This is a genomic window from Pseudonocardia yuanmonensis (assembly GCF_039542425.1).
Classification (GTDB): domain Bacteria; phylum Actinomycetota; class Actinomycetes; order Mycobacteriales; family Pseudonocardiaceae; genus Pseudonocardia; species Pseudonocardia yuanmonensis.
Genome location: NZ_BAABIC010000025.1, coordinates 1 through 57671, shown reverse-complemented (window position 1 = coordinate 57671; position 57671 = coordinate 1). Strand labels below are relative to the sequence as shown.

The window sequence follows — 57671 nt, the reverse complement described above, 5'->3', positions numbered from 1 at the left end:
GCTGAAGCGTCGGAACCCCGGCTGCGTCCTAGGACGTGGTGTACGACGTCTGCTCTCCCTGATCAAGCAGGGCGTGTCGGGAACGCTTGAACTCGACGTGGGTGGCCGACGCCCGCCATCCACCACCTCGGAGGACGCGGCCGGAGCTCACCCGAGCCGGGCCCAGAAGCGGGTGAAGGCGGCCGCCGCCTCTGCCGGGAAGTCCCACATCCACCAGTGCCCGGCGCCGGGCAGCTCCAGCAGCTCGCTGCCCAGCCGTTCGGCCACGGCCGGCGCCAGGTTCGGCATCGTGTAGCGGTCCGCCGTCGCGTGCACGATCAGCGACGGGACCCGGGGTGCGGCGGCCAGGCGCTCGCCGAGCCTGCGCATGTAGGGCTGGGCCGCGGACCGGTACACGGCGAGGATCGAGCGGCCCATCTCGTCGTCGAAGTGAGCGGCGATCTGCGGAGCGAGGTCCGCAGGCACGTCATCGCTCGCGACGAAGTCCTCCCCGCTCATGGCCACCATCTGCTCGACGAGCGTTTCGCCCTCCCCCGGCGTCTGCCAGGTCCGGGCAGCGGGATGCCACACGTAGTCAGGGTGGATGATGCCGGCGCAGTCCGCGATCCACGACCGGAGCAGGTCCGGACGCGTGGCGGCCACAGCGTAGAGATGCCCCGCACCCCAGTCGTGGCCGACCAGGTCGACAGGCTCGCCGAAGCGCTCGAGCTCGCCGACGAGCCAGGCCCGGTACTCCTCTGCAGTGCTCCCGAAACCGGGCGGCACCGGTGCACCGAAGCCGGGGGGCGAGAGCAGCACCGGCTCCGCCGTGTCATGTGCGACGAGTTCGCGCACCAGTGGACCCCACACCAGCGAGGTCTCCGGATTGCCGTGGGCCAGGGCGATCGGCATGACAGCTGACCCTACTTCGCGCCGGCCGGGGGCTCCGGCATCGTGGTGAAGACGCCGCGTTCCCGCATGCGGGCGAAGAACTCGGTCCGGTAGGCGTCGAGCGGGTCGGCACGCACGGCCTCGTCGAGGATCCGCGCGTCCTCGCCGACCAGGATCCGCCACTGACCGGCCCGCACACCCTCGAGGATGTCCTTGGCGGCCGACTCCGACGTGGTCGGGGCATTGGCGCGGAAGTCGCGATCGATGTCGCCGAGCCCGTCATCGAGCCCGCGGCCGTCCTTCGCGCCCAGGTACGACATCGAGTTCCGCACCAGGGACGTCCCGACGTACCCCGGCATCACGACCGACACCTCGACGTGCGGAGCCCGCAGCCGAAGGTCGCTGATCAACGCCTCGCTGAACCCACGGACGGCGAACTTCGCGGTGCTGTACGCGACGATCGACTCCGTGGGGCTCAGCCCCGCCCAGAAGCCGTTGACACTACTGGTGTTCACGATCCGCGCCCGCTCGCTGCGCAGCAGCATCGGCAGGAAGACCCGGACACCGAGGTAGACGCCGCCCCAGTTGACGTTGAAGACCCGCTCCCACTGCTCACGCGGCTCGGCGACGAAGCTGTACCCGCCCCCGCCGATGCCCGCGTTGTTGAAGAGCAGGTCGATGTGGTCGGTCTCGTGGACCTCCGCGATGTACGCGCGGAAGGCCTCCAGCTCGGCCTCGACGGAGACGTCGGCGACGCAGGTCGTCACCTTGGTGCCCGGTGAGGCATCGGCTCGGCACCGGGCGAGGGTCTCCTCGAGATTGGGCGCCGAGACGTCGCAGACGGACACGCTGCAGCCCTCCGCGGCGAGCATCCGGGCCAACTCGGCACCCATCCCGGCGCCACCCCCCGTGATCACTGCGAGCTTGCCTGTGAACGAGTCCATGGGCCCTCTCCTCCGCCTCCGCTGCCGGCAGTACGACCGTAGGAACGGGCCCGGGCGTCGACAATGCACCTTGGTGCACTGTGCTGCGCCACAGCGCCGTTCCTACCGTGGGAGCCCCGAGGAAGGGAGTGACAGTGCCGAGCTTCAGGGCCCTCGAGGTCGATCGGGACGACGACGGCTACACGACCCGACTGGTCGAGCGCACGGACATCGACCTCGCCGAGGGCGACGTGACCGTCGACGTGCGGTGGTCCGACGTCAACTACAAGGACGGCCTGATCACCTCCGGCCGGTTCGACCTGGTTCGCCGTTTCCCGATGACTGCCGGGATCGACCTCGTCGGCACCGTCGCCGAGTCGACGGCGGAGGACCTCCCCGCCGGCCTGCTCGTCACCGTGAACGGGCACGGCCTCGGCACAGACCACCCGGGTGGGTTCGCCGAGCGCGCGCGGATCCCGCACGAGTGGGTCACTCCGGTCCCGGAGCCGATCGACGATCTGTCTGCGGCCGCGATCGGCACCGCCGGGTTCACCGCAGCGCTCGCCGTCCGCACGCTGCAGGAGCATCACGTCGAGCCCAGCACCGGACCGGTCCTGGTCACCGGTGCGGCGGGCGGCGCGGGCTCGGTGGCGGTGATGGTGCTCGGCGCACTCGGCTACGAGGTGGTGGCCTCGACCGGGCGCCGGGAGCAGGAGGAGAAGTCGCTGCTGCGGCTGGGCGCGAGCACGGTGGTGGACCGGCTCGAGCTGCTCGACGCAGGGCAGCTGGGCCGGGCCAGGTGGGCGGGCGCCGTCGACACCCTGGGCAGCCGGGCGCTCGCGACCGTGCTCGCCGAGACCCGCTACGGCGGCACGGTCGCCGCGATGGGCATGGCGATGGGCGTGGACCTCCCGGCGTCCGTCGTGCCCTTCATCTCCCGCGGCGTCACCCTGGCAGGCATCGACTCGGTCTACGCGCCCGCACCAGCCCGCCGGTCGGCGTGGGCCCTGCTCGCGGAACGCCTCGATCTTGCCGCGCTGCGCGAGATCACCGAGATCGTGCCCCTGGCCGAGGCGCCCGGCCGTGGCGATGCGGTGATGGCGGGCCAGGTCCGCGGGCGGCTCGTCGTCGACGTCCGGGCGTGAACGGGCCGCCGGAGCCCGCCGGAGTCGTGGCGGGGCTCTTCGCGACCGCACAGCGTCTGCCGGACCGGTGCGCGCTGCGGGTCGACGACCGTGCCTGGACCTACGCCGAGCTGACCGAACTGGTCTCGGCTGCCGCGACCCTGCTGGGAGCCGCCGGGGTGCAGGCCGGCGACCGCGTGCTGCTCGTGGCTCCGACCTCGGTGGAGTTCGTGGTCGCGTACCACGGGATCCTCGCCGCGGGCGCCGTCGCGGTCACCGTGAACGCGATGTGCACCGAGGCCGAGCTCGGCTACTTCCTCGACGACGCCGGATGTGCGCTCGCGATCTGCCTCCCGGAAACCGCCGCCGCCCTGCGCGCAGCCGCCGACCGGCGACACGTGCCGGTGTGGGTTCTCGACGAGGACGTGCTCGACGCCATGGACCCGGCGAGGAGTCCCGAGCGGTTACCGGCGTGCGAGGTCGCGGTGCTGCTCTACACGTCCGGTACCACCGGGCGACCCAAGGGCGCGGAGCTCACCCACGCCGGGATCCTCGCAGCCACGCGCGCCGTCGCCACCGCACTCGACCTGCGCGACGGCGAGCGAATGGGAACCGCCCTGCCCCTCTTCCACGTCTACGGCCAGGTCGTCGTGATGGGCAGCGCCCTGCGGTGCGGCGGCACGCTCTCACTGTTGCGCCGGTACGACCCGGGCGCGCTGCTGCGGCTGGCCACCGACCACCGGCTCACCCTGCTCGCCGGCGTCCCGACGATGTGGACGGACGTGCTGAACGCCGCCTGCGACATCGGGCGCGACGACTTGAGTACGCTGCGCATCGCGCTGTCGGGCGGGGCACCACTGCCGGACGGCGTCGTCCGTGAGCTCCGCGACCGGCTCGGCTGCACCCTGCTGGAGGGCTACGGGCTCAGCGAGGCCACCGGCGTCGCCACGATGTGCCGGCCCGGCGAGGACCGCCGCGCCGGCAGCGTCGGGCGGGCGCTTCCCGGCGTCGAGGTGAGCGTCCTGGGCCCCGACGGGACTGCTGCGCCACCCGGCACCGTCGGCGAGGTCGCGCTGCGCGGCCCGGTCCTGATGCGCGGCTACTGGCGGCGCCCGGAGGCGACCGCAGAGGTGCTGCAGGCGGACCTGCTGCTCACCGGCGACCTCGGGACCCTCGACGCTGACGGTCACCTGCGGATCGTCGACCGGAAGAAGGATGTCGTCATCCGAGGTGGCTACAACGTCTACCCGCGCGAGATCGAGGAGGTGCTCCACGAGCATCCTGCGGTGCGGGAGGCGGCCGTGATCGGGATCCCGGACCCTCGGCTCGGCGAGGAGGTTGCGGCGGTGGTCGCGGCACGCCCGGGCCACGAGCTGCGGCCCGCGGCGCTCCGTGGCTGGCTCGCCGAGCGGCTGGCCGCGTACAAGGTCCCGCGGGTCTACCGTGTGGTCGACGGGCTCCCTCGCGGCACCACCGGCAAGATCCTCAAACGCGGCATCGATCGCGCCGAGGTGCAGGCGCTCGGCGTGCGCCCGCCCCGGCCGACTACATCCGCCTGACCAGCGAGAACCGTCCACCTTGGTGCACTGTGCCGACCCCGGAGCGGTACCTACCGTGGACCACGCTCCGGACGATTTCCCGGAGCACGTCACCGCGATGAGGAGTCGCCCCATGACAGAGGAACGAGCCGTGCCCGCAGCGGAGCGGGCGGGTCTCAACGTCGAGGTGATCGTCGTCGGCGCGGGGTTCGCGGGCCTCTACGCGCTTGCCCGGCTGCGCGAGCTCAAGTTCTCGGTGGTCGTGCTGGAGGCGGGCTCCGAGGTCGGTGGCACCTGGTACTGGAACCGGTACCCCGGCCTACGCTGCGACATCCCGACGACCGACTACAGCTACAGCTGGGACCCCGAGCTCGAGGACGAGTGGCGGTGGTCGGAGAAGTACGCGACCCAGCCCGAGATCCTCCGCTACCTGACGCACGTCGCGGACCGGCACGACCTGCGGCGCGACATCCGCTTCGACACCCGCGTGACCGGCGCTGTCTGGGACGAGTCCGCCGAGGTGTGGCGGGTGACCACCGAGCGGGGCAACGTCCTGGTCGCGCGGTACGTCGTGATGGCCACCGGGGCGCTGTCGGTGCCCAAGCCCGTCGACGTCCCCGGACTCGGGGACTTCACGGGCGAGGTCGTCACCACCGCACGCTGGCCCCAGGCCGGTCTCGACGTGACCGGGCGCCGGGTCGCGGTCGTCGGCACCGGCTCGTCGGGCATCCAGGTGATCCCCCTTCTGGCCCGGGAAGCGGCCGAGCTGACCGTTTTCCAGCGGACCCCGGCGTTCTCCCTGCCTGCCCGCAACGGTGCCGCACCCGAGTACCGGGTGCGGATGCTCGCCGAGGACCGGGCGGGCTACCGGGAGGCGGCGCGGAGCTCATCGGGAGGAGTGCCGCTGCGGCCGCCGGCCCACCGCGCCGAGGACCTCACACCGGAGCAGCAGCGGGAGCTGTGTGAGGCCGCGTGGCAGGCCGGCGAGATCTCGGCCCTCAACGAGGTCTTCGCCGACCACCTCACCGACCCCGGGGCGAACGCCGTGCTCGCAGAGTTCCTACGGGAGAAGATCCGCGAGACGGTGCGGGACCCGGTGACCGCAGAGGCTCTGTGTCCCAGGGATTTCCCCTTCATGGCCAAGCGGCCGTGCTTCGACACCGGTTACTACGAGACGTTCAACGCGCCGCACGTCCGGTTGGTCGACATCCGGTCCACCCCGATCACCCGGGTCGTCGAGCGCGGGATCGAGACCTCCGCCGGGGTGACCGAGGTGGACACCCTCGTGTTCGCCACCGGCTACGACGCGATGACCGGTGCACTGCTGGCCGTGAACCCCGCCGGCCGCGAGGGACGCACGCTGCGGGAGGCGTGGGCCCACGGGCCTCGTACCTACCTCGGGCTGATGTCCGCGGGGTTCCCGAACCTGTTCATGATCACCGGCCCGGGCAGCCCGTCGGTCCTGTCGAACATGATCGTCGCTATCGAGCAGCACGTCGTCTGGGTCACGGACTGCCTCGCCGCGCTGCGGGCGGACTCGCTGCACACGATCGAGCCCACCGCGACCGCCGAGCAGGGCTGGGTCCAGCACGTGAACGACTGCGCGGACGTCACCCTCTTCCCCCAGGCGGAGTCCTGGTACCTGGGCGCGAACGTGCCCGGCAAGCCGCGGGTGTTCATGCCCTACGTCGGCGGAGTCGGCGTGTACCGGGACATCTGCGATGCCGTGGCCGAAGAGGACTACCTGGGGTTCCGAAGGACCGGACCACAGGGCGAACGGTGCGCGGACGGCGTGATCGCCCGGCTGCGCCCGAATGTGGCCGCGCTGTTGCGCGAACTGCAGGCGGCCGGCGAGCCGGACCTCGGCGCGCTGCCCCTCCTCGACGAGATCGACACCCGACGGGTGCTGGCCGCCGTGGCGACCGGGCGGCGCAGGCCGCCGCAGGTTGCCGAAGTGCGGTACGGCGTGCTGCCCTGGGGCCTCCCCTACCGGCTGTACCGGCCGGAAGGCCCCGGACCGCACCCGGTCGTCGTGCACCTGGTGGCCGCCCCCTGGTTGCTGCCCGACCCGGGTCCCGACGCCTTCGCCCGCGATCTCGCCCGGCGCGCCGGCGTGATCGTGGTGTCGACCGCGCCGACGGCGGGGGCCGATTCGCGGCGAGCGGTCGTGGAGGCTGCGGACGCCGTCCGCTGGGTCGCCCTGCAGTGCGCCGAGCTGGGCGGGACCGCGGCGCCGGTGGCGGTGGCCGGGTGGAGTGGGGGCGCCGATCTCGCCGCCGGCGTCGCGCACGCCCTGCGCGGGGACCCGGCCGCCCCGGTCGTCCAGCTGCTGGTGAACCCGGTCGGCCCGGGGGACGCCGACCCAACCGGGCAACCCCCGGCCGTGGTCGTCCTCGGCGAGCTGGACCCGGCCCACGACGACGGCGCGGCCCGCGCAGCCGCGCTCGTCGAGGCGGGCGTCCCGACCACCACGATCGTCGCCCGCGGCCACATCCACGCGTCGTTGGCGATCGTGGACCTGCTGTCCGGGGAGGCGGACCGCGATCGTTCGGCCGCGGCGCTGCGCCGGAACCTCGCCCCACCCCGACGAGACGGAGGACAACCCATGGAGCACGCCCGGCACTTCTACATCGGCGGACGCTGGGTCGCCCCGTCCGGGTCGCGCACCTTGCCGGTGATCGACCCGGCGACCGAGCAGGAGATCGAGACGATCGCCCTCGGCGAGACCGCCGACGTCGACGCCGCCGTGACGGCCGCGCGCCGCGCGTTCGGGACATGGTCGCAGACGAGCGTGCAGGAGCGACTGCACCTGCTCGACCGGATCATTGAGATCTACACGAAGCGCGCGCAGGAGATCGGCGAGTCGATCAGCCGCGAGGTCGGGGCGCCGCGGGCGCTGGCTGTGGACGTCCAGGCCGCGGTCGGCGTGATCCACCTCGAGACCACCCGGAAGGTCCTCGCGGACTTCGTGTTCGAGCGTCGACACGGCAGCACGCTCGTGGTGCACGAACCGATCGGGGTGTGCGCGCTGATCACTCCGTGGAACTGGCCCATCCATCAGATCGTGCCGAAGGTCGCTGCAGCGCTCGCCACCGGTTGCACGATGGTGCTCAAGCCGTCGGAGGTCGCCCCGCTCAACGCGCTGCTGCTCGCCGAGGTGCTCGACGAGGCCGGGGTCCCGGCCGGCGTGTTCAACCTGGTCAACGGGGACGGGGCGACCGTCGGTGCCGCGTTGGCGGCGCATCCCGGCGTCGACATGGTCTCCTTCACCGGTTCCACGCGGGCCGGAGTCGAGGTCGCCCGGGCTGCCGCGCCGACCGTGAAGCGGGTGATCCAGGAACTCGGCGGCAAGTCGGCGAACATCCTGCTCGACGGCGATGATCTCGCTGCGCTCGTGGCACGCGACGTCGGAGTGCTCTGCACCAACAGCGGTCAGTCGTGCAACGCGCCGACGAGGATGCTGGTCCCGGCGACCCGGATGGCGGAGGCCGTGCAGGCGGCGGCAGCCGCGGCGGAGGCCGTCGTCGTCGGTCCCCCGGGCGCCAAGGACACGGAGATGGGCCCGCTCGCGTCGGCGGCGCAGTTCCGCACGGTGCAGGACTACATCGCCCGCGGGATCGCGGAGGGCGCCACCCTGGTCGCGGGCGGCCCGGGTCGCCCGGACGGCCTCGAGAGCGGCTACTACGTGCGCCCGACCGTGTTCGCGGACGTCGACAACTCCATGACCATCGCCCGGGAGGAGATCTTCGGCCCGGTGCTCGTGCTGATCGGCTACACCGACGAGGACGATGCCGTGCGGATCGCCGACGACTCCGACTACGGCCTGTCCGCCTGGGTGTCCGGCGATGCGGCCAGGGCCCGCGCGCTGGCCCACCGGCTCCGCGCCGGCGAGGTCCACCTCAACGGCGCCGACACGGACTTCGGGGCTCCGTACGGCGGATACCGGCGGTCCGGCAACGGGCGGGAGTTCGGCGCCGCCGGCTTCGCCGAGTACCTGGAGACCAAGTCCATCCTCGGCTTCGAGTGACCCGGAGGGCCACCATCATGTCGCTGTTCGAGATGTCCGACCGTGCGAAACAGGTGCACGAGGACCTGCTGGAGTTCATGGACTCCCGGATCTACCCCGCGGAGGCCGTGTACGAGGAACAGATGCGCGCGTCGGGGGATCCGCAGTTCCACCCGCCGGTGCTGGAGGAGCTCAAGGCCGAGGCACGCCGCCGCGGCCTGTGGAACCTCTTTCACCCCCACCCCGAGTGGGGACCCGGCCTGAGCAACGCCGAGTACGCCCCGCTGTGCGAGATCATGGGCCGCAGCCCGCGGCTGGCCCCCGAGGCCACCAACTGCTCCGCGCCGGACACCGGGAACATGGAGGTGCTCACCCTCTTCGGTTCCGACGAGCACAAGGAGCGCTACCTCATCCCGCTGCTCGCCGGGACCATCCGCTCGGCGTTCGCCATGACCGAGCCCGCGGTGGCGAGCTCGGATGCCACCAACGTCGCGCTGCGTATGCGACGCGACGGCGACGAGTACGTGCTCAACGGGCGCAAGTGGTTCGCCTCCAACGCCCTGCACAAGAACTGCCGGGTCCTGATCGTCATGGGCAAGACCGATCCGGACGCGCTGCCGCACCGTCAGCAGACGATGATGGTCGTCCCGATCGACGCCCCCGGCCTGACCCTCGTGCGCGGGCTGCCGGTCTTCGGCTACCAGGACCGCGAAGGGCACGCCGAGATCCTGTTCGAGGACGTCCGGGTGCCGGCGTCGGACGTACTGGCCGGCGAGGGCGAGGGCTTCGCCATCAGTCAGGCCCGGCTGGGTCCGGGCCGGATCCACCACTGCATGCGGGCCATCGGTATGGCGGAGCGCGCCCTGGAGCTGCTCTGCCGTCGGGCTCTGTCCCGCAGCACGTTCGGCACGCCGATCGCCGAGCGGGCCAACGTGCAGGACTGGATCGCCGAGGCCCGGATCGACATCGAGAAGAGCAGGCTGCTCACACTGAAGGCTGCCTGGATGATGGACGAGGTCGGCAACCGGGTCGCCCGCACCGAGATCGCCGCGATCAAGGTCGACGCCCCCGCGACGGCCCTGCGGGTGGTCGACCGGGCGATCCAGGTGCACGGTGCCGCCGGGGTGTCCGACGACGTGCCGCTGGCCGCGTTCTGGGCACACCTGCGCACCCTGCGGATCGCCGACGGACCGGACGAGGTGCACAAGCGCACCATCGCCCGCCAGGAGCTGCGCAAGTACGCGGGGCGGGACTGACGTGAGGCACAACCTTCACGACCTCGCGGGCCGGGCGGCGATCGTCACCGGGGCCTCCCGTGGAATCGGCCTCGCCACCGCCGCCGCGTTGCGCGCTCGCGGAGCCGACGTCGTGCTCACCTCGCGGCGCGCGGAGTCCGTGCAGGAGGCGGCCGCGGGCCTCAACGCCACCGCACCTGTCGGCGCGGGCACGGCCGTCGGGATCGTCGCCCACGCCACGGACGAGACCGCCGCCCGCGCCTGCGTCGATCAGGCTCTCGAGAGATTCGGCCGTATCGACGTGCTGGTCAACAACGCCGGGACCAACCCTGCGCACGGGCCTGTGGTCGTGCAGGACCTCGGCCGGTTCGCGAAGACCTTCGAGATCAACCTCTGGGCCCCCGTGTCGTGGACGGCGCTCGTCGCGGACGCCTGGATGAGCGCGCACGGCGGGGCTGTGGTGAACACGGCCTCGATCGGCGGTCTGGTGGTGGAGCGGGACCTGGGCATCTACAACGCCACCAAGGCCGCGCTGATCCACCTCACCCGCCAGCTGGCGTTCGAGCTCGCCCCCCGGGTGCGGGTCAACGCGGTGGCGCCCGGGGTGGTCCGGACCCGGCTCGCCGAGCTGCTGTGGGCCGAGCACGAGGACCGGCTCCGCGGCGCGCTCCCGCTCGGCCGCATCGGCGAGCCCGCCGACGTCGCGGAGGCGATCGTGTTCCTCGCCTCCGACGCCGCCTCGTGGATCACCGGCCAGACCCTGGTGATCGACGGGGGCGCGCAGCTCGGCGACGCGACCACCCGCGAGCGCGTCGGGCAGGCCGGCGGTGGGTGAGCCGGGGGTCGACGTCGCGGCCGTCCGACGTGCCCTGGCAGAGCTGGGGCAGGAACCGGCGGGTGAGCTGGCCCTGCGGCGGGTCGGGCTCGGCCAGTCCAACCTGACCTACCGGGTCACCGACGAGCGGGACGGCGTCTGGGTGCTGCGCCGCCCACCGCTCGGGGAGCTGCTCGAGTCGGCGCACGACGTGCTCCGCGAGGCGCGGATCCTCACCGCACTCACCGGCACCGGGGTGCCGGTCCCGAAGGTGTACGGCGTCCTGGAACCCGGAGTGGTGGGCGTCGACGCCGCACCGGCAGTCGTGATGTCCTGGATCGACGGCACGGTCGTCGACCGCATGCCGGTGGCTCACGGGCTCGCCCCCGGGTCCCGACGAGAGATCGCCCTGTCCCTGGTGCGCACGCTCGCCGAGGTCCATCGCGTCGATCTCGTGGCGACCGGGCTCGACGGGCTCGCCACCCACAAGCCGTACGCGCCACGGCAGCTGCGCCGCTGGTCCACGCAGTGGGAACGATCGCGCACGGCCGGGCTGCCCGAGGTCGACGCCCTGACGACCCGACTGCGGGCCGCCCTGCCCGACGAGCGGGAGACCACCCTGGTGCACGGGGATTTCCACCTGCGCAACATGATCACCTCGGCGGGCCGGGTCGTCGCCGTGCTCGACTGGGAGCTCAGCACCCTCGGGCACCCGCTGGCCGATCTCGGCTCACTGCTGGCCTACTGGGCCGAGCCGGGCGAGCAGGGCCTCGACGGCTTCCTGCCCTCCACGCTCGAGGGCTTCCCCTCCCGTGCCGAACTGGTCGCGGAGTACGCCGCCGCGAGTGGACGGGACGTCACCGACATCGACTTCTGGCACGCGCTCGGGCTCTGGAAGCTGGCGATCATCGCGCAGGGCGTGCTGCGCCGCGCGACCGACGACCCCCGCAACCGGGCAGCCGAGGGCACTCCGACCCCGGAGGGCATCGCCGCGGTCGTCGCCCGAGCACACGCCGTCGCGGATGCCGCCCGCCTGGGGCCCGCACCTTCCACCGCCGGCGCGAGTCCGGCACGACACCGAGGGATCCGCACGTGACAGACACACCATCCAACGGCCGCATCGCGATCGTCACGGGGGCCGCCCGCGGGATCGGGGCCGCCGTGGCCGCGCGGCTCGCCGCCGACGGGCACGCCGTCGGGGCTGTGGACCTCGACGCCAGGAACTGCACCGAGACCGTCGAGAAGATCCGGGCCGACGGCGGGACCGCGATGGCCGTGGGCGCCGACGTCTCCGACGAGCAGGCCGTGACCGACGCCGTCGCTGCCGTCACCGCGCAGCTCGGACCGCCGACCGTATTGGTCAACAACGCGGGGATCCTGCGGGACGACCTGCTGTTCAGGATGAGCGTCTCCGACTGGGACAGCGTCATCGGGGTGCACCTGCGCGGAGCGTTCCTGATGAGCCGTGCTATCCAGGGTTTCATGGTCGAGGCGCGGTACGGCCGGATCGTGAACATGTCGAGTATCTCCGCGCTCGGCAACCGTGGCCAGGCCAACTACTCCGCGGCCAAGGCCGGGCTGCAAGGGTTCACCCGGACGCTGGCCATGGAGCTGGGCCGGTTCGGGATCACGGTGAACGCGATCGCACCGGGCTTCATCGTCACCGACATGACTCGCGCGACCGCGGACCGGATCGGGGTGGACTTCGCGGAGTTCGAGGCGTCGCTCGTGGCGGGCATCCCGGTCGGCCGGGCCGGCGTGCCGGAGGACGTCGCGGCCGCCGCCGGTTTCCTGACCAGCGCCGAGGCCGGGTTCGTCTCGGGCCAGGTGCTCTATGTGGCGGGCGGTGAGCGGACGTGAGCTCCCGTCGACGCGCAGTGATCGTGTCCACGGCGCGCACCCCGATCGGGAAGGCCCATCGCGGTGCCTTCCGGGACACCCCCGCACAGACCTTGGCCGGGCACGTCGTGCAGCACGCGGTCCAACGGGCCGGGGTGGCGGGCGTGGAGGTCGAGGACGTCGTCCTGGGCGCAGCCCTCCAACAGGGTTCCACCGGGTTCAACGTGGCCCGGCAGGCCGCCCTGCGCGCCGGGCTGCCCGAGTCCGTCGCCGGGATGTCCGTCGACCGGCAGTGCGCCTCGGGCCTGATGGCGATCGCGACGGCAGCCAAGCAGGTCGTCGACGACGGTATGCGAATCGTGGTCGGCGGCGGCGTCGAGTCGATCTCATTGGTGCAGAACGCGCACCAGAACACCTATCGCGCGGAGGACCCCTGGCTCCGCACCCACGTGCCGGACCTCTACCTGCCGATGCTCGACACCGCGGAGATGGTGGCCGAGCGGTACGGCGTGGACCGCGACCGCCAGGACGAGTTCGCCCTGCTCTCCCAGCAGCGAACGGCAGCGGCCCAGGAGGCCGGCCGGTTCGACGCCGAGATCGTGCCGCTGGACTCGCCGGACACGCTGACCCGGGACGAGGGCAACCGGCCGTCGACCACCCTCGAGGCCCTGGCCGGGCTGAAGCCGGTGCAGATCGCGGACCGCCCCCGTGCCACCGTCACCGCCGGCAACGCCTCTCAGCTCTCCGACGGGGCGTCCGCCGCTGTCCTCATGGAGGCCGCCGAGGCCGAGCGACGCGGGCTCGAACCACTCGGTGGCTACCTCGGCATGGCGGTGACCGGCTGCGCACCCGGCGAGATGGGGATCGGCCCGGTCACAGCGATCCCGAGGCTCCTGGAACGGCACGGACTCACCGTCGACGACATCGGCCTGTGGGAGATCAACGAGGCCTTCGCCTCTCAGGTCGTGTACTGCCGGGACACGCTCGGGATCGACCCCGCGCTCTGCAACGTCGACGGCGGGGCCATCGCGATCGGCCATCCCTACGGCATGTCCGGCGCGCGGATGGTCGGGCACGCGCTGATCGAGGGGAGGCGGCGCGGGGCCAAGCACGTCGTCGTCAGCATGTGCATCGGTGGGGGCATGGGCGCGGCGGGGCTGTTCTATGTCCGCTGACTCCGTGGTCGAGGGCAGGGTCACCGTGTCCACGAGCCACGACGGACGGGTGGCGACACTGCTCGTGGACCGCTCCTCGCGGCTCAACGCGCTGGTTCCCGAGCTGCTCTCCGAGCTCGAGGCTGCGCTGGACGCCGTCGCAGGATCAGTGGCACGCGTGGTCCTGGTCCGGACCGCCGGCACCCGAGCCTTCAGCGTGGGCGCGGACATCGCCGTGTTCTCGAAGCTCGCCGCCGCGGACATGTGGCGGCACTGGACCTCGGCGGGGCACCGGGTGTTCGCCCGGCTGGCGGCGCTCCCACAACCGACGATCGCGGTCGTCGACGGGGCTGCCCTCGGCGGTGGCCTGGAGCTCGCGCTGGCCTGCGACTTCCGCATCGCCCGGGCGGACGCGGCGCTGGGCCTGCCCGAGCTCGGCCTCGGCCTCGTCCCCGGATGGGGCGGCACCGAACGCCTGACCATGCTCGTCGGGGCCACCCGCGCGAAGGAGATCATCCTCAGCCGCCAGGCGGTCGACGCCACCACAGCGCTGGCCTGGGGGCTGGTCAACCGGGCCCCTGCCGACAACCTCGACGAGGAGGTCGAGCGCTTCGTCACCGATCTCCTCGGCTCGGCCCCGATCGCCCAGCAGGTCGCGAAGCAGCTCGTCGACGCCGCCGCCGCCGGGGCGCCCTCGTCCGTCCTGGAGGCGATCGCCAGCGGATTCGTGGCCACCACCGAGGACTTCGCCGAGGGCGTCGGGGCATTCCTGGGCAAGCGGACGCCGGTCTTCATCGGGCGCTGACACCTCTGGACGGGACGACCCAAGGCTCAACGCCTGCGCCAGTACCCCGGCGATCTGTCGGACCGTCCATGGACGTGACGCCAGCCGCGGGACCTACGGCTTTGGCATCACGTCAGGTTCCCTGCCCGCGAGGGACGCCGCACGCTGGCACCCGCAGAAGGGCGTGAAGTGCAGCGCCCACCTCCGAGAGCATCGGGCCGCCGGTCTGCTCCCGAGCGTCGGCCGCGCGCGGCCAGGCGCTCGTAGCGGATGGCCACGTCGTCCGGGATGCGCCCGCGCGCGGCGACCTGCAGGCCCTGCCGCGGGCCCACTCCGGGATCGCGCGGTTGCGCTCCCGGTCGGCGCTGCTTGCGGCGCGGCGCCGGGCCTTCCGGGTGGTTCTCTGCGGCCGGCCAGCGGGCATATCTGGAGCGAGCGTCGCGCGCAGGGCCTCGGACATCACCCCGGCCAGGTCGATCGCGTACCGCCCAGCGGCTTCGAGCCCCTGGGGCGGGGTCGGCGCCTCGGTCGCAGTCACAGATCTCTCCGGTGCCGACCGCGCAGACGCTCACCCGACCGGCGTCTGGGCCTTCAGCGCGGCGAGGATGTCCTGGACACGTTCCTTGGCGTCGCCGAAGAGCATCTGGCTGTTGTCGCGGAAGAACAGCGGGTTCTGCACGCCGGCGTAGCCGGTGGCCATGGACCGCTTGAACACGATCACGTTCCCGGCCTCCCACACCCGCAGCACGGGCATCCCGGCGATCGGGCTGCCGGGGTCCTCGGCGGCGGCCGGGTTGACGGTGTCGTTGGCGCCGATGACGAGCACGACGTCGGTGTCGGCGAGGTCGTCGTTGATCTCGTCCATCTCCAGGACGATGTCGTAGGGGACCTGGGCCTCGGCCAGCAGCACGTTCATGTGCCCGGGCAGGCGGCCCGCGACCGGGTGCACCCCGAACCGCACCTCGGCGCCGGAGTCCCGCAGCGTGCGGGTCAGGTCCGCGACCGGGTACTGGGCCTGCGCGACGGCCATGCCGTAGCCGGGGGTGATCACGACCGAGCGGGCGTTCGAGAGCAGTTCGGCGACCCCGGCGGCGTCGATCTCGCGGTGCTCGCCCTCGACGGCCGCGGCCGACGAGGCGGTGGCGCCGAAGCCGCCCGCGATGACGGAGAGGAAGGAGCGGTTCATCGCCTTGCACATGATGTAGGACAGGTAGGCACCCGAGGAGCCGACCAGCGCGCCGGTGATGATGAGCAGGTCGTTGCCCAGCAGGAACCCCGACGCCGCCGCGGCCCAGCCGGAGTAGCTGTTGAGCATCGACACCACGACCGGCATGTCCCCGCCGCCGATCGACGCCACCAGGTGCACGCCCAGCAGCAGCGCCAGCACGGTGAGCACGGCCAACACCCAGGTAGCCGGGGCGATCACGAAGTACACCGTGAGCGCGGCGAACACCACCAGCGCGCCCAGGTTGAGCACGTTCTTGCCCGGCAGCATCAGCGGCGCCGACGCGATCTTCGCCGACAGCTTCAGGTACGCGATCACCGAGCCGGTGAACGTGACGGCGCCGATGAACACCCCGATGGCCACCTCGGCGTGGTGGATGCCCAGCAGCGACCCCGCCAGCTGCAGGTGCCCGGACTCGACCTCGAGGAAGCCGTTCCAGCCGACCAGCACCGCGGCGAGGCCGACGAAGCTGTGCATCAGCGCGATCAGCTCCGGCATGCCGGTCATCTCCACGACCCGGGCCCGCCACAGCCCGATCGCGGCGCCGATCACGAGTGCGACCAGCAGCAGCGCGATCCCGAGCCCGGACGCCGAGCCCAGCGCCACGACCGCGGTGGCGACCAGTGCGATGGTCATGCCGGCGATGCCGAACACCACCCCGGCCCGGGAGGTCTCGTGGCGGGACAGCCCGGCGAGGCTGATCACGAACAGCAGGGCGGCGATGAGGTAGGCCGCCGTCGTCCAGGTCTGCATCAGGTCAGCTCCTCGAGAACATGGACAGCATCCGGCGGGTGACCGCGAAGCCACCGACGATGTTGATGGCGGCCAGCAGCACCGCGACCGCGGCCAGGGCCGTGACCAGGGCACTTCCCGTGCCGATCTGCAGGATCGCGCCCACGACGATGATCCCGGAGATGGCGTTGGTGACCGACATCAGCGGCGTGTGCAGCGCGTGGTGCACGTTCCCGATCACGTAGAAGCCGATCACGATGGCCAGCACGAACACCGTCAGGTGCCCGGCCAGCTCCGCCGGCGCGAACGCCGTGACCAGGAACAATGCCAGCGCCCCGGCGATCCCCACCGCGGCGCGAGCAAGTGGCGAGCGTGGCTTCTCGGGCTCCTTCTCCGCCTGCGGCGCCGCGGTGGGCTGGGCCGCCGGAGCCGCGCTGACTGACACCGGGGGCGGCGGCCACAGCGTCTCCCCCTGGTGCGCCACGGTCAGTCCGCGCACCACCACGTCATCGAGGTCCAGGACCAGCCGCCCGTCCTTGGCCGGGGTCAACAGCTTGAGCAGGTTGACCACGTTGGTGCCGTAGAGCTGTGAGGCCTGCGCCGGGAGCCGGCCCGGCAGATCGGTGTAGCCGATGATCGTGACCCCGTTGTCGGTCACCACCGCCTCACCGGCCACCGTGCCCGCCACGTTGCCGCCCTGCGCGGCGGCCATGTCCACGATCACGCTGCCCGGCCGCATCGACGCCACCTGTTCGGCGGTGATCAGCCGCGGCGCCGGACGCCCCGGGATCAACGCCGTGGTGATGATGATGTCCACGTCCGCGGCCTGCTCGGAGTAGATCTCCGCCGCCCGCCGGTCGTAGGCCTCCGAGGTCGCCCTCGCATACCCGTCGGTGGACGCCTCCTGCTCGACCTCCACGGCCAGGTACTCACCGCCCAGCGATTTGACCTGCTCGGCGACCTCGGCGCGCGGGTCGGTCGCCCGCACCACCGCGCCCAGGCTGTTCGCGGCGGCAATAGCGGCGAGCCCGGCCACGCCGACCCCGGCCACGAGCACCTTGGCGGGCGGCACCTTGCCCGCCGCGGTCACCTGCCCGGTGAAGAACCGGCCGAACGCGTGCGCCGCCTCGATCACCGCCCGGTACCCGGCGATGTTCGCCATCGAGGACAGCACGTCCATGGACTGCGCCCGCGAGATCCGCGGCACCGCGTCCATCGACAGCGCCGTGACGCCCTGCGCCGCGAGCGCGGCCACCCGCTCCTCCTCGAAGCGGGGCGCCAGCATCGCCACCAGCGTCGAACCAGACCGCAGCTTCCCGATCTCGTCCGGCTGCGGCGCGTTGATCATCACGACGACGTCGGCGTCCCACACCGGCCCCTCGGACACCTCCGCCCCCGCAGCGGCATAGCCGGCGTCGTCGAACCCGGCACGCACCCCCGCCCCGGACTCCACGGTCACCGCGTAGCCGAGATCGATGACCTTGCGCACCGTCTCCGGCGTCAGCGCCACCCGCGTTTCCGCCTTGGTGGACTCGGCCACGATCCCGAGTCGCAGCCCTGGGGCTTCGGGACTGTCGCTCATTCGCTCTCCTCGTACCGCAGCACTGTCGATCGGGGCAATGAAGGCAGAGCGCAGCGTGCGCTCATGGTGAAGGCGAGGCGCACGGAGGTGCCGTGGCGGCGACTCGGCTTCCTGGTCCTGCGAGGTGCTTGGAAAAGTTAACGCAACTCGGGGCTCGCGCCGCGACGATTGCGTCACATCCGCCCGCTGATGCCAACTGACCGCCCATCCGGCCTGCGTGCGATCTGCAGTGCCGGTTCGATACGAGTGCTGAGCACTGGGGCGCAGTTGTGCTCAGGCCGACGCCAGAGGGTGGGGCTGGAAGAGGCGTCGGTCAGCCCGAGAGCGAGCCATCGCTGCCCCAGGACCTGCGTTGCTGCTCGATGGCCCTCCAGACGGGCTCCAGGTCATCGATCGACTCACCCTCCGACCAGGCGGACGTCCACGAGTTCCTGGAGGAGACTCCCGCCATCCGGGAGAACGGGTACGCGTTCGACCGGGTCGGTCCGAGCGCCCCGGACTTCTCCGCCGTCTCGTGCCCGGTCAACGCCCGCAACGGCAGTGTCCTCGCCGGCCTCGCCGGCCCGGCCGAGCAGGTGACCCGCGACCAGCGACTCCTGGCGAAGGCGCTCACCGAGGCCACCCGCCAGTGGGCGGAACGGGAGGCCGAACCCGCCTAGAGATGCAGCCCGGTGTGTGTCGCGAGGGCCTCGACCAGCGCGTCCTGCAGCGCCCGGTCCTCGGTGCGCGGGTCGGGTGACGTACGACGCTCGTGATACCAGTAGCCCCCGGTCTCTCCCACAGCGGAATCGGTGGCGAGCCGGACCTGGGTGCGAATCCCGCTCTCCAGGTTCCCGGGAGCTCCCCGCCCACCCATGCGGGTACGGACCCAGCCCGGGTCGACGATCTGGCACTGGACGTCCGGAAGCGTTCGCGCCACGACCAAGCCGAGGGCGGTGAGGAAGAACTTGCTGTCCGAGTAGCTCGCGGTCCGCCGTCGCCCGGTCCAGTCCAGGTCCGCGAGGGTGGCCCGGCCGCCGGTGTGCATGCCGCTGCTGAGGAACAGCGACCGCTGTGGCCGGTCGAGCAGGCAGGTCAGCAGGTAGGGCGCGACGACGTTGACCGGCAGGACGGGGCCGTCCATGACCCCCGCGTTGTGGATCACCACGTCCATCGGGCCGAGCGCGTTGACCTGTTCGGCCAGCTTCCGGGTCTCGCCGGAGTCCGCGAGGTCGCCGACAACCGTGGACGCGCCGCCGCGGACCAGGTCGTCGAGCGCGGGCACCCGGTCGGCGTTGCGCGCATGGACGACGACCTCGTGACCACGTCTCAGCAGCTCCTCGGCTGCGGCGCGGCCGAGCCCTTCCGTCGAGCCGGTGATCAAGACTCGCGCCATCAGGGCGCGCTCACCGCGAGCGAGCCGAGCAGCCGCAGGCGTTCGGCGGACGGCGAGCCGGGCTCGGCGGTGTAGACCATCAGCACCGTGCCCGGTTCCGCGGTCACCGCCAGCTCCTCGTAGGCCAGGACCAGCTCCCCCACCTGGGGATGGTGGAAGCGCTTGGTCCCCGCCCCGTGAGTGCGCACGTCGTGGGCACCCCAGAGCCTGCGGAAGGTCTCGCTGCGGGTCGAGAGCTCCCCCACCAGGTCCTGCAGACCGCGGTCGTGCGGGTCCCGCCCCGCGTCCACCCGCATGATCGCCACACACATCTCGGCGAACAGTTCCCAGTCCGGGTAGAAGTCCTTCGCCACCGGGTCGAGGAACTGGAACCGCGCCATGTTCGGCACCCGCTCGCTCTCCCCGTACAGCGGCGAGAAGAACGCACGGCCCAACGCATTGGCGGCGAGCAGGTCGTGCTGCGCGTTCCGCACGAACGCGACGCCGTCGGTGATCGCGTCCAGAGTCCACTGCAGAGCCTGCCGCGCCGGCGCCGCCCTGGACGCACGCCGCCGCGGCCGGGCCGCGGTGGCGATGCCGTCCGCCGCGCGAGCGAGATCGAGCAGGTGGGCCCGCTCGGTGTCATCGAGCTGCAGGGCACGGGAGACGGCGTCGAGCACCGACGACGATGCCCCGCCGATCGCGCCGCGCTCCAGCTTCGAGTAGTACTCCACGCTCACCCCGGCGAGCACCGCGACCTCGGAGCGGCGCAACCCCGGGACCCGACGGTTGCGCACGGCGGGCAACCCCGCGTCGGCCGGGGTGACCTTCGCCCGGCGCGACATCAGGAACTCCCGCACCTCCGCCCTGTTGTCCATGAACCCGAGGATAGGTCGACGCCGCCCCGCCAAGGGTGCTCTCCCGGTACACCCCTCGACAGGGACTCCCGGGCAGGTGCGGCCGCGCGTTGACTGGTCCTCGGACAGAAACCGATCGGAAGGAATGACATGCGAGGAGCAGTGCTCTACGCCCCCGGGGACGTCCGAGTCGAGGACCGCCCGGACCCGACGATCGAGGAGCCCACCGACGCGGTCATCCGGCTCGCCGCCACCTGTGTGTGCGGCTCGGACCTGTGGCCCTACCGCGGGATCGAGCCGGTGAACGGCCCGTCGCCGATGGGCCACGAGTACGTCGGGATCGTCGAGGAGGTCGGCAGGGACGTCCACACGATCAAGCCCGGCCAGTTCGTCGTCGGCTCGTTCTTCGCCTCCGACAACACCTGCGAGATCTGCCGCGCCGGCTACCAGACCTCCTGCATCCACCGCCAGCCCGGCGCCCCCACCGGCGCCCAGGCCCAGTACGCCCGCATCGCGCTGGCCGACGGCACCCTCGTCGCCACCCCCGACCAGCCCGACCCGGACCTCGTCCCCGGCCTGCTGGCCGCGTCGGACGTGCTGGGCACCGGCTGGTTCGGCGCCGTGGCCGCCGGGGTCGAACCGGGCAAGACCGTGGCCGTGGTCGGGGACGGCGCGGTCGGGCTGCTCGGCGTGCTCGCCGCCACGCAGCTCGGCGCCGAACGCATCATCGCCATGAGCCGCCACGAGCCCCGGCAGCAGCTCGCGCGCGAGTTCGGCGCCACCGACATCGTCACCGAACGCGGCGACGAGGGCGTGGCCCGGATCAAGGACCTCACCGACGGGCTCGGCGCGCACTCGGTGATCGAGGCCGTCGGCACCCAGGAATCGATGATGCAGGCCATCCGCTCCACCCGCCCCGGTGGGCACGTCGGCTACGTCGGTGTCAGCCACGACGTCCGGCTGCCCGGCGAGGAGATGTTCTTCTCCCACGTCCACCTGCACGGCGGCCCGGCCCCGGTGCGCCGCTTCCTGCCCGAGCTGATCGACCTCGTCTGCACCCGCACGATCGACCCGGGCAAGGTCTTCGACCTCGAACTGCCCCTCGACGAGGCGGCCGAGGGCTACCGCGCCATGGACGAGCGCCGCGCCATCAAGACCCTGCTGCGACCCTGAGGGGAGAGACATGAAGATCACCTTCGGAGGCAAGGCCGCCCTGGTCACCGGAGCCGCGGCCGGAATGGGTCTGGCCACGGCACGCGCCTTCGCGCAGTCCGGCGCAGCGGTCACCCTCGCCGACATCGACCTGAACACCGCACAGGCGGAGGCCGACAAGATCGTCGCCGAGGGCGGGACGGCCATCGCCGTCCGCTGCGACGTCAGCGACGAGGAGCAGGCCGCCGCTGCGGTCGCAGCCACCGTCGCAGCCACCGTCGCCGAGTTCGGGAGCCTCGACGCCGCATTCAACAACGCCGGCGTCCAACCCCTGCCGGTCGACTCGGCGGACGCCGAGGTGGCCGAGTTCGACCGCGTCCACGCGATCAACCTGCGCGGTGTGTGGGCGTGCATGAAGCACGAGCTGCGCCAGATGCGAGAGCAGGGCGAGGGCGCGATCGTCAACAGCTCGTCCATCGGCGGACTCATCGGCGGCCCGGGCCGCGCCATGTACCACTCCACCAAGCACGGCGTCATCGGTCTGACGCGCAGCGCCGCGCTGGAGTACGCCGCACACGGGATCCGGATCAACGCCGTGTGCCCGGGCACCATGAACACCCCGATGGTCGCGAGCATGATCGAGCGCGAGGGAATCACCCTCGACGACCTCATCCGCGAGCAGCCCATCGGCCGAGCCGGCCGCCCGGACGAGCTCGCCGCCGCGGTCCTGTGGCTCTGCAGCCCCGCCGCGAGCTTCGTCCTCGGCCACGCACTCCCGGTCGCCGGCGGCTTCACCGCACGTTGAAGAAGGACGCATGACCACCACCCTCGCGATCATCGGCCGTGCCCCGGACTCGGCCTGGCCCTCGCCCGCCGCTTCGGCGCCGAGGGCCACGCCGTCGCGCTGATCTCCCGTAGCCAGGAGAAGCTGGACACCCTCGTCGCCGAGCTCCCGGGCGTCTCCGCGCGCGGCTACGCCGCCGCGCCGCATGGGCCGGAGCAGCGGGCCACCGACGCCCGCGTGCGGTTCGCCCCCGGCGTGCGCAGCGCCTGGCACTCCCACGCCCGCGGGCAGTACCGCCACGTCACCTCCGGCGTCGCCGACTTCGGCGGCCGCGACGGCACGGTGCACGAGGTCCACGCCGGCCAGACGCTCGACACCCCGCCCGGCGAGGAGCACTGGCACGCCGCCGCGCCGGACTGCCTCATGGAGCACGTCGCGCTCAGGGAGAGCGCCGACGACCCGGCGGACAGCGTCACCTGGCTCGAGCACATCACGGACGAGGAGCACGCCCGGCGGGCGTCCGGCGTAGCGGTCCGTCACCTCTCCTGCAGCCGCTGCGAGATCGTGGTCGCCGCCTGCTTGACGGCCTGGACCGCCTGCGGGACGTCCACGTCACGCCGCTCCTTCTCGGCAGGCACGGCGAGGGGTGTCCGGCGGGGAGAAGGACGGAGAGCCGGACGCGTTCAAGGGTCGTGATCTCAGGGCGAATGCCCACGTCATACCTCAGCGCCAGCGCGCCGGGTCCGTCGAGCATCCGGGCCAGCAACGCCGCGACGCACCCCTCGACCGGGCCCATCGCGACCCCGAGGTGCCCGACCACCGCCCATCGCCCACAGGCGATGCGCGACTTGCACCCGGCCGCACAGTCCGCTGCCATCAAACACGCCGTGCCGCTGCTGCGCCGCGGTCCAGGGTGTGGGCCCGGGCAGGCTCCCGCCCGACAATCAAGCCGTCGTGGCGTCCGACGTGGCGCGACCGGACCGCCCGGCCACCGGAACACCGTGGCCCCGCGAGCCACCCGCAGCGGTGGCCAGGAGGGCACCCCGGGGAGACGGATCGACGACCCGCCCTTTCGGACGTTTCTGTCATCGAGACACGGCGTTACCTGGCGACTCGACCGGGATGGCACGGTCCGTCGGCTCGCCGGAGCCTCCGGGAGGCCGACTGCGGACGCAGTCGGGAGCACCGACGGATCAAAGGGGCACAGCAGTGCACACCATCGACCTCGACTCGACGATCGGACAGGGCAGGTTCGGACGTCTCCATCTCAAGATCGTGCTCCTCTGCGGGCTCGTGATCCTCTTCGACGGATACGACCTCACGATCTACGGGGCCACGGTGCCCGGGATGATCGCCGAGTTCGGGATCGACCCGACCATGGCGGGCCTGATCGGCAGCGGCGCGCTGGTGGGGATGATGCTGGGCGCGATGATCTTCGGCTCGCTCGCCGAACGCCTCGGCCGTCGGACGTCCATCGTGGCCTGCGTCGCGCTCTACAGCGTCTTCACGGGCGTCATCGCGATCGCGTCGTGGCGTGGGAGCTCGCCGCGTACCGGTTCGTCGCCGGTGTCGGCCTGGGCGGCGTCATGCCCAACGCGATCGCGCTGGTCGCCGAGTACGCCCCCGCTCGCCTCAGGAACACCCTCGTCAGCCTGATGTTCAGCGGCTACATGTTCGGCGGCATCGCCGCCGCGCTGATCGGCGTCGGCCTGATCCCCGCCTTCGGCTGGCGCTCGCTCTACCTCGTCGGTGCCATCCCGCTCCTGCTCCTCCCGGTACTGGCGCGCATGCTCCCCGAGGCCCCACGCACCCTGTTGCGCCGTGGGCGGACCGAGCAACTGCGCGCGACGCTGCGGGCGATCAACCCGGCCACACCGACCGACGGGGAGATCGTCGCCGCTGCACCCGAGCGTGACTCCTCGCCGGTGGCGAGCCTGTTCCGCGAGGGCCGCACCCGCACCACGCTGCTGCTCTGGACCGCGTTCTTCATGGTCCTGCTGATGATCTACGGCCTGCTCACCTGGCTGCCCCAATTGATGATCCAGTCCGGATACCCGCTCTCCTCGAGCCTGTCATTCCTGATGACGCTGTTCGTCGCGGCCATCGTGATCACCTGGGGCGGCGGGTACCTGGCCGACCGCTTCGGGGCCCGCGCGGTGTTGACCGTGAGCTACCTGGTCGCGGCCGTGTTCGTGGCGGCGCTGGGCTGGCTGGACGGCAGTGCGCTCTTCTGGGTGTACGCCGCGGTCGCGCTGGGCGGCGGCGCCACGTTCTCGGCGCAGATCTTCGCCAACGCGCTCGCCGCGCAGTCCTACCCCGAACACGCCCGCTCGTCCGGCATAGGGTGGGCGCTGGGTGTCGGTCGGATCGGCGCCATCGTCGGGCCACTGCTCGGCGGCGCCCTGCTCACCGCGAAGGTCCCGTTGTCCGTCAACTTCCTGGCCTTCGCCATTCCCGGCGTGATCGCAGCGACCGCCGTCGCGTTCCTGCCCAGCCGACGCGAGGCGGTCGAGGACGGCACCGTAGGCAAGGTCGTCCTGGACCTGCGCGAATCATGACTGGGAAGAAGCGCACTCATTCCCAGTCGTCGCCAGTGTGTTTCGGTGACAGAGACGCTTCGGTTCCGCCGTCGCGGCCTCTGGTGCGAACCTCGCGGACATGAGCCGAACAAGGGTGATCGCGGCGATCGTGGGGCCGGGCAACATCGGTACCGACCTGCTCGCCAAGCTCCGGCGCAGCAGCGTGATCGACGTGCGCTATGTGGTCGGAGTGGTGGAGTCCGACGGCCTCGCCCGCGCCCGCGCGCAGGGGATCGAGGCCAGCGCCGAGGGGGTCGACTGGCTGCTCCGGCAGGACCCGTTGCCGCAGATCGTGTTCGAGGCGACCTCGGCCAAGGCCCACCAGGCCAACGCCCCGCGCTACGCCGAGGCCGGTATCCAGGCCGTCGACCTGACGCCCGCCCATCTCGGCCCGATGGTCTGCCCGCCGGTGAACCTGCGTGACCACATCACTGCGCCGAACGTCTCGATGATCACCTGCGGCGGCCAGGCCACCATTCCGATGGTCCACGCCGTGTCCCGGGTGACGCCAGTGCCCTACGCCGAGATCGTGGCGTCCGTGGCCTCACGCGGCGCCGGCCCCGGCACCAGAGCCAACATCGACGAGTTCACCCACACCACGTCCGGCGCAGTCGCCGAGGTCGGCGGGGCGGACCGCGGCAAGGCGATCATCATCCTCAACCCGGTCGAGCCGCCGATGATCATGCGGGACACCGTGTTCTGCATGATCGGCGCCGAGACGGACCGGGCCGCGATCACGGAGTCGATCCACGAGATGGCGGCGGAGGTGCAGCAGTACGTCCCCGGCTACACGCTGCGCGCCGAGCCGCAGTTCGACGAGCCCCGCGACTCCTGGGGCGGGCACGCGCGCGTCGCCGTGTTCCTCGAGGTCAAGGGCAACGGCGACTACCTCCCGCCCTACGCCGGGAACCTCGACATCATGACCGCCGCAGCCGCCCAGGTGGGCGAGCTGATGGCCCAGGCGAAGATCGGAGTATCCGCATGAGGCCACAGCTCGCCCACGACGTCCGGATCATCGACACCACCCTGCGCGACGGGTCGCACGCGATGGCCCACCAGTTCACCGAGACCCAGGTCCGCGACACCGTGCGCGCACTGGACCAGGCCGGCGTCGAGGTGATCGAGGTGACCCACGGCGACGGGCTCGGCGGCTCGTCGTTCAACTACGGGTTCAGCCACACCGACGAGATGACGCTGATCGCCGCCGCCCGCGAGGAGGCACGGCAGGCGAGGATCGCCGTGCTGTTGGTCCCCGGGATCGGCACCGTCGAGGACCTGAAGAAGGCCCGCGACGCCGGAGCGGACATGGTCCGGGTCGCGACGCACTGCACCGAGGCGGACGTCTCGCCGCAGCACTTCGCCGCGGCCCGCGACCTGGGCATGGAGACCGCCGGGTTCCTCATGATGGCCCACCGGACCTCCCCGGAGGACCTGGCGAAGCAGGCCCGGGTCATGGTCGACGCCGGTTGCCAGGCCCCCTACGTCACCGACTCCGCGGGCGCGCTGCTGATGCAGGACGCGAAGGCGCGGTTCGAGGCGCTGGTCGCCGAGGTCGGGGACGAGGCCTGGGTCGGGTACCACGGCCACCAGAACATGAGCTTCGGTGTCGCGAACTCGGTGATCGCGCAGCAGGTGGGCGTTCGCTACATCGACGGCTCGCTGTGCGCGCTCGGTGCGGGGGCGGGCAACAGCCCGACCGAGGCGCTCGCGGCGGTGTTCGACCGGCTCGGCGTGGACACCGGACTGGACGTGACGGGGCTGCTGCACGCGGCCCAGGACGTCGTGCACCCGTACCTGAACCGCTGGCCGAAGATGGACCGCAACGCCATCGTGCAGGGCTGGGCCGGGGTCTACTCGAGCTTCCTGCTGCACGCCGAGGCCGCCGCCGAGCGGTACAAGGTCCCGGCCCACGAGATCCTCAAGCGCTGCGGCGAGCTCGGCCTCGTCGGCGGTCAAGAGGACATGATCATCGACATCGCGATCCAGCTGGCGGCGGAGCAGTGACCAGCACGTTCGGGCACGTCATCGACGGTGAGGAGCGCGGCGCGCTCGCCGGTCTGACCTTCTCGACGGTCGATCCGTGGACACGCGCGCCGTGGGCCGAGGTCGCGCTCGGCGGTGCCGCGGAGGCCGACCTGGCAGTGACCGCCGCCCGCCGTGCCTTCGACGAGGGCCCGTGGCCGCGGATGGGCCACGGTGAGCGCAGCGTGCTGCTGCACCGCTTCGCCGACCTCGTCGAGTCCCACGCCGACGAGCTCGCGCTGGCGGACTCCCGGGACATGGGCAAGCCAGTCTCGGCGGCGACGGCGATGGACGTCCCGCGCACCGCGCTGAACATCCGGTTCTTCGCCGATCACGCTCGGCTCTCGACCTCCGAGGCGTACCCGATGGACTCAGGTCACCACGCCTACGCGCGCTTCGAGCCCGCCGGCGTCGTGGCGGCGATCGCGCCGTGGAACTTCCCGATGATGCTGGAGTCGTGGAAGTTCGCCCCGGCTCTGGCCTGGGGCAACACCGTGGTGCTCAAGCCGGCTGAGGACACCCCCGCGTCGGCGACGATCATGGCCCGGCTCGCGCTCGAGGCGGGCATCCCACCCGGCGTGTTCAACGTGGTCCACGGCTACGGCCCGGGCTCCGCGGGCGAGGCACTGACCACCGACCCGCGCGTCGACCGGATCACCTTCACCGGCGAGTCCGGCACCGGCCGGGTCATCACCGCCGCCGCGGCCCGCAACCTCACCCCGGTCAGCCTGGAGATGGGCGGCAAGGGGGCCAACCTCGTCTTCGACGACGCCGACCTCGACAACGCGGTCGCTTGGTCCATCCAGGCGATCTTCAGCAACGCCGGGCAGGTCTGCCTGGCCGGATCGCGGCTCTACGTCCAGCGCGGGGTGTTCGAGGAGTTCACGGCCGGTTTCGTCGCCGCCGCCGAGAAGCTCGTGATCGGCGACCCGCGCGACCCGGCTACCGACGTCGGCCCGCTGGCGTCGGAGGAGCACTGGAACAAGGTCCGCGGCTACCTGGAGGAGCCGGGCGGGAAGGTCCTCACCGGCGGGACCGGCGACGGCTGGGTGGTGCGCCCGACCGTGCTGGTCGACGTCGCACCCGACGCCCGCATCCAGTGCGAGGAGGTCTTCGGCCCGGTCGTCACCCTCACCCCGTTCGACAGCGAGGAGGAGGCGGTCCGGCTGGCCAACGCCACCCGCTACGGCCTCAACGCCATGGTGTTCACCGAGAACCTCTCGCGCGCACACCGCGTCTCGGCCGCCCTGCGGGCCGGGACCGTGTGGACCAACTGCTTCTTCATCCGCGACTTACGCGCCCCGTTCGGCGGGTTCGGCGACTCGGGATGGGGTCGCGAGGGCGGCACTTTCAGCCGCGAGTTCTTCACCGAGCCGAAGGCCGTCATCATGGCCGTCCAGGACCGATGACGGCACGGATCCAGAGACGAGGACGGCAGTGGTCGTGACAGATCCGCGCGGCAAGGCTCAGGCGCTCTACGACGCCCGCCGCACCCGCACCCCGATATCGCCGTTCACCGACACCGAGCCGACGCTCGGGATGGCCGACGGGTATGCGGTGCAGCGCGAGCTGGTCGCCCTGCTGCTCGCCGACGGCGACCGGATCGTGGGCTACAAGGTCGGGCTGACCTCCGAGCCGATGCAGAAGATGATCGGCGTCGGTTCTCCGGACTACGGGCCGGTCCTCGGCTCCACCGTCTACCGCGACGGTGACGAGGTCCCGCTGTCCCGCTTCATCTCCCCCAAGCTCGAGGCCGAGATCGTGTTCGTCCTCGGCGAGCGGCTCGAAGGCCCCGGGGTCACGATCACCGAGGCCCGCGCCGCGCTCGCGGGGGCGGTGGCCGGGGTCGAGATCGTCGACTCGCGCATCGTCGACTGGCGGATCCAGCTCGCCGACACCGTCGCCGACCTCGCCTCCAACGGCGCGGTCGCGGTCTCCAGCAGGCTCGTCCCCGTCACCGAGCTGGACGCCCGGCTGGTAGGGATGACGCTGACCCGCAACGGCGAGCTGATCGACACCGGAGCGGGCGCGGCCGCGCTCGGAGACCCCGTCGCCGTCGTCGCCTGGCTGGCCAACGTCCTGGGCGGGAACGGGATCGCCCTCGAACCCGGTCACCTGATCCTGACGGGCGCGCTGCACGCAGCCGTCCCCATGACCCCGGGCGACGTGTTCCGGGCCGAGTTCGACCGGCTCGGCCCGGTCACCGTGAGGGTCCGATCATGATCGACGTCGAGGAGCTGGCCACCCGCCTGGACAAGGCCGTGGCCGACCGCAGGGCCATCGGGAAGTTGTCCGACGAGTTCCCCGAGCTGGACCTCCCCACCGCCTATCGGGTGCAGCGGCGACTGCGCGAGGGCGCGGGTCCGCTCTCCGGGTGGAAGCTCGGGGTCACCTCGCGCGCGAAGCAGGCGCAGGTCGGCGTGAGCGAGCCCGTCTACGGCTTCCTGGCCGCCGCGAACGCCCTCGACCTGGGTTCGCCGCTGGACACCTCTCGGCACATCCAGCCCCGCTGCGAGCCCGAGATCGTGTTCACCCTCGGCCGCGACCTCGCCGGCCCGCACGTCACGGCGGCGGACGTCCTGGCCGCGTCGTCGGGGGCGGCGGTGGGGATCGAGGTCCTCGACTCCCGCTACACCGACTACGGCTTCACGATGGCCGACGTCGTCGCGGACAACACCTCCGCGGCCCGCTACGTCGTGGGCGCTCCCGTCTCCCCCGCCGGGATCGACCTGCGGCTGGTCGGTGTCGTGCTGGAGAAGAACGGGCAGGTCGCGGCCACCGCGTCCGGCGCGGCCGTGCTCGGCCACCCGGCCGCCGCGGTCGCATGGCTCGTCCGTCAGCTCTCTGGGGAGGGCCAGGGCCTGCGCGCCGGCGAGATCGTGCTCTCGGGCGGGCTGACGGCGGCGGTCCCCGTCGCCCCCGGCGACGTCGTCGTCGCCACGATCGACCGGTTGGGCTCGGTCGAGCTCGGCTGCTCCTGACCCACCGCCCTCCGAAGGGACCACCCATGCCACTGATCCAGGTCACCCTCGCCAAGGGCCGCTCCCCCGAGCAGCTCCGCGCGCTCGGCGAAGCGCTCACCACCGCAGCCGAGGAGGCCGTCGGAGCGAAGCGGGAGAGCATCCGCGTGGTGCTCACCGAGTGCGAGCCCGAACTCTGGTTCGCGGGCGGCGAGTCCCTGGCGGACCTGCGCGCCCGCGGAGCCAGATGAGCCGGGTCGGCGCTCGGATCTTCGCCAGCTCCTCACGCACGATCGGGACGAGCTCCTCGGCGAGGACGGACAGCTGGCGGTCGTGGTCCTCGCCGGGCCAGAAGACGATCCCGTCCATGCCGTGCTCGACCACGGCCAAGACGACGTCGTCCCGCCGCCGGGTGAGCGGTCCGTCGAACGCCCAGGGTCAGCGGGCCCGATGCGGCCCGACACGTTTGTAGACCTTCCGCAGGTCCGCCGGGTCGCGACCGGACTCGACCGCGGCGTCGTCGATCCGGCGGACGGCGCCACCGAGGCGATCGAGCCCGAGGTAGGCGTGCGAGGGCAGCCAACCGTCGGCACGGGCGCCGGTGAGGGCCACCGTCCGCGGGCCGTGGGCGCCGAGCCGAAGACCCAGACCCGGGCCGGCCGCGGGCCGGGATGCACCCGCGAGGGCGTAGTGCCCCGGACGTGCGCACGCTTCACTCTCCGCTCCACATGGCCCGGATCGTCTGCACGGGAGGTCGAGCCCGAACCGCTCCGCCGCGAGTGCGTGGTGGACCGGGCCGTCGGTCGGCTGCCACATCGGGTCGGTGAACGCCCTCCGTGCCGCCGGGGCCGACCGACCGGCTCGCCTCAGCCCTCGGCAAGGAGGAGATTGAGCGCCGTGCGGGTCGCCGTCGCGTCGCGCTGGGGCGCGATGTCCGCCATGGCGGTGAACGCCGTGCGGGCGAGGTGCTGGGCGATCGTCCGCACGGCGAGGTCGTGGTCGCGGTCGCGGAAGGCGTCGACGAGTGTCTCGTGGTCCGCGTCCCAGCGGGCCCACGACGTGGGGTGACCGAGCTGGGCCAACCGCAGGAAGCGCTCGGAACGCTCGCTCAGGTTGCCGATCGAGTCGTGCAGCATGGGCGCGGCCTCGGTGGTGATCTGATGGAACGCGCGATGCTCCTGCTGCCACCGGGCGATGTCCTCGTCCTCCAGGCAGCGTCGCATCCGCGCCAGTGCCTCCTCCAGTCGCGCCACCAGCTCCGGGGTCGCCACGCGCACCGAGATGCTGACCGCCACCGACTCGAGCATGACGCGGGAGGTGTAGACGGCGTCGATCTCACCGGGGTCGATCGCCCGGACGACGGCGCGCTGGTCGGGCTTGTGCTCGATCAAGCCCTCCTCCTGCAGAAGGCGGAACGCCTCGCGCAACGGGGTCCGGCTCACGTTGAGCCTGCGAGCGAGGGCGGCCTGCAGGATCGGGGTGCCCGGCGGCAGCTCGCCGTCGAGGATCATCGCGCGGACCGCGGCGTGGACGTCCACCGCCAGACGGCGGCCCGGCCGGGCGGCCCCGGGGGCGGCGACGTCGGCGAGCTCCTCAGACATGCCGAGAGTGTATCCACTCCTCGCGTGGCGTCACCACCACTATGCGACGCTTTTTGACCATGAACAGCCGCAGTCGCGCGGCCCTTCCGGAACTCACCCTTCCCGTCGCGGCGCAAAGTGGGTACAGTTTGCGTCACAGCGATACAGCCTCACGGCCTTCACCAGGCATAGAGCTGATCGAATCCGGGTCGTTCGCCGGAACTCGCCCCAAGGAGGACACAGATGTCCCGGTCGCTCGAGCAGAGACGGCTCCCCTGGCCCGCCGCGGGGCAGACCTCGACCGCCCTTCCTCACGAGATGCGGACGGTCGCCTTCGACCGGTTCGGCGGCCCCGACGTCCTCCAGCTCCACCTAGTGGACACACCTGTCCCCGGCCCGGGTGAGGTCGCGGTCCGGGTGGCGGCGGTCAGCGTCGGCAGGCTGCTCGATCTCTCCGCACGCGCGGGCACGCACCCCTACGCGAGGATCACCCTGCCCCACGTCCCCGGCGCCGAGCACGCCGGCACGGTGGCCGCGGTCGGCGCCGGCGTCGAGTCGGTCCGCCCCGGTGACCACGTGGCGGTCTTCCCCGTGCTGACCTGCGGGGTCTGCCCGGCGTGCGACAGCGGCTCGACGGAAGGGTGCCCCACCGCACGCATCATGGGGGTGCACACCTGGGGCGCATACGCCGAGTACACGGTGGTCCCCGCGGCCAACGTGTTCGTCGTCCCGGCCGGCGTCGGGCCCGAGGACGCCGCAGCCCTCGCGCTGTCCGGTGCGGTGGCCCAGAACCAGTTCGACGAGGCCGGCCTCGAGCCCGGCCAGTGGGTCCTGGTCCACGGCGCCTCGTCCGCGCTGGGGTCGCTGACCGCAGCACTCGCGATCCACCGCGGGGCCCGCGTCATTGCTGCGTCCCGGTCGGCGGAGAAGCGTCGGCGTCTGCTGGAGCTGGGCCCGGAGGCGGTGCTCGACCCGACCGCCAGCGACTTCACCGAGCAGGTCCGTGAGCTCACCTGCGGCACCGGCGTCTCGCTGGTGGTCGACAACCTCGGCGACCCGGCGATCTGGCGCACGACGATGGAGGTGCTCGCCTGGCGCGGCCAGGTGGTGACCTCCGGAGCGTTCCTCGGCGGCAGGGTCGAGCTCGACCTGGCGCGGCTCTACACCCGTTCGCAGCGGGTCATCGGCGTGCGCAGCGGGAACCTGCGCAGCGCGGGTCGGCTGTGGGAGGCCGTCGCCGAGGGCTTCCGCCCGGTCATCGACCGCTCCTACCCCGTCGCGGAGGCCGCCGAGGCACACCGCCATCTCGAGGACTCCGCCAACACCGGCCGCGTCGTGCTCACGACCGGCGACGACGACTGGGCCACGGCCCCGAACGCCTGAAGGACTCCGACATGACCTGGTCACTGGTGACCTATCGCGCCGACGGGGACGAGACCGCCGTCGGGCTGCGCGAGACCGACGGGACAGTCCGCGCGCTGCCCCGGTTCGCCGGGCGCACCCTGCGGGAGCTGCTCGAGGACTGGGCCGCCGTCGCCGAGGAGCTCCGCGCCCTCGACGTCGCCGGCCTGGAGGTGCTCGGCGGGGTGCACCTCGAGGCACCGATCCGCTTCCCGCACAAGGTCGTCTGCGCGGGCGCCAACTACTTCGCGCACCTCGCCGAGATGAACGTGCCGCGTCCGGACCCCGTCGGGGCGCCCTACTTCTTCCTCAAGCCGCCGACGACGACCGTCATCGGCCCCTCGGACACGATCGTCCTCCCGGACCGGGCCGGCCGACGGATCGACTGGGAGGCCGAGCTCGGCGTCGTCATCGGGCGACGCGCGCACGACATCGACGAGGCCGACGCCCGCGCCCACATCGCCGGCTACACAGTCCTGAACGACGTGTCGGCGCGGGACCGCCTGGGCCGCAAGGACGCCGTCGCCCCACCGTTCGGGTTCGACTGGACCTCGGCCAAGGGCGAGGACACCTTCTGCCCCACGGGCCCCGGGGTGACCCCGGCGTGGTTCGTCGAGGACCCGCAGGACCTGCGCATCACGCTGAGCGTCAACGGCGTGGTGAAGCAGGACTCGAGCACCGCGGACATGATGAACAGCGCCTTCGCGGTCGTCGCGGCGGCGAGCCGGATCATGACGCTCGAGCCCGGCGACATCGTGGCCACGGGCAGCCCGGCGGGCGTCGGAGCTCCCCGCGGCGAGTTCCTGCAGGACGGCGACGAGGTCGTCGTCGAGATCAGCGGGCTCGGCCAGCTCCGCAACCCGGTCGCGGACGGCGCGACACGCCTCGCCGCCACCGGCCCAGAGGCCAGGAGGATCGCATGAGCGGCGAGTTCGAGCGCGGCGGGTTCGAGGGCAGGGTCGCCTTCGTCACCGGAGCGGCGGGTGGAATCGGTCGGGCCAGCGCGCTCGCGTTCGCCGCCCGTGGCGCGTCGGTCGTGGTGTGCGATCTGGTCGACCCGAGCGACACCGTGGCAGAGGTCGAAGCCCAGGGCGTCAAGGCCCTGCCCGTGCAGCTCGACGTCGCGGACGGCTCGGCGGTGCGGGACGCGGTGGACGGGGCCGTGCGCGCCTTCGGGCGGCTCGACTTCGCCCACAACAACGCAGGCACCTTCGCCGTCGCGCCGCTCGCCGAGCTCCCCGACGAGGACTGGACCCGGGTGATCGGTGTCAACCTCAGCGGTGTGTTCTTCGGAATGAAGTACCAGATCCCGCACCTGCTCGAGACGGGCGGCGCGATCGTCAACACCGCGTCCATCTGGTCCGAGCAGGGCGCAGCCCTCCAGTCCGCCTACGTGGCGAGCAAGCACGCCGTCGCCGGACTGACGAGGACGGCTGCGATCGACTACGGCGCTCGGGGGATCCGCGTCAACGCGGTCGCCCCCGGCCCGATCCGCACCGCCATGACCGCGGCGGTCCCGGACGAGGCGATGGCCCCCGTCATCGGCCGCACGACCCTGGGCCGCTACGGCGAGTCCCCCGAGGTGGCCGAGGCCGTCGCCTGGCTGTGTTCCCCCGCGGCCGCCTACGTCAACGGGGTCGTGCTGCCCGTCGACGGCGGCTACCTCGCCGCCTGATCCGTCGCTGCACCCGAGAGGAACTCCCATGACCAGCGGCACCAGCCCACAGCGACTCGCGGCGGCCCCGGTCTCGAAGCTCGGCTACGTCGAGTTCACGACCCCCGACCCGGAACGGCTGATCGAGTACTACCAGACGGCGCTCGGCTTCCACGTGGAGGAGCGCTCGGCCGAGGAGGCCTTCCTCACTACGGACTTCGACCACCACAGCGTGATCATCCGCAGGGGCGGCACCGGTGCGCGTACGACCGTCGGCTACCAGGTCGCCGGTTCTCTCGACGCCGCGGCCAAGCGCCTCGCGGACGCCGGCGTCCCCGTCTCGCGGCGCAGTGACATCGCGCCCAGCACGCCGGACGTGCTCGTCCTCGCCGAGCCGGGCACCGACGTCCCGCTGCACCTCTACGACGCGCAGGCGACCAGCGGGACCGGGCCCGGCCCCGCCCACCGGCCGACCAAGCTGGGGCACGTCGCCGCGTTCACGCCGAGCCTCGACCAGATTCAGGGCTTCTACCAGGACCTCCTGGGTTTCCGGTGGTCGGACACCATCGGGGACTTCTTCGTGTTCCTGCGCTGCAACGCCGACCATCACGCGGCCAACTTCCTGGAGAGCACGAAGTTCAGCGGGATGCACCACATCGCCTACGAGATGCGCGACCTCAACCACCTGCAGACGACCCTGGACCACCTCGCGAGCCACGACTACCGGCTGCACTGGGGCCCGGGGCGCCACGGCCCGGGGCACAACATCTTCACCTACCACCGCGACCCCGACGGCAACACCATCGAGCTGTTCACCCAGCTCGACACGATGATCGACGAGGCCAACGGCTACTTCGAGCCCCGCCCCTGGCACGAGGACTCGCCCCAGGTCCCGAAGACGTGGGAGGTGGACATCGCCACCGCCAACGCCTGGGGGCCCGTCCTCCCCGAGATCCTCGACCACTGACCCCGTCCCGCACGACCGGTACTGCCACACCACACGACGACGTGGAGGAGACGACCATGATCTTCAGCGAGATGCAGCTGCCTGCGAACCCGCCGGGCGCGAGCCCGCTCGACCGGTCGCAGATCTGGAAGGGCCTCGAACAGAAGGCCGTGAACGCCGTCCCGTACGTGGAGGCGATCACCTCCTGCCGGGAGATCGCGCGGCTCGGCGAGAACGTGTTCGACCGCGAGATCGAGCTCGGCGGAGCCCGCTACGTGGAGCGCGTCTGGCTCGAGCCCGAGAACCGGGTGGTGTTCACCCGGACCGAGGGCCCCGTCCTCGGCACCATCACCAACGAGATCACCAAGGACGACGGCGAGCTCGGCCTGCGTTTCACGTTCGCCCTCGTGATCGCTCCGGGCACCGACCTTCCCATCACCGAGGACGACTTGTCGGCCCAGATGACCACGGCGTACAAGGCGGCCGTGGAGTCCACCCTGGCCGCCGTCCGCGACCGCATCGCGGAGCCGGCGCGATGAGCACCGCGACGGCGCCGGTCGACGCACCCACGTGGCTGAGCGAGTTCTACAGCAAGGTCGACCAACTGGACACCGAGGGAGTCCTGGCCGCCTTCGCCGCCGACGCGAGCATGCGGTACGGCTCGGCCGAGGCCGCAGTCGGGCACGACGCGATCCGCGGCGGCCTGACCTACCTCTTCACGTTGTACGCCGGGATCCGGCACGAGTTCCGCGCGGTCTGGGACACCGGCTCGACGTTGATGGTCGAGGCGGAGGTGACCTACCGGACCCAGGACGGCCGCGAGGTCGCCGTCCCCGCACTCACCGTCATCGAGCACCGCGACGGCGGTGTCATCGACGACATGCGGATCTTCATCGACCCGACCCCGGTCGCAGGCTGAGAAGATGAACCACACCGACATCGCCGTCATCGGCGCGGGAATCGGCGGCCTGACCCTCGGCCTGGCACTGCGCCGATGCGGGATCGACGTGCAGATCTACGAGCAGGCACCCGAGCTCGGCGAGGTCGGCGCCGCCGTGGCGCTCGCCGCGAACGGCACCCGGATCCTGCAGGAGCTCGGTCTCGGCGACGAGCTCGCCGCCGCGTCGATCGTGCCCTCCGAGCTCATCTACCGAGGCTGGAACGACACCTCACGCGTGGTCGCCCACCCCGTCGGCGACTGGTACACCGAGCAGTTCGGGGCGCCGTTCTGGGGCATCCACCGGGCGAACCTGCAACGTGGGCTCGCGGCCGCCTGGGGCACCGAGCACCTGCACCTGGGCAAGACGCTGGTCGCCCTGCAGGAGCGGGGCGAGCAGACCGAGCTGACCTTCGCCGACGGCTCGACCATGACGGCAGGCCTGGTCGTGGGTGCCGACGGCATCCGCTCCCGGGTCCGGAGGTGGATCACCGACGTCGAACCGGTGTACTCGGGCACCAGCGGGTTCCGCGGGCTGGTCCCGCGGTCGGCGATCCCGGACTTCCCCGATCCCGATGCCGTCCAGTTCTGGATGGGCCCGAACGCCCATGTCCTGCACTACGCGGTCGGAAACACGATCAACTTCCTGGCCGTGGTCGAGGGACCGCGGGTCTGGGAGTACGAGGGCTCGGTCGGCCAGGCGGCCGACGGCGAGCTGGCGGCGGCGTTCCGCGACTGGCACCCCGCGGTACGGCAGCTGATCGAGGCGGTCCCGCAGAGCCCCCGCTGGGGTCTGTTCGCGCTGCCCCCGCTGAACCGCTGGACCAGGGGACGAGTCGTGCTCCTCGGCGACTCCGCCCACGCGATGCTGCCCCACCACGGCCAGGGCGCCAACCAGACCCTGGAGGACGCCGCCGTCCTCGCGGACTGCCTGGCCGTGGGCGGCGACGATCTCCCGAGCGCGCTCACCCGGTACGAGCGGCTGCGCCGCATCCGCACCCGCCAGATCCAGCGCAGCTCGTGGGTGACCTCTCCCCTGCTGCACCTGCCCGACGGCGCGGACGCCCGATCCCGCGACGTGCGCCTGCGCGACCTCGTCGAGGACTTCAGCTGGATCCACGCCTACGACCACCGCACCCTCACCGCTTCCGGAAAGGCCTCCGCATGAGCAACCCCCAGCCGGCCGACGCCCGCTTCGAGCTGGCCCACATGGCCCACGCCGAGCTCTACACCCCGGACCTCGACGGCAGCCTCTGGTTCTTCACCCAGCTCCTCGGCATGCGCGAGACCGCCCGCCATCAAGGCTCGGTGTATCTGCGCTGCTACGAGGATCCCTACCACCACAGCCTCAAGCTCACCCCGCGCGACACCCCCGGCCTGGGCAACGTCGGCTGGCGCACGACCTCCGCCGAGGCTCTCGACCGCCGCGCGGCAGCCCTGGACAAGGCCGGCCTGGGCAAGGGCTGGACGAAGGGCGACCTCGGAGTCGGACGCACCTTCGCGTTCGAGTCGCCGGACGGACACCCCATGGAGCTGGTCTGGGACGTCGAGAAGTACACGGCGCCCACCGAGCTGCAGTCCCGCATCCTGACCCGCCGCTCCAAGCGTCCGCTGCAGGGTCTGCCGCCGCGCCGGCTGGACCACGTCAACCTCATGGCCTCCGACGTCACCGTCCAGAAGGAGCTCTTCGAGCAGACCCTCGGATTCGGCACCCGCGAACGCGTCATCGACGGTGCAGGCGGCGGCACCGAGATCGGCGCCTGGATGAGCGTCAACGTCCTCGGCCACGAGATGGCCGTCATGAAGGACCAGACCGGCAGCAAGGGCCGCCTGCACCACCTCGCCTTCTGGTACGGCGTCCCCCAGCACAACACCGACGCCGCCGAGCTCTGCCGCGAGTACGGCATACAGATCGAGGCCGGACCCGACGTCCACGGCATCACCCAGGGCGCGTTCCTCTACGTCTTCGAACCCGGCGGCAACCGCATCGAGCTGTTCGGCAACTCCGGCATCCTGCAGTTCGAACCCGACTACGAGACCGTCACCTGGGACCTCGCCGACTTCGACACCGGCCTCGCCATCGGAGGCGCCACCCTGCCCGCCGAGACCTACTTCGTCTACGGCACTCCCGGCACCGACGGCCAGGACAAGCTCCTCACCGGTTGGACCGACCGCGACAACCTCTGAGACCGACCCCGATCAAAGGAAGGGAGCGGAACGTGCCGGTCGCCCCCACACCCGTCCCGGACGAGAGCACCGTGCTTGGCCGCAGCATCCGGCTGCTCGGCGCGTTCCGCCCCGGCGACGACGTCCTCACCCTCGCCGAGATCCACCGGCGCGCCGGCGTGCCGAAGCCGACCGCCCACCGCCTGCTCATCCAGCTCGCCGGCTGGCAGCTCGTGGAACGCACACCGGAGGGCTACCGGCTCGGGCTGCGCCTCTTCGAGCTCGGACAGCTCGCCCCCCGGCCCCGAGGCCTCCGCGAGATCGTGTCCCCGGTCCTGACCCGGCTGCACGATCTCACGGGGCTGACCGTGCACCTCGCGGTGCTCGACGACACCGAGGTCGTCTACGTCCACAAGCTGGACGTACCGGGGGCACCACCGCTGGCCTCGGCGATCGGGGGCCGGATGCCCGCGCACTGCACCGCGGTCGGCAAGGCGGTTCTCGCCCACGCACCGGCCGCGGGGACATACGCCGTCCTCGACAAGGGGCTGCGTCGCCTGACACCCCGCACCCTCGTCACTCCGTCGTTGTTCCTCGACCAGCTGCGAGCCGCGCGGCAGCGGGGTTACAGCACCGACCAGGAGGAGTCCGCGGTGGGTGTCAGCTGTATCGCGGCCCCGATCCTCGACGCCGACCGGCGCGCGGTCGCCGCGGTCTCCGTGACTGCGCGCGCCCACGACGTCCGCTCACCCTCCACGATCCGAGCCGTCTGCGCCGCCGCCTCGGACGCCTCACGACGGCTCGACATCGCATTCCGGTCCGGCTTGTCCGCGATCGCGTGACCCATACCCACCGACCGAAGCAGGAGACGACCATGGCACGACGACTGGCCGGGAAGGTGGCCCTGATTTCCGGCGCCGCCCGCGGACAGGGACGCAATCACGCCGTACGGCTCGCCGAGGAGGGCGCCGACATCATCGCCTTCGACGTCGCCGGCCCGGTCCCCGCTCAAGGCACGCCGCCCGCGACTCCGGAGGACCTGGCCGAGACGGTTCGCCTGGTCGAGAAGTCGGACCGCCGGATCGTGGCGACGCAGGCCGACGTGCGGGACGCCGACGCCGTCGCCGAGCTGGTTCACCGCGGCGTCGCCGAGCTCGGCGGGCTCGACGTCGTCGTCGCCAACGCGGGCATCCAGGGCAACCCCGGCCCCGCCGCCCACACGACGCCGGCCGACTGGGCGTCGGTCATCGGCGTCAACCTGACCGGGGTCTTCCACACGATCCGCCCCACCATCCCTCATCTGATCGTCCGCGGCGGTGGCGCGATCGTCATCACGAGCTCGTCGATCGGACTGCGCTCGGTGCCCAACCTCGCGCCCTACGGCGCCGCGAAGGCGGGGTTGACGGGTCTGATGCGCACCCTGGCGCTCGAGCTCGCCGAGCACTCGATCCGGGTCAACACGGTCAACCCGACGACCGTCGGCACGCCCATGCTGCTCAACCCGATCAACTTCGGGCTCTTCCGCCCGGACCTCGAGAACCCGACCGAGGAGGACGTCCTGCCCGTCTACCGGTCGCTCAACGCGCTGCCGGTCCCCTACCTGGACCCCGACGACGTCAGCAACGCCGTGCTCTTCCTCGCCTCCGACGAGGGGCGCTACGTCACCGGCGTCGCCCTGCCCGTCGACGCCGGGTACGCGATCAAGTAGCAGGTTGCGGACTACAATCTGGTTCCCAGAAAGTGGTAGCGCGAGGAGATGCCCGACTCCAGCCTCCCGCTGCACGCCTGCCACTACACCGAAGAGGTGTTCGCGCTGCTGGGCAAGCGCTGGAACGGGCTGCTGGTGGACCTCCTGCTCGAGCGGCCGCCCCGGTTCGACGAGGTGACCACGGCCGTCCCCCAGCTCTCGCGGCGGGGTACTCACGGAACGCCTGACCGAGCTGCAGGAGGCCCGACTCGTACTGCGCGAGGTCGAGCCACGGCCCCGGTGGCCGTCACCTACCGAAAGACCCAGCGCGGGATCGATCTGCGCCCCGCCCTGGACGCGTTGCGCGTCCGGGCCGCGGCTCCGACCGATTCGGAGGGGAACCCTCTTCCCTTCTCCGCAGCCGGTCACGAGGCCGAGGCGGGCTGACGACCTCCGCCGGCTGCGCTCGCCACTTGCGGGCCAGGTGAGGACGGGGACCGGTCAATCCCGCGTCCGCGATCGTCAGGCCTCGAACCGCTCGATGAACTTCAGGCAGATGCGAGCGACCTCCTCCCACCTGCTGTTGGTCATGAGCGAGTGGCCGGGCGGGATCTCCACGATCTGACGAGGCTGTCCGGAACTGCAGCCCCGAGCCAGATGGTCGCGAGGGACCAGGCCACGACCGCCGAGCTGAGCCGTCGTGACACCTGGAAGACGACGGCCGCGAGGACGACCGCCCGATCGGCTGCACGAGCAGGAGCCTCGACGCTCACGCGGGTTCGGTTCGCAGCAGTCTCCCGCTGGGGCACGACGCGCTCGGCATGAGATCACCCTCGACTGCGACATCCTCGCAGCACTCGGGACCGACACTGCGGATCATGGCCTTCACTGCGCCGGAGGGCAGTGAGACCGCCGAGCGGCTGCGGCTGCTGGGGTCATCGGCGTCCAGGCGCTGACGGGAGCCGGAACGGACGCATGATCGGAGAGCATCTCTCGGCGGGCAATCGGCGACGGTGTCCCAATACCTGACCTTCTCCGTGTAATGGGTTGAGCATCCCGCAATGTCGCCGCCGGCAGAATAGTCGCAAACATAACCAGCAGCTGTACCAGCGCCAACGCCTTCCGGGGCACCGGGTTGCCGACGCGCGCCGACCAAAGAGACCGTGCGGCGCCAGCAGCGCCAGGTGTGCCCCGCGCTCGAGGCCGGTGCCGATGTCGACCTCGGCCACTCGCTGCCGGTGTGAGCCCGAGAATGTCAGTACCGCTCCAGGATCTGCTCGAAGGCCTAGCACGACGATGCGGTGCGGTATCCGGCCGGATGCTCACGCGGGGGCGATGTCACCGGAGCGTAGGACCGTTCGATGGACTGGGGTAGCGGAATCGGGGAAGTCGACGAAGGCTGCGTTGGTGCGCAGCTGGCCGCGTAGGGTGTCGTGCAGGTTGCGGGTTTGACCGAGCAGGTGACGCGTCACGCTGGCTGGCGTGGCCAGGTGCCCACCGGGAGCCGATGTCGATGACCAAACGCGCTCCGCGGTGAGGGAAAGCGGTGTCGTACCAACGGTGCTTGGCGATAGTGCCGCCCATGGCGAACAAGTCACGTACCCGACCGCCCTCCCGGTCCCGGGTTCCGCACATCGGAAGATGTTGATAATCAAGAACCGGTATCGGGATTGCGGCCTCCAGGATATGGATCTGACGAGATCCGCGTCATTCTGTTAGGAGTTCTTAGACGGGATCAGGGTGCGTGCGCTTGACGAACCACCATCCGACGCTGGCGCCGGTGATCGCGCCTCCGAGGAAAGGGATGAGGGTGTAGAAGGCGAGATAGGCACCGAGCAGACCCAGGGCTTTATGCAGGGGGCTCGATCCGGCTTCGTTCATGTACTCCAGCATCATTTGCAGGGTCGGACCAGTGGCGGCACCGATCGAGGTGACGATCCACGTACAGGCCACCGACCCGAGCACCCAGGCGATGACCGGCCCCCAGCCCTTGTTCGTGAAGTTCCCGGTCAGGAGCATCCAGACCCCGATTGCGAACGAAACCGACCACGGCAGCGTCGCCATAAATGCTTGGAAGAAGGTCACGTAGTCGTCGATGGACGGCGTGCTGCGAATGGCCGTGGAGACCGCAGAGGTGACCGTTGAGGTCGCGCCGGTGCCGAGCACGAAGCCGACGACCGCGAGCCCGAGTGTCCCCCATCCGACTGCCTGCCCGGCCTGTTGGACACCGGCTTGGTTCTTGATCATCGGCGGGAGGTAGTCGCGGGGATTAGCTCCGCCGAGTTCGCCGAGGCCGGACTCCGTCTTCTCTCGCCCGAGGATCTGGTCGGAGAGATTCCCGAGTTCGCTCAGGCGTTTTTCCGTGTCATCGGAGTAGGACGCCTGCAGCGTCTCATTCCAGGTCGGCTGGGCAACAAAGTGCGTGGTGGTCTGGCCGAGGCTGTTCACCACCACCAAGGACCCCCCGGTGCGGGCAAGCCGCGCTCGTGCGTACTCCACGGCGGCACTGTGGGTGAGAAACACGGGTCTGCTGGCCGACGAGCTGGGGTCCTCGACCCGCCAGACCCCGGTGCTGTCCCCTCGAACCGTCACCACGCGCGCGACCATGTCTCCTCCAGCCATGCGCTAGTTCCAATGCAGCGCGATAGCTGAATTCGCCTAGACCAGGAGCACCGTTACTCAGGCCGCCGCACAACGGGCGGCCTTGATGCCCCGACCGGTCTGGATCCCGCGAGACGCGAAGTACTTTCAGCGCGCCGTGTCAGGTGATCGTGGAGCAGGTGGCGGGATGGCCGAGATGACTCTCCTGGTAGTCAACTCGAATCTTCGTCTCTCCGTGAGGAAGCCAGCGCCGAGAGCACCATCTGGAAGATCCTGCGCAACATCCGGTCCGGCCCGAGCAGGGCAACCACCCAGTTCAGGCCGTCCAGACCCTGATCCTCGTCGGCTGACCTCAGGTTGGAAATGGCTCAGTGTGGTCTTCGACGTGAGCGACCAGCGCCGACGAACCCTGGCGCTGAGTCGATTGGCGTTGGCGACTTTCGGGACCTGAACAGCGCGAGCGCAAGGCCGTGCCGAGCACGCTCGACCCCGTTTCGATCCTGCTCGTCGAGCGCGGCCAGCAGCCAGGCAGCCCACACCCTCACCCCGTAGACGTCGTCCAACGCGTACGAAGAACGACAAACGCGGACTTCGTCCGGTCCTCCGGCATAGTCACCCCAGCCATCCCACGCAGAATCTGAGACGCCTCGTAAAGCCTCATGCTCTTCCCACATGTGCACCATGATCTTGTCCTGCCGCGGGGGGAAGCGCGACGGCAAGCATAGGCGGCCCCAAAGTGGCTGACTCCGGCCTGGGCGACCGACCACCCTGGGACCTGACTGCGGGATACGCGCGTAGAAGCGACCAACCCCGGGACACAGCGGCTGCTCGTCGACGGCGAGCAGATCGGCCGAGTCGCGGGAGACGCAATGCTCTTGCCGCGTGGAAGAGATTGCCATTCTGTGCGGGGCGTCGCCGACACATCAGGGGCTACTGCAGGTACCGCAACAGTTGACTGCAGAAGGTCGCTCCCGCACATGCTCCGTGCTACGAAACAGGTGCGGGGCATCTCACTAGGAGGCCAGGAAACCGACATATGTGCGTCGAAGCCAGCGCCCGCGTCAGGCGCGAAGCTGAGAAATCAGGCCGACTGGCACCAGTCGCTACGTTGGCGGCCTTCACAGGGTGAGGTACGCGCCAGTGGGTTGGGAGCCGATCTGGTAGTACTCGACGACGTACGGAGAACGCAGGGATGAACCTCGATGGCCGTGGCAAGCGCGGCCGCTGCTCGGTGCGGGGTCCGAGCAAGGCGTGGGCTGCGGGAGGTCGCCGGCGGCAACGAGTTCACGGATCCGGGTGGAGGAGCATCCGGCGCGACCTACGTGATCGACGGGCTGCTGCGGATCAGATCAGCCTCCCGGCCCGACCCGCCGGCCCGCGGTGTTCACGCGCCCGGGGGGATCGGAGGGGCGTCGTCGGGGACGAGGACGGCTCCGATCTTGCGTGCGAGGAGGTCGGCTGCATTCTGGTAGTCGCCGGTGGCGGGATCGAAGGCAGCCTCTTCGAAGGTCACTTCGACAGCGATGGCCACCTTTTGTGACGGAAGGTAGGCGAAGGCCCCGGTCTGCCCGGCGAACTTGGGGTTCTGCATCACCCAGTTCCCGGTGGAGACGATGCCGAGCCCGTAGGTGTAGTGGGCTGCCTGGGGGAAGCAGGTGGCACATCCGGGGAGGGCTGTGGTCTTACCGATCAGGTCCTTGCTGATCATCGCCTGGTGGGACTCCGGTGACAGGAGCCTGCCGCTGCCGATCCCCACGGCAGTTGCGTTGAGATCCTGGATGGTCGTGCTCTCGATGGCGCCGCGCGTGATGGTCCACGAGGGGTTCCAGTAGGTGGAGTCCTCGTAGAACGGCGTGCCCGGCGGGATGCCGAGGAACTGGCGGCGCTCGGACGTGTAGGTGTGCAGCACCGGCTCGGGGATCGCCGGGGTGCCGGGGTCAGTGGTCTGCGTGAGTCCGAGCGGTCCGAGCACCTTGTCCCGCAGTAACGTCGAGACGGGCTGCCCGGTGATTTTCTCCAGGGCAAGGCCGAGAATCACGTAGTTGGTGTGCGAGTAGTTCCAGTTCGTGCCCGGCGGATACAGCAGCGGATGCTTGGTGCTGATGGCGATGAGTTCCTCGGGCGTGAACGTTCGGAACGGCTCGCCGTACTGCTCGGCGGTCAACTCGGGAGTCGACACGTAGTCCACATAGCCGGAGGTCATCTGGGCGAGCTGTCCGAGGGTGACCTGGTCGGCGTAGGGGACGTCGGGCAGCCACCTCGACACCTTGTCGTCCAGGCTGACCTTCTTCTCGTCGACCAGTTGCAGGAGCAGTGTGGCGACGTAGGAGATCGCAACCGCCCCATTGCGGAAGTGCATGTCGGTCGCGGGCACGCCGGCCATCGACTCGCCGACAGCGCGGGTGACGACCTCCCTGCCGTCGATCGTGACCTGGACGATCACCGCCTTCGCATGGGCGCTCGCCCTGACCGCGTCGACGACCTCCATCACCGCCTCGGCCTGGGTCGAGTCCACGGATGTCGCCGGCGACGCCGGGCCTGCCGGGCCCGTGCACGCCGAACAGAGCGCGATCAGACCGGCGAGCGCGACCAGCCGCGTCCGAACCCACGGCGTCGGGGAGGAGATCGTCATCGTGGCGACACCGCTTTCCACCTGTCCGCGTGAAGACGTCTTCGAGAGCGGACCAGGACGAGCCCGGCTGATCCGTGGCCGGCATGATCGCAAGCTGGCGTTCGGCGGTCAAGAGGCTTGCCATTTCGGCATCCGAAGCACAGCATTGCTCCGGTCGGCGTAACGTCTCGGCTCCCGATCACGAACGGTCGTCTGAGTCCGCCGAGTGGCCAGATACGTCGGCGATCAGGCGGGAAGAGGTACGGCATGCGGTTCGGACGCTTGGCGATCGACAGGTCGACAGCTCGCTCGCGACCCCGAGCGCGTATCCGGAGGGTTCGCGCCAGGACGGCCGTGGTGACCACGGTCTGCGCCGTCTGTGCCCTGACGGCCTGTGGCGCACCGGGCCCGGCGGCTCCGACCGCACCCACGAGCACCTCCGCCGCTGCGCCAGGCCTGCCCTCCTACGCGGTTGCGGCGCAGGAGAAGATCACCGCAGCGATGAAGGCCAACGTGATCCCCGGTGCCGTCGTGCGGATTTCCTCACCGACCCAGGGTGACTGGACTGCGACGTTCGGCACAGGCACGATCGGCCGGGACGACCCGATCACCGTGGACGACCACATCCGTGCCGGCAGCATCACCAAGACCATGACCTCGACCGTCATCCTCCAGCTGGTTCAGGAGGGCAAGCTCTCGCTCGACGACCCCATCGGCAAGTACCGCTCGGGCGTCCCCAACGGGGAGAGGATCACGATCGCTCAGCTCGCCGAGATGCGCAGCGGCCTGTACAGCTACACGTTCGACCCGTCGTTCAACCGGACCCTCGACGACGACCCCGGAAAGGCCTGGACCCCGGACGAGCTGCTGGCCACCGCGTTCACCCACCCGCCGGACGCCGAACCGGGCACGACCTTCGAGTACAGCAACACCAACATCGTCCTGCTCGGTCTGGTGATCGAGCAGCTCACAGGTGAGCCGCTCGAAAAGGCCTTCGCCGAACGCATCCTCACCCCGCTCGGCATGACGCAGACCTCTCTGCCGGTGCGGACAGACGCGACCATCCCCGCCCCGCATCCGCAGGGCTACTCGTTCGGCACGAACGTCTCGACGATGCAGACCTACGCGCTCCCCGCGGACCAGCAGGCCGCGGCGCTCGCCGGCACGTTGCAGCCGAACGAGACCGACGCGAACCCCTCCTGGGCATGGGCGGCGGGCGGCGCGATCTCCACCGTCCCGGACCTGTTCACCTACGTGCAGGCTCTCGTCGGCGGGCGGCTGCTCGACGCGGCGACCCAGAAGGTGCGGATGGACAGCATCCAGCCGACCGACCCGGCACACCCCGACGCCGGCGGCTACGGCATCGGCATCGCCAAGTTCGGCCCGCTGCTCGGGCACGACGGCCAGATCCCCGGGTTCATGACCTTCACCGGCCAGGACCCCGCCACCGGCCTCACCATCACCATCGGGACCAACCTGGCCACCGTCCCGAGTGGTGAGGGCTCGGCGCTGACCCTGCTCAAGGCGATCCTGCCGGTCTTCTACCCGAACCTGCAGGCGCCCCCGGGCAACCCCGCCGCTGTGCCGAACCGGTGAACACTGTTGCCCGAGAGGAGCCACGCACGCACCGCTCCCCGCCACCGTCTGAAGGCTCGGTCTCACCCAGGTCCGCACGTGGGTGATCCACTACCTCGCCGTCCTTCCACACGAGTTCTCGCACTCGATCATCGCCTGGATCCTCGGCATCAAGCCGGTGCCCGGCGAGGCGACATAGCCGACGAACGGGCTGTTCAGTCGCGAGACTCTGACGCCGGCTCCGTCCAGCTGTCAGAGCCGTGACAGCGACCTGCCCGGCCGGCTCCGCGGTTGATCTGCAGGATCAGGCGGCCACGGGGCGGCGACGCGCCGTCGAGCTGCGGAGCTGGTCCGGCACCTGTCGGCCTCGGACCGAGACGTCCGCGAGAACGGCCACAGCGTGCAGTGAGCGGCTTGCCCACACCGACAGTTGCGGTGCCCTCGTTCGGCTGGCACGCCCGCAGCGGCGGCAACCGCAACCCCAGTAGCTCGTCCAATCGGAGCTGACCTGCCGGGCATAGAGATACGGATCGGCCCGGACGGCCTGCAAGGGCTTCCGGCCGATCCAGTACCGGCGCGCCGGTCGCATCAGCCTGCCCGGCACGTCGTCGGCGTTCACGCAGAAATCCCGCTGCGGTCTCCCGGCACGTGGTTCGGGTAGCGCGGCTTCATCGTTCAACCCGGCGTGAGTTCGTGCCCGGTGTCCGACGACGCGGTCTGCGCCGGCACCCCCTGCTCGCGAGGTTGCCGGCCGGGCGGCGGCGGCAATTCGGACACGACGTTCCGCCGCCAGGTGGCGATCAGGACGGCCGGGATGATGATCAATGACGTCCGCCCCATGAAGACCGAAACGGGGTCCGCCTGCTCGAGCGCCGGCAACGCGTACAAGACGAACAACGCCAGCGTGGTCAGGACCAGGACGATCGCGCGCGCCGGCCACAGACGCCCGAAACCCGCCGCGTCCAGTGTTCGGGGCAACGCCTTCCGATGGAGATCCACGATTGCCCACAGCGTCAGGTAGCCTGCCAGACCGTAGATCCACCAACGGCTCCAGCCGGACGCGAGAGCGAAATTGTTGACGTCGCCGCCGGCGGCGAAGGTGCGGAGCGGAACGTAGTCGTAGAAGTTGCCCACGCTGTGCACGATGTACCAGAACAAGAAATACAAGACCCACGGTCGCTCTGCGACAGCCGGCCGTCGCAGGAGCTGCCGGGCGACGAGGTAGAAGAGTCCGTTGCCGATCACCACGCCGGCCATCGCCGTCAAGGCGGCGGCCGTGGTGTGGCCCGCGGCGAGCGCTTGGTCGTAGTCGACGTCCTCGTCGATATTGCCCAGCGTCAGGATGTTGTGGATGCCGGTGCCGCCCCAGTCGATCCGTATCGGGTTGTCCTTGATCCGGTGATCCACGCCATGAACGAATGGGCGTACTCATGCTGGATCACCACGACGTAATGTGTGAGCCAGGCGATCACCAGCGTGGCCGTGACGAGCCACGACACGCGAGCGGTCGAGGAGACAGCCCGGCTCATGCAGTACCCCCGCGAGCTCGACGACGCCGACGCCCGGCGCGAGGGAACTCACGTGCGTCAAGCCGGTGCGGGCCGGGCGTCAGCGCCAGTGGTTCTTGGCGCAACGATGATCACGGTACTGTTCCGGCGCGGATCCGCCGTGTCGGTGTTCCGTTTGTCCCCGATCGTGACGGTTCCGGCGTGCCCTTCGTCACCACGATCGCAGCCGCAACCCGCCGCCTGCTCGACGACCCGTCGTTCCCCCAGCGGTCCCGTCACCTGGCCGCGCGCATCACCAGCGACGCACACAGCACCACTGCCGTTGACCAACCGGTCCGCGCGGCGAACGGGCTAGCGATGTACTGAAGCACCGCAGGGGCGGGGCCCGTTGCAGGGTGTCGACCCTCGTTCATCTCAGATTCGCGCGAAGCGAGATCGTGGTCGCTCTAACAACCGCAGTCGTGCCCGAGGTCAGGCCGGCGAGAACCTGCTCGAGCACAGAGGCCGGGTCCTCGCTGCACCGGTCGACCAGCCGTCGGGTGACCGCCTCCTGCGCCGTCCATTCCTCCCCTCCGTACAGCAGGAGACCGGCCGGGCCCGGCCCCACGACGTCGACGAGCCGCTGCACGTGAACGGGTTCGTACACGATGCCGTGTCGCAGCACGGGGATACCGAACCGCGAGCGCGGCGAGCAGACCCGGACGTCACAGGCCAGGGCCAGGCTGCAGCCCGCCCCGAAGCACGGCCCGTCGATCTCCGCGAAGGTGGCCGAGCGCAGGTCCCGCAGCCGCAGGACGGTGCTCTCAGCGAGTTCCTGGAGCTCGCCGAAGCGCTCCGGGTCCGAGCTCCGCACCCCGTCGAGGTCCGAGCCAGCCGAGAAGCTTCCCCCGGCGCCGCGGAGAACGACGGCAGCGAGGTCGCTCCGGTCGTCCAGTTCCTCGAGAGCACGGTGCAGGTCCCCCCACATCTCGACGGTGAGGGCATTGCGCTTCTCCGGCCTGTTCACGGTGACCCGGGCGACCCGGCTCCGGACCTTCACGTCGATGGCACCGCCCGGACGGCAAGTCCTGTCGCCAACCGCTCGTTCGCTCTCTCGCTGTGGCCCGGTCAATTCTTCACCGCGGGCGGCGCCACTGCCCGGCGGAGGATCTTGCCGCTGGGGCCCTTCGGGAGGGTGTCGACGAACCAGACCAGCCGGGGGCACTTGTAGGCGGCGAGGCGCTCGCGGACGAACTCGATCAGCTCGACCGGGTCGGCCTCTGCTCCGGGCTTGAGCGCTACCGCGGCGCCGATCTCCTCGCCGAGGGCGGCATCCGGCACGCCGATCACAGCGGCTTCGGCGACGGCGGGATGCTGGTAGAGGGCCTCCTCCACCTCGCGCGGATACACGTTGTAGCCGCCGCGAATGATCAAGTCCTTCTTGCGGTCGACGATCGTGTAGTAGCCGTCAGCGTCCCGCGTGGCGATGTCACCGGTGTGGAACCATCCGTCCCGTACGGCCTCGGCGGTGGCGTCGGGCCGGTTCCAGTACCCCTTCATGAGATTCTCGCCCCGCACCACGATCTCGCCTCGCACGCCCGGCCCGACCTCGTTACCGGCGTCGTCGACGACGCGCATCTCGCAGCCGCGTACCGGGAACCCGACGGTGCCGGGCTTCCGCGGACGGTCGGGCTGGTTGAAGGAGGCGACGCACGAGGTCTCCGAGAGTCCGTAGCCCTCGAGGATCAGGCAACCGAACCGCTGCTCGAACTCACGGTGCACTTCGAGGGGCATCGGAGCGCCCCCGACCATGCCAATTCTGAGCGAGTCGAGTCCGGCCTCCGAACTGGACCGGACGACGGCCGCATACATGGTCGGGACGCCCTGGAACACGCTGACCTCGTTCCGGACGATGACCTGGCGTGCCGCATCCGGGTCGAATCTGCTCATCAGCGCCAGGCAGGCCCCTGCACGGAGACTGGCGTTGAGTCCCGCGGTCAGCCCGAAGACGTGGAAGAGCGGCAGCGCGCCGAAGACGACGTCGTCCGTGGTGAGGTGCAGGAGCGACTGCGCCACGATGGCGGCATTCGAGGCGAGGTTCCGATGTGTGAGCTCGGCGCCCTTCGACGGGCCGGTGGTACCCGAGGTGTAGAGGATCACGGCCGTGTCGGAGTCGCTCCGATCCACCGGCGTGAACGAGACGGAAGTATCCCGGAGCGGATCCTCGATCCTGCCTGCGACGACGTCCACCGCAACGGCTCGTGCCGCGGTAGCGATCTCCTCGCCCTCCCCCACGAGGGTGCGAGCGCCCGAGTCGCTGAGGTGATAGGTGAGCTCACTGGCCTTCAGCCGCGGGTTCAATGGCACGACGATCGCGCCCAGACACAGCGCTCCGTAGAAGAAGACCGGGAACTCCGGCCCGTTCGGCAGGGCCAGGGCGACCCGGTCGCCGGCTCCGACGCCGCGATCCTTCAGAACATTCGCCGCATCGGCAGCGGCTGTCGCGAGATTGCTGTAGGTGAGGACCAGGTCATCGTGTCGGAGTGCGGGGCGAGGCCCCCAGCGTTGCGCGCTTCTCGCGAGCGTCTCGGCGAGATTGGTCATGAGTGGGGGACCTTGAACGGGAGCAGGAGGCCGGCGTCGACAACAGCAGTAGTCCCGGTCACGTAACGGGCTTCGTCCGAGGCAAGGTGGAGGACGGCGTTGCTGATGTCCAGTGCTTCGACCCACGGGACCGGCAAGGCGTTCATCGCCATGAAGTTGCGCCGCACCTCGTCCTCGCGACCCTCGATCCGTGGGTCGCCGAGGAACAGGGTTCGCGCCGCATCGTTGTCGATCATCGGCGTGTGGGTGTTCCCGGGATGGACGGAGTTGACCCGGATGCGGTGTGGGGCGAGCTCCACGGCGAGGACGCGCATCAGGCCGATGACGCCGTGCTTCGCTGCCGAGTAGTGCGCGAGTTGCGAGAACGCCGTCAGGCCCGCCACCGAGCTGGTCAGGATCACCGACCCCCCGCGGCCCTGCTCGATCATCCGAGGCACGGCGGCCTTCACCGTCTTCCAGACACCGGTCAAGTTGACGTCGAGCATGTCCTGCCAGACGGTCTCGTCGAGCTCGATCGTGGACCCGAAGCTGGCGATGCCGGCGTTCGCGCAGACGATGTCCACGCCTCCCAGGGCCTCGACTCCTTCTCCGACCGCCCTGGTGAGGGCGCTCAGGTCGCGCACGTCCGCCTGCCGAGCAACGACACGCCGATCGAGAGCCTCGACCTGCCCGACCGTCTCCGCGAGATCGTCCTCGGTCGCGCCCGGGTAGGGCACGGTGTCGATGTCGCGGCAGAGGTCGAGCGCGATGATGTCCGCACCCTCCTCCGCGAGGCGGACGGCGTGCGAGCGACCTTGCCCGCGTGCCGCCCCGGTGATGAGGGCGACCTTGCCTCTGAGTCGTGACACTGGTTCCTGTCCTTCTGCTGTGTGTTCTGCTGCGTGTGTGGGGAAACGGCATGCAGCGCCGTCGAGGGGACCGGCCTCATCCCTTCGCCGACACGGTGTCGTGGTCTGGGCGGGAAGCGTCGACGGATCCGAAGATCTCGCCCAGGAAGGCGCTGATCGCGCCGTGCATCTCGGCCACCCGGGGAACGATCGCGCTCATGTCCAGGACACCGTGGACGAGTCCGTCGAAGCGACGACGAACGACGGGCACGGCAGCGGCCGCGAGGGCGTCGGCGTAGTCCTCTCCCTCGTCGCGCAGCGGGTCGCACTCGACCGTGAGGACCAGCGCGGGTGCCAGATCGGCCAAGGACTCGGCCCGGGGGGGCGCCGCGAGCTGGGTCACCTCGGCGCCCTTCAGGTAGCTGTGCCACATCTGCTCGCCGGCGGCGACGGAGATGAAGGGGCCGTCGACGAACTCCGTCCGGGACGGCGTGGAGGCGTCCGGATCCAGTGCCGGGTAGACCAGGACCTGACCACTCAGACGGATCCCGCTGTCCCGGGCGCGCAGCGCCGTGGCCGCAGCGAGATTGCCGCCGGCGCTGTCGCCCATGATCGCGAGACGCTCGGGATCCCCACCGAACTCCGCGACATGGCTCCTCGCCCACCGAAGCGACTCGAGCACGTCGTCCAGAGCCGCCGGAAACGGATGCTCGGGAGCCAGCCGGTAGTCCACGGACAGGACCATCACGCCGGCCTCGACCGCCACCCGACGACAGAACGCGTCCGCGAGGTCGACCGAACCGGCGACCCATCCCCCGCCGTGGCAGTGCACGACCACGGGAAAGGGGCCCGTTCCCTCCGGCCGGTACAGCCGTCCCGGGGGATACTGGAGGTTCGTCACCCGGGCTTCGGGTCCCGGCTCCTGCAGGACCGCGAGCGAGTCGATCATCGCTCGGCTCTCCTCCAGGGTGCACTGGTCCAAGGGCTTCACCTTCTGCAGGAGCATCGCCCCCAGGGCAAGGGCGACGGACGGGTCGAGCTTCACCATCGGCGGAATCCGCGTCGCCTGGCCGTCGAGCGCGAAGCCGACGTAACCCCGATCGGCGACCTCCGCCGTGATCGCCCGGTAGAGCGGGGCCCCGCCGGCGAAAAGGTAGGTCGCCCGCGGCTTGCCCGGGATGTTCGCCCCCATGTACCAGGAGCTCTTCGCCTTCGGGATGACGGTGTGGCCCAGCAACCCGGTGCACAGGGCACCCCACCTGTACTCCGCCTCGGAGGTGGCCTCGATCGTCCGGGCATCCCGCTCGAGGGCGTGATGGAGGAGCTCGCCCAGGAAGTCGACGTGGTCCTCGATCGCCAGCGGGTTGTTGTACAGCCCGGCGGCACTGAGGGGGCCCGTGATCATGAAGAGGTTGGGGAACCCGGCAGTCTGCAGGCCGAGGTAGGTGTTCGGGCCGTCGACCCACTTCGCGTCGAGCGTCTGCCCGTCACGGCCGACGGGCGCCAGCGCCAGCAGCGGTCCGGTGGCGGCGTCGAAGCCGGTGGCGAGCACGATGGCGTCGAGCTCGTGGAGCCGCTCGGTGGTCCGCAGTCCCTTCTCGACGATGCGCTCGATGGGTGCCGAGCGCACGTCGACCAGGTCGACGTGCTCGAGGTTGAAGGTCTCGTAGTAGTCGGTCTCGAACGGTGGGCGCTTGCTGGCGTACGGGTGGTCGTGGGGCGAGAGGAGATCGGCGGTGGCCGGATCGGCCACCCGCTCCCGGATCCGCTCACGGATGTAGTCGGCTGCCGTGGCGTTGGACTCCTCGTCGAAGAGGAGGTCGTCGAACGTGGACGCGACGAAGCGGAAGCCCCCTTGGGCCCAGTACTCGTCGTAGATCCGCCGGCGCTCCTCGCTGCTCGCCGCCCGCGCGGGTCCCGACGGGGCCGGGTAGGGGGCTCCCAGGAAGGAGTCTCGCGTGCCACGTCGCACCTCGGCGTGGTTCTCCGCGTTCCACCGGCGCTCGGCGGGCTCGACGACGGCATTGCGCAGCGGAGCGGCGAAGTTCGGGGTGCGCTGGAAGACGGTCAGGTGCGCCGCCTGCCGGGCGATCTCCGGAATGAGCTGGATCCCGGTCGACCCGGTGCCGACGACACCGACCCGCATGCCGCGGAAGTCGACCTCATCGTGCGGCCAGCGACTGGTCTGGTAGATCTCGCCCGCGAAGTTCTCGGCGCCCGGGAGCTCCGGCTCCTTCGGAACGGAGAGGTTGCCGACGCACGTGACGACGAACCGGGCCGTGCAGTGGCTGCCGTCGTCCAGCGCGACCGACCATCGCGCGCCGGCCTCGTCCCAGGTCAGCCCCGCGACCTTGGTGCTGAAGCGGAACGACCGCCGAACGTCCAGCCGGTCGGCCACCCACTCCAGGTAGGCCAGGATCTCCGGTTGCGCGGCGAAGCGCTCCGTCCACTCCCACTCCCGCTGCAGATCTGCGGAGAACGAGTAGCTGTAGTGAACCGACTCGAAGTCGCACCGCGCTCCCGGGTAGCGGTTCCACCACCACGTCCCACCCGGCCCGTCCGCCGCCTCGAACCCTTGCACCCGCAGCCCGAGCTGATCACGGAACTTGTGTACTGCGTACAGTCCCGCGAAGCCTGCCCCGATGACCACGACGTCGTGTTCTTGATTCATCGACTCTCCTCAACGAGTGACGTGAACTGCCGCGACGGTAGGAGCAGATCCCCGTGGAGGTCATCGGACACACGGCCGAACCGCAGAGATCGATTTGACCAGTCGGTGCATCCGGGCCGCGCTACAGTCCGACGATGGCGCCCTCGAAGGACGAGCGGGTCCGGCACACGACCCGGCAGCTCGCGCTCGGCCTGCTGCCCGATCTCCCCGCGATAAGCGACAGCATCCTGTCGCGGATCCGCGAGTCGATGCCCGAGCTCGGCAGGCCGGAGGTGCTCGAGCCCGGTCGCGCCGCCTGCGAGGCCAACTGCACTGCCTTGCTGTACGGCCTGGTCCACGGCGCCACGCCGTCGGATCTGGAGCCGGGCGCCGACGTGATCGAGTCCACCCGCGCGCTGGTCCAGCACGGCGTAGCGCACGAGGCCGTGATCCGGACCTACCACCTGGGAACGAGCTTCTGGTCGGACAAGTGGGCCTACGTGGTCGGGCAGCACTGCGCGGATCCCACCCTCGCCGTGGCCGTGCTCAACCATGGGGTGAGGTTTCTGCTCAACTGGCTGGAGGTCGTGGTCGCCCGGCTGACCGCCGAACTGCGGGACGAGACCGAGCGGCTCGCCAGGGAGGGGTCGCTCGCGCGCGTCGCCTTCGTCCGACAGCTGCTCGACGACGACGTCGTCGACATCCAGAGTGCAGGCCGGCGACTCGGCTACGATCTGACCGGGCCGCACACGGCGTTGGTGCTGACCCAGCACGAACCGACCAGCCATGTACACCTAGAAGGTGTGGCACACGAGCTGGTCCGCGGCGTCGGCACCGGCAGGCCTCTGTTCGTCCATGTCGACGCAGCCACCATGTGGTGCTGGGTACCGACACCCCACCCTCGGAAGGCGAGGAACCCTCCGAGCTCCGTCCGGGTGGGGCAAGGCGAACCGGCGAAGGGACTGGCGGGCTTCCGACGCTCGCACCACGAGGCCGGCGAGGCGTTGCGAGTCGCCCGCCTGGCGGGAACGTCCGCGGATCCCGTGACGCGGTTCGGGGACGTGGAGCTCGCGACGCTCTGCAGCAGAGACGTGGCGGCGGTGCACCACTTCCTGGAGAGCAAGCTGGGCGATCTCCTCAGCGACACCGGACATGCGCGGCGACTCGCCGAGACCCTGCGCGTCTACTACCAGTGCAACAGCAACGCTCGCGCGGCCGCGGCCAAGATCGGAGTGCACCACAACACCGTCCGGTACCGCCTCGAACGCACGGCGGCGCTGCTCGGGCACCCAGTCAACGAGGAGCGACTCGCAACGGAGCTCGCACTGCACCTTGCTGCTCGGCTGCAGGTCCCTTTGAAATCGCCGGTGCAGGACGTGCAGTGAGGCCTGCCGAGGATGCGTTGACATCGACGGTGACTCAGGCTCCGCTCGGCTGCGTCCCCTGCGAATGCGCTTGTCCGGATGGACCTGATCAGCCGGCGTACCCTTGCGGAGGATAGGGACCCGCGGCCGCGCGGTGACCTTCACCGTCCCGTCCGGTGACGGGACTACCTCGCCGAGGCCGGGCTGCGGGAGGTCGCGGCCGTGGGCGTCGGCGGGCGATGCCGGCACGTGTTCGGCCGGGATCGACGGCGGCAGACGGTGGAACAGCGGGTGCAGCACCGGGTTCGCACCGCGGCCGCGCCGGTGGCCCACGTGGCCGGCGGCTCCGTCGGCCGACAAGGCGGGGGCCAGCTGCTCCGCGCCGCGTTCGAGTAGGGCGTGCTCGAGGCGCTGCGGTGGTGGCACACCCCCGCATGAATTCGCGACCAGTGTTCTGCTGCGCTCGTCCCTCGTGCCGCCGGATTCGGCTGACCCGGTGGCGGACCTCCGCGGCGCCATCACGCGGTCGAGCGGCGGGGGAGCTGCACCTGGCACAGCCGTATGTGAGCCGCACGATCCGGGCCCTGGAGGCCGAGCTCGGCGCCGACGTCTTCCACCGCACCACTCGCAAAGTCGAGCTGACGCCCGCCGGTGCCGCGCTGCTACCCGACGCACGCGCCCTCCTGAGAAGCGGCGAGGACGCACGAGCGAAGGTGTTGGCGGCGCAGGAGGGCCGCAGCGGACGCATCCGGATCTCGTTCGCGGGGCCAGCGTCGGCTGCACTTCACCACAGCGAACGCCGTGGCCCACCCACCCCTCGACGGCGGACGGATCTGCGAGATCGCTGACGAGGTGCTGCCGGTCCACGTCGTCATGGTCTGGCGGCCGGACGACGATGACCCAGTCCTGCGTCGGGTGCTGCAGACGTCTGGGCCGTCCTTCCCGACACCGCACAGTCGGTGTCGGGTCCGGACATCGGTCACGCTGATCACGGACAGACGCTCGGGACGGCGACTCGACGATCGAGGCCGTTGGCCCGGACAGGTCAGGCGGGTTCGAGCACGAAGTCGTAGACCGCAGTCCAGCCGTTTGCTGTGTGCTCCGTGTGGAGGACGAGCTCGTCCTTGGTCGCGGAGGCGACGTCGGAGTCGAGCCACTCGCCGCCGGCGAAGTAGAGCTGGGTCGTGACCTGGCGGTGGCCGTCCGCGCGCACCATCAGGTGCAGGTGGGCGGGCCGCCAGGGATGCCAGCCGGCGGCGGCGATCATCGCGCCGGTCGGGCCGTCCGTCGGGATCTGGTACGGCGCGGGCTTGATCGTGGTGATCGTGAAGCGGCCCTCGTCGTCGGTGACGATCACGCCGCGCAGGTTGCCGTCGGGGAGGTGCGGAGCGAACCCGGAGTAGTAGCCGTCCGCATCGGCCTGCCAGAAGTCGACCTCGGCGCCGGCCAGCGGGCGGCCGTCGAGGTCGCGGACCTGGCCAGAGAAGACGAGCCGCTCGCCCTGCTCGTCCACGCGCATCGGCAGCGTGGCGACCGGGCCGAGCCGCTGCTGGCCGGGCAGGTAGTACGGGCCCTCGATGGTCCCGGCGCTGCCGTGCTGGGTCCGGGCGGCGACCTTCTCGACCTCGTGCTCCACGAACACGTCGAGGAACAGCGGCCACTCGCCGCCCTCGCCGACGTCCATCAGCCAGCGCTTCACCGCCTGGAACTCGGGGTAGGTCACCTCCTCCTCGCGGACGACCTGGTGGATCGCCTCCAGGGTGCGGCGGACGAGCCGGTCGGCGCGCTCCGTGGAAGTGGCCGCCGCGCCGCGGCGCCCGCTGCTGGCGCGGAAGGCCTCGGAGGCGTTGGCGCCCGAGCCGGCGGCGGTGGGAGAGGGTTGCGTTGCCAGATCAGGGGTGGTGGTCATCAGAGCCGGCCCCTCAGGAAGGAGACGTCGTCGTTGCCGATCAGGTCGGGGACGGTCCAGCCGTCGAGGTCGTACTCGGACAGGCACTGCTCGGCGAGGCCCTTCATCTGCGCGGTGGTGCCCTGGGCCTCGGCGGCG

53 protein-coding genes (1 of these 53 running past the window's edge) are annotated in these 57671 nt (G+C 70.9%); 37 read left to right on the top strand and 16 right to left on the bottom strand.

The genetic code is table 11. The annotated features are described in order from the left end of the window. A protein-coding gene (locus ABD990_RS28260; protein WP_345383808.1) for a helix-turn-helix transcriptional regulator crosses the window boundary here: on the top strand, window positions 1-5 show its 3' end. Its footprint begins 700 nt before the window's first position; only the last 5 of its 705 coding nucleotides appear in the window; its start codon lies off the left edge, out of view; the stop codon is at window positions 3-5. A 142-nt stretch (window positions 6-147) separates the two neighbouring features. Here the strand turns inward: ABD990_RS28260 and ABD990_RS28255 are convergent, their stop codons facing one another. Together ABD990_RS28255 and ABD990_RS28250 are read right to left on the bottom strand one after the other, a co-directional pair. Further along, window positions 148-891, bottom strand: a complete 744-nt coding sequence (locus ABD990_RS28255; protein WP_345383807.1) for an alpha/beta fold hydrolase — start codon at window positions 889-891, stop codon at window positions 148-150. Between the two features lie 11 nt (window positions 892-902). Beyond that, on the bottom strand, window positions 903-1814 hold the full coding sequence (locus ABD990_RS28250; protein ID WP_345383806.1) for an SDR family NAD(P)-dependent oxidoreductase: 912 nt from the start codon (window positions 1812-1814) through the stop codon (window positions 903-905). Window positions 1815-1948: 134 nt separating this feature from the next. Here ABD990_RS28250 and ABD990_RS28245 point away from each other — a divergent pair, with 134 nt between their 5' ends. The 9 genes from ABD990_RS28245 (at window position 1949) to ABD990_RS28205 (ending at window position 14308) form a co-directional block, all read left to right on the top strand. Then, window positions 1949-2938 carry an acrylyl-CoA reductase family protein gene (locus tag ABD990_RS28245; RefSeq protein ID WP_345383805.1) on the top strand — a complete coding sequence of 330 codons (990 nt, stop codon included), beginning with the start codon at window positions 1949-1951 and terminating at the stop codon, window positions 2936-2938. Beyond that, window positions 2935-4476, top strand: coding sequence for a class I adenylate-forming enzyme family protein (locus ABD990_RS28240; protein ID WP_345383804.1), 1542 nt, complete (start codon window positions 2935-2937; stop codon window positions 4474-4476). The genes ABD990_RS28245 and ABD990_RS28240 overlap by 4 nt, the downstream gene beginning before the upstream one ends. 112 nt (window positions 4477-4588) lie before the next feature. After that, complete coding sequence (locus ABD990_RS28235; RefSeq protein WP_345383803.1) at window positions 4589-8482, top strand: aldehyde dehydrogenase family protein; 3894 nt, start codon at window positions 4589-4591, stop codon at window positions 8480-8482. Between the two features lie 17 nt (window positions 8483-8499). Beyond that, on the top strand, window positions 8500-9717 hold the full coding sequence (locus ABD990_RS28230) for an acyl-CoA dehydrogenase family protein (RefSeq protein ID WP_345383854.1): 1218 nt from the start codon (window positions 8500-8502) through the stop codon (window positions 9715-9717). A gap of 1 nt (window position 9718) precedes the next feature. Beyond that, window positions 9719-10531: an SDR family oxidoreductase gene (locus ABD990_RS28225; RefSeq protein WP_345383802.1), complete on the top strand. Its 813-nt coding sequence runs from the start codon at window positions 9719-9721 to the stop codon at window positions 10529-10531. Further along, window positions 10524-11606, top strand: a complete 1083-nt coding sequence (locus ABD990_RS28220) for a phosphotransferase family protein (RefSeq protein ID WP_345383801.1) — start codon at window positions 10524-10526, stop codon at window positions 11604-11606. Before ABD990_RS28225 ends, ABD990_RS28220 begins: the two co-directional genes overlap by 8 nt. After that, a complete protein-coding gene (gene fabG / locus ABD990_RS28215) occupies window positions 11603-12370 on the top strand; it encodes a 3-oxoacyl-ACP reductase FabG (RefSeq protein ID WP_345383800.1) in 768 nt (255 codons plus the stop codon). Before ABD990_RS28220 ends, fabG begins: the two co-directional genes overlap by 4 nt. Further along, the gene (locus tag ABD990_RS28210; protein WP_345383799.1) at window positions 12367-13524 is read left to right on the top strand and encodes an acetyl-CoA C-acyltransferase; all 1158 of its coding nucleotides are present in this window, start codon (window positions 12367-12369) and stop codon (window positions 13522-13524) included. Before fabG ends, ABD990_RS28210 begins: the two co-directional genes overlap by 4 nt. A 4-nt stretch (window positions 13525-13528) precedes the next feature. Beyond that, entirely contained in the window at window positions 13529-14308 is a 780-nt protein-coding gene (locus tag ABD990_RS28205; RefSeq protein ID WP_345383798.1) for an enoyl-CoA hydratase/isomerase family protein, read from the top strand. Window positions 14309-14855: 547 nt separating this feature from the next. Here ABD990_RS28205 and pntB read toward each other — a convergent pair. Both pntB and ABD990_RS28195 read right to left on the bottom strand, forming a co-directional pair. After that, window positions 14856-16265 carry a Re/Si-specific NAD(P)(+) transhydrogenase subunit beta gene (gene pntB, locus ABD990_RS28200; RefSeq protein WP_345383797.1) on the bottom strand — a complete coding sequence of 470 codons (1410 nt, stop codon included), beginning with the start codon at window positions 16263-16265 and terminating at the stop codon, window positions 14856-14858. Between the two features lie 4 nt (window positions 16266-16269). Then, complete coding sequence (locus ABD990_RS28195) at window positions 16270-17826, bottom strand: Re/Si-specific NAD(P)(+) transhydrogenase subunit alpha (protein ID WP_345383796.1); 1557 nt, start codon at window positions 17824-17826, stop codon at window positions 16270-16272. 362 nt (window positions 17827-18188) lie between these two features. Here ABD990_RS28195 and ABD990_RS28190 point away from each other — a divergent pair, with 362 nt between their 5' ends. Then, window positions 18189-18485: an IclR family transcriptional regulator domain-containing protein gene (locus tag ABD990_RS28190; protein ID WP_345383795.1), complete on the top strand. Its 297-nt coding sequence runs from the start codon at window positions 18189-18191 to the stop codon at window positions 18483-18485. Here the strand turns inward: ABD990_RS28190 and ABD990_RS28185 are convergent. Both ABD990_RS28185 and ABD990_RS28180 read right to left on the bottom strand, forming a co-directional pair. Further along, window positions 18482-19201, bottom strand: coding sequence for an SDR family NAD(P)-dependent oxidoreductase (locus ABD990_RS28185; RefSeq protein ID WP_345383794.1), 720 nt, complete (start codon window positions 19199-19201; stop codon window positions 18482-18484). The genes ABD990_RS28190 and ABD990_RS28185 overlap by 4 nt on opposite strands. Beyond that, window positions 19201-20058, bottom strand: coding sequence for a helix-turn-helix transcriptional regulator (locus ABD990_RS28180; protein ID WP_345383793.1), 858 nt, complete (start codon window positions 20056-20058; stop codon window positions 19201-19203). Before ABD990_RS28180 ends, ABD990_RS28185 begins: the two co-directional genes overlap by 1 nt. 129 nt (window positions 20059-20187) lie before the next feature. Here ABD990_RS28180 and ABD990_RS28175 point away from each other — a divergent pair, with 129 nt between their 5' ends. The 11 genes from ABD990_RS28175 (at window position 20188) to ABD990_RS28125 (ending at window position 29785) form a co-directional block, all read left to right on the top strand. Continuing rightward, window positions 20188-21210, top strand: a complete 1023-nt coding sequence (locus ABD990_RS28175; protein ID WP_345383792.1) for a zinc-dependent alcohol dehydrogenase family protein — start codon at window positions 20188-20190, stop codon at window positions 21208-21210. A gap of 10 nt (window positions 21211-21220) precedes the next feature. Beyond that, window positions 21221-21994: a glucose 1-dehydrogenase gene (locus tag ABD990_RS28170; RefSeq protein ID WP_345383791.1), complete on the top strand. Its 774-nt coding sequence runs from the start codon at window positions 21221-21223 to the stop codon at window positions 21992-21994. Window positions 21995-22210: 216 nt separating this feature from the next. Then, window positions 22211-22669: a cupin domain-containing protein gene (locus ABD990_RS28165; RefSeq protein WP_345383790.1), complete on the top strand. Its 459-nt coding sequence runs from the start codon at window positions 22211-22213 to the stop codon at window positions 22667-22669. 597 nt (window positions 22670-23266) lie between these two features. Next, on the top strand, window positions 23267-23629 hold the full coding sequence (locus tag ABD990_RS28160) for an MFS transporter (protein WP_345383789.1): 363 nt from the start codon (window positions 23267-23269) through the stop codon (window positions 23627-23629). Beyond that, window positions 23560-24531, top strand: a complete 972-nt coding sequence (locus ABD990_RS28155) for an MFS transporter (protein ID WP_345383853.1) — start codon at window positions 23560-23562, stop codon at window positions 24529-24531. Before ABD990_RS28160 ends, ABD990_RS28155 begins: the two co-directional genes overlap by 70 nt. 100 nt (window positions 24532-24631) lie before the next feature. Further along, window positions 24632-25537, top strand: a complete 906-nt coding sequence (locus ABD990_RS28150) for an acetaldehyde dehydrogenase (acetylating) (protein WP_345383788.1) — start codon at window positions 24632-24634, stop codon at window positions 25535-25537. Next, complete coding sequence (gene dmpG / locus ABD990_RS28145; protein WP_345383787.1) at window positions 25534-26556, top strand: 4-hydroxy-2-oxovalerate aldolase; 1023 nt, start codon at window positions 25534-25536, stop codon at window positions 26554-26556. Before ABD990_RS28150 ends, dmpG begins: the two co-directional genes overlap by 4 nt. Continuing rightward, the gene (locus ABD990_RS28140; RefSeq protein WP_345383786.1) at window positions 26553-27983 is read left to right on the top strand and encodes an aldehyde dehydrogenase; all 1431 of its coding nucleotides are present in this window, start codon (window positions 26553-26555) and stop codon (window positions 27981-27983) included. The genes dmpG and ABD990_RS28140 overlap by 4 nt, the downstream gene beginning before the upstream one ends. 34 nt (window positions 27984-28017) lie before the next feature. After that, window positions 28018-28797 (top strand): 2-keto-4-pentenoate hydratase, encoded by a 780-nt coding sequence (locus tag ABD990_RS28135; protein WP_345383785.1) that lies wholly within the window; start codon window positions 28018-28020, stop codon window positions 28795-28797. Next, window positions 28794-29555: a 2-keto-4-pentenoate hydratase gene (locus ABD990_RS28130; RefSeq protein WP_345383784.1), complete on the top strand. Its 762-nt coding sequence runs from the start codon at window positions 28794-28796 to the stop codon at window positions 29553-29555. The genes ABD990_RS28135 and ABD990_RS28130 overlap by 4 nt, the downstream gene beginning before the upstream one ends. A 26-nt stretch (window positions 29556-29581) precedes the next feature. Next, complete coding sequence (locus ABD990_RS28125; RefSeq protein WP_345383783.1) at window positions 29582-29785, top strand: tautomerase family protein; 204 nt, start codon at window positions 29582-29584, stop codon at window positions 29783-29785. Window positions 29786-29972: 187 nt separating this feature from the next. Here the strand turns inward: ABD990_RS28125 and ABD990_RS28120 are convergent, their stop codons facing one another. Together ABD990_RS28120 and ABD990_RS28115 are read right to left on the bottom strand one after the other, a co-directional pair. Further along, complete coding sequence (locus tag ABD990_RS28120) at window positions 29973-30146, bottom strand: hypothetical protein (protein WP_345383782.1); 174 nt, start codon at window positions 30144-30146, stop codon at window positions 29973-29975. Window positions 30147-30400: 254 nt separating this feature from the next. After that, window positions 30401-31135 (bottom strand): GntR family transcriptional regulator, encoded by a 735-nt coding sequence (locus tag ABD990_RS28115; RefSeq protein ID WP_345383781.1) that lies wholly within the window; start codon window positions 31133-31135, stop codon window positions 30401-30403. A 222-nt stretch (window positions 31136-31357) separates the two neighbouring features. On the opposite strand from ABD990_RS28115, the gene ABD990_RS28110 reads away from it, so the two are divergent. The 11 genes from ABD990_RS28110 to ABD990_RS28060 are packed head-to-tail and all read left to right on the top strand — an operon-like array spanning window position 31358 to window position 40352. Then, complete coding sequence (locus ABD990_RS28110) at window positions 31358-32497, top strand: alcohol dehydrogenase catalytic domain-containing protein (protein ID WP_345383780.1); 1140 nt, start codon at window positions 31358-31360, stop codon at window positions 32495-32497. 11 nt (window positions 32498-32508) lie between these two features. Beyond that, a complete protein-coding gene (locus ABD990_RS28105) occupies window positions 32509-33438 on the top strand; it encodes a fumarylacetoacetate hydrolase family protein (protein ID WP_345383779.1) in 930 nt (309 codons plus the stop codon). Further along, window positions 33435-34190, top strand: a complete 756-nt coding sequence (locus ABD990_RS28100) for an SDR family NAD(P)-dependent oxidoreductase (RefSeq protein WP_345383778.1) — start codon at window positions 33435-33437, stop codon at window positions 34188-34190. Before ABD990_RS28105 ends, ABD990_RS28100 begins: the two co-directional genes overlap by 4 nt. 28 nt (window positions 34191-34218) lie before the next feature. Next, complete coding sequence (locus tag ABD990_RS28095; RefSeq protein WP_345383777.1) at window positions 34219-35136, top strand: VOC family protein; 918 nt, start codon at window positions 34219-34221, stop codon at window positions 35134-35136. Window positions 35137-35192: 56 nt separating this feature from the next. Next, a complete protein-coding gene (locus ABD990_RS28090) occupies window positions 35193-35654 on the top strand; it encodes an SRPBCC family protein (protein ID WP_345383776.1) in 462 nt (153 codons plus the stop codon). Continuing rightward, entirely contained in the window at window positions 35651-36034 is a 384-nt protein-coding gene (locus tag ABD990_RS28085; protein WP_345383775.1) for a nuclear transport factor 2 family protein, read from the top strand. Before ABD990_RS28090 ends, ABD990_RS28085 begins: the two co-directional genes overlap by 4 nt. Window positions 36035-36038: 4 nt before the next feature. After that, the gene (locus ABD990_RS28080) at window positions 36039-37220 is read left to right on the top strand and encodes an FAD-dependent monooxygenase (RefSeq protein WP_345383774.1); all 1182 of its coding nucleotides are present in this window, start codon (window positions 36039-36041) and stop codon (window positions 37218-37220) included. Continuing rightward, complete coding sequence (locus ABD990_RS28075; protein ID WP_345383773.1) at window positions 37217-38239, top strand: VOC family protein; 1023 nt, start codon at window positions 37217-37219, stop codon at window positions 38237-38239. The genes ABD990_RS28080 and ABD990_RS28075 overlap by 4 nt, the downstream gene beginning before the upstream one ends. Before the next feature lie 32 nt (window positions 38240-38271). Further along, window positions 38272-39060 (top strand): IclR family transcriptional regulator, encoded by a 789-nt coding sequence (locus ABD990_RS28070; protein WP_345383771.1) that lies wholly within the window; start codon window positions 38272-38274, stop codon window positions 39058-39060. Window positions 39061-39092: 32 nt separating this feature from the next. Continuing rightward, window positions 39093-39926, top strand: coding sequence for a mycofactocin-coupled SDR family oxidoreductase (locus ABD990_RS28065; RefSeq protein WP_345383770.1), 834 nt, complete (start codon window positions 39093-39095; stop codon window positions 39924-39926). Window positions 39927-39974: 48 nt separating this feature from the next. Next, entirely contained in the window at window positions 39975-40352 is a 378-nt protein-coding gene (locus tag ABD990_RS28060) for a transcriptional regulator (protein ID WP_345383769.1), read from the top strand. Window positions 40353-41630: 1278 nt separating this feature from the next. Here the strand turns inward: ABD990_RS28060 and ABD990_RS28055 are convergent. Beyond that, window positions 41631-42512, bottom strand: a complete 882-nt coding sequence (locus tag ABD990_RS28055) for a DUF2188 domain-containing protein (RefSeq protein ID WP_345383768.1) — start codon at window positions 42510-42512, stop codon at window positions 41631-41633. A gap of 1378 nt (window positions 42513-43890) precedes the next feature. Continuing rightward, window positions 43891-45138 (bottom strand): serine hydrolase domain-containing protein, encoded by a 1248-nt coding sequence (locus tag ABD990_RS28050; protein ID WP_345383767.1) that lies wholly within the window; start codon window positions 45136-45138, stop codon window positions 43891-43893. A gap of 246 nt (window positions 45139-45384) precedes the next feature. Here ABD990_RS28050 and ABD990_RS28045 point away from each other — a divergent pair, with 246 nt between their 5' ends. Beyond that, entirely contained in the window at window positions 45385-46713 is a 1329-nt protein-coding gene (locus ABD990_RS28045) for a serine hydrolase domain-containing protein (RefSeq protein WP_345383766.1), read from the top strand. 654 nt (window positions 46714-47367) lie between these two features. Here the strand turns inward: ABD990_RS28045 and ABD990_RS28040 are convergent. Next, window positions 47368-48099 (bottom strand): hypothetical protein, encoded by a 732-nt coding sequence (locus tag ABD990_RS28040; RefSeq protein ID WP_345383765.1) that lies wholly within the window; start codon window positions 48097-48099, stop codon window positions 47368-47370. Between the two features lie 302 nt (window positions 48100-48401). Here ABD990_RS28040 and ABD990_RS28035 point away from each other — a divergent pair, with 302 nt between their 5' ends. Continuing rightward, entirely contained in the window at window positions 48402-48566 is a 165-nt protein-coding gene (locus ABD990_RS28035; protein WP_345383764.1) for a hypothetical protein, read from the top strand. 43 nt (window positions 48567-48609) lie between these two features. Here the strand turns inward: ABD990_RS28035 and ABD990_RS28030 are convergent, their stop codons facing one another. The 4 genes from ABD990_RS28030 to ABD990_RS28015 all read right to left on the bottom strand — a co-directional run bounded on the left by ABD990_RS28030 (window position 48610) and on the right by ABD990_RS28015 (window position 54281). Continuing rightward, window positions 48610-49239, bottom strand: a complete 630-nt coding sequence (locus ABD990_RS28030; protein WP_345383763.1) for an enoyl-CoA hydratase/isomerase family protein — start codon at window positions 49237-49239, stop codon at window positions 48610-48612. Window positions 49240-49307: 68 nt separating this feature from the next. Beyond that, a complete protein-coding gene (locus tag ABD990_RS28025; protein WP_345383762.1) occupies window positions 49308-50783 on the bottom strand; it encodes a long-chain-fatty-acid--CoA ligase in 1476 nt (491 codons plus the stop codon). Further along, window positions 50780-51631, bottom strand: coding sequence for a mycofactocin-coupled SDR family oxidoreductase (locus tag ABD990_RS28020; RefSeq protein ID WP_345383761.1), 852 nt, complete (start codon window positions 51629-51631; stop codon window positions 50780-50782). The genes ABD990_RS28025 and ABD990_RS28020 overlap by 4 nt, the downstream gene beginning before the upstream one ends. A 76-nt stretch (window positions 51632-51707) precedes the next feature. Continuing rightward, a complete protein-coding gene (locus ABD990_RS28015) occupies window positions 51708-54281 on the bottom strand; it encodes a flavin-containing monooxygenase (protein WP_345383760.1) in 2574 nt (857 codons plus the stop codon). A gap of 134 nt (window positions 54282-54415) precedes the next feature. Here ABD990_RS28015 and ABD990_RS28010 point away from each other — a divergent pair, with 134 nt between their 5' ends. Continuing rightward, a complete protein-coding gene (locus tag ABD990_RS28010) occupies window positions 54416-55645 on the top strand; it encodes a PucR family transcriptional regulator (protein ID WP_345383759.1) in 1230 nt (409 codons plus the stop codon). Window positions 55646-55863: 218 nt separating this feature from the next. Beyond that, the gene (locus ABD990_RS28005; RefSeq protein ID WP_345383758.1) at window positions 55864-56472 is read left to right on the top strand and encodes a LysR family transcriptional regulator; all 609 of its coding nucleotides are present in this window, start codon (window positions 55864-55866) and stop codon (window positions 56470-56472) included. A gap of 197 nt (window positions 56473-56669) precedes the next feature. Here the strand turns inward: ABD990_RS28005 and catA are convergent, their stop codons facing one another. Then, window positions 56670-57533, bottom strand: a complete 864-nt coding sequence (catA, locus tag ABD990_RS28000; RefSeq protein ID WP_345383757.1) for a catechol 1,2-dioxygenase — start codon at window positions 57531-57533, stop codon at window positions 56670-56672. Between the last annotated feature and the right edge of the window lie 138 nt (window positions 57534-57671).

Coding starts and splice junctions, on each gene's coding strand:
- ABD990_RS28150 (WP_345383788.1), top strand. CDS start 24,632: ATGAGCCGAACAAGGGTGATCGCGGCGATCGTGGGGCCGGGCAACATC.
- ABD990_RS28010 (WP_345383759.1), top strand. CDS start 54,416: ATGGCGCCCTCGAAGGACGAGCGGGTCCGGCACACGACCCGGCAGCTC.
- ABD990_RS28255 (WP_345383807.1), bottom strand. CDS start 891: ATGCCGATCGCCCTGGCCCACGGCAATCCGGAGACCTCGCTGGTGTGG.
- ABD990_RS28100 (WP_345383778.1), top strand. CDS start 33,435: ATGAGCGGCGAGTTCGAGCGCGGCGGGTTCGAGGGCAGGGTCGCCTTC.
- pntB (WP_345383797.1), bottom strand. CDS start 16,265: ATGCAGACCTGGACGACGGCGGCCTACCTCATCGCCGCCCTGCTGTTC.
- ABD990_RS28125 (WP_345383783.1), top strand. CDS start 29,582: ATGCCACTGATCCAGGTCACCCTCGCCAAGGGCCGCTCCCCCGAGCAG.
- ABD990_RS28065 (WP_345383770.1), top strand. CDS start 39,093: ATGGCACGACGACTGGCCGGGAAGGTGGCCCTGATTTCCGGCGCCGCC.
- ABD990_RS28005 (WP_345383758.1), top strand. CDS start 55,864: ATGCCGGCACGTGTTCGGCCGGGATCGACGGCGGCAGACGGTGGAACA.
- ABD990_RS28105 (WP_345383779.1), top strand. CDS start 32,509: ATGACCTGGTCACTGGTGACCTATCGCGCCGACGGGGACGAGACCGCC.
- ABD990_RS28015 (WP_345383760.1), bottom strand. CDS start 54,281: ATGAATCAAGAACACGACGTCGTGGTCATCGGGGCAGGCTTCGCGGGA.
- ABD990_RS28060 (WP_345383769.1), top strand. CDS start 39,975: ATGCCCGACTCCAGCCTCCCGCTGCACGCCTGCCACTACACCGAAGAG.
- ABD990_RS28075 (WP_345383773.1), top strand. CDS start 37,217: ATGAGCAACCCCCAGCCGGCCGACGCCCGCTTCGAGCTGGCCCACATG.
- ABD990_RS28130 (WP_345383784.1), top strand. CDS start 28,794: ATGATCGACGTCGAGGAGCTGGCCACCCGCCTGGACAAGGCCGTGGCC.
- ABD990_RS28235 (WP_345383803.1), top strand. CDS start 4,589: ATGACAGAGGAACGAGCCGTGCCCGCAGCGGAGCGGGCGGGTCTCAAC.
- ABD990_RS28190 (WP_345383795.1), top strand. CDS start 18,189: ATGGCCCTCCAGACGGGCTCCAGGTCATCGATCGACTCACCCTCCGAC.
- ABD990_RS28090 (WP_345383776.1), top strand. CDS start 35,193: ATGATCTTCAGCGAGATGCAGCTGCCTGCGAACCCGCCGGGCGCGAGC.
- ABD990_RS28170 (WP_345383791.1), top strand. CDS start 21,221: ATGAAGATCACCTTCGGAGGCAAGGCCGCCCTGGTCACCGGAGCCGCG.
- ABD990_RS28025 (WP_345383762.1), bottom strand. CDS start 50,783: ATGACCAATCTCGCCGAGACGCTCGCGAGAAGCGCGCAACGCTGGGGG.
- ABD990_RS28050 (WP_345383767.1), bottom strand. CDS start 45,138: ATGACGATCTCCTCCCCGACGCCGTGGGTTCGGACGCGGCTGGTCGCG.
- ABD990_RS28045 (WP_345383766.1), top strand. CDS start 45,385: ATGCGGTTCGGACGCTTGGCGATCGACAGGTCGACAGCTCGCTCGCGA.
- ABD990_RS28095 (WP_345383777.1), top strand. CDS start 34,219: ATGACCAGCGGCACCAGCCCACAGCGACTCGCGGCGGCCCCGGTCTCG.
- ABD990_RS28230 (WP_345383854.1), top strand. CDS start 8,500: ATGTCGCTGTTCGAGATGTCCGACCGTGCGAAACAGGTGCACGAGGAC.
- ABD990_RS28115 (WP_345383781.1), bottom strand. CDS start 31,135: ATGTCTGAGGAGCTCGCCGACGTCGCCGCCCCCGGGGCCGCCCGGCCG.
- ABD990_RS28185 (WP_345383794.1), bottom strand. CDS start 19,201: ATGGCGCGAGTCTTGATCACCGGCTCGACGGAAGGGCTCGGCCGCGCC.
- ABD990_RS28110 (WP_345383780.1), top strand. CDS start 31,358: ATGTCCCGGTCGCTCGAGCAGAGACGGCTCCCCTGGCCCGCCGCGGGG.
- ABD990_RS28080 (WP_345383774.1), top strand. CDS start 36,039: ATGAACCACACCGACATCGCCGTCATCGGCGCGGGAATCGGCGGCCTG.
- ABD990_RS28195 (WP_345383796.1), bottom strand. CDS start 17,826: ATGAGCGACAGTCCCGAAGCCCCAGGGCTGCGACTCGGGATCGTGGCC.
- catA (WP_345383757.1), bottom strand. CDS start 57,533: ATGACCACCACCCCTGATCTGGCAACGCAACCCTCTCCCACCGCCGCC.
- ABD990_RS28180 (WP_345383793.1), bottom strand. CDS start 20,058: ATGGACAACAGGGCGGAGGTGCGGGAGTTCCTGATGTCGCGCCGGGCG.
- ABD990_RS28155 (WP_345383853.1), top strand. CDS start 23,560: ATGCCCAACGCGATCGCGCTGGTCGCCGAGTACGCCCCCGCTCGCCTC.
- ABD990_RS28085 (WP_345383775.1), top strand. CDS start 35,651: ATGAGCACCGCGACGGCGCCGGTCGACGCACCCACGTGGCTGAGCGAG.
- dmpG (WP_345383787.1), top strand. CDS start 25,534: ATGAGGCCACAGCTCGCCCACGACGTCCGGATCATCGACACCACCCTG.
- ABD990_RS28175 (WP_345383792.1), top strand. CDS start 20,188: ATGCGAGGAGCAGTGCTCTACGCCCCCGGGGACGTCCGAGTCGAGGAC.
- ABD990_RS28250 (WP_345383806.1), bottom strand. CDS start 1,814: ATGGACTCGTTCACAGGCAAGCTCGCAGTGATCACGGGGGGTGGCGCC.
- ABD990_RS28055 (WP_345383768.1), bottom strand. CDS start 42,512: ATGGTCGCGCGCGTGGTGACGGTTCGAGGGGACAGCACCGGGGTCTGG.